This is a genomic window from Pseudoxanthomonas beigongshangi, assembly GCF_016820515.1.
Taxonomy (GTDB): Bacteria; Pseudomonadota; Gammaproteobacteria; order Xanthomonadales; family Xanthomonadaceae; genus Pseudoxanthomonas_A; species Pseudoxanthomonas_A beigongshangi.
The window spans coordinates 1-57,671 of the sequence record NZ_JADHDV010000011.1; the positions used below are offsets into that span (position 1 = coordinate 1).

The 57,671-nt window shown below is 68.2% G+C and carries 45 protein-coding genes and 2 tRNA genes; 21 read left to right on the forward strand and 26 right to left on the reverse strand.

Annotated elements, in window-relative coordinates; genetic code table 11:
• Positions 1-211, reverse strand: a 211-nt coding sequence (locus IQ458_RS09880) for a hypothetical protein (protein ID WP_203322676.1), incomplete at its 3' end; no start/stop codon positions are given.
• On the reverse strand, positions 208-726 hold the full coding sequence (locus IQ458_RS09885; protein WP_235996748.1) for an RNA polymerase sigma factor: 519 nt from the start codon (positions 724-726) through the stop codon (positions 208-210). The genes IQ458_RS09880 and IQ458_RS09885, both read right to left, overlap by 4 nt.
• A gap of 351 nt (positions 727-1,077) precedes the next feature.
• On the opposite strand from IQ458_RS09885, the gene IQ458_RS09890 reads away from it, so the two are divergent.
• On the forward strand, positions 1,078-3,918 hold the full coding sequence (locus IQ458_RS09890) for a bifunctional diguanylate cyclase/phosphodiesterase (protein ID WP_425504671.1): 2,841 nt from the start codon (positions 1,078-1,080) through the stop codon (positions 3,916-3,918).
• Between the two features lie 107 nt (positions 3,919-4,025).
• Here IQ458_RS09890 and IQ458_RS09895 read toward each other — a convergent pair whose 3' ends face one another.
• The 4 genes from IQ458_RS09895 to IQ458_RS09910 all read right to left on the reverse strand — a co-directional run bounded on the left by IQ458_RS09895 (position 4,026) and on the right by IQ458_RS09910 (position 9,246).
• The gene (locus IQ458_RS09895) at positions 4,026-5,831 is read right to left on the reverse strand and encodes a vWA domain-containing protein (RefSeq protein ID WP_203322678.1); all 1,806 of its coding nucleotides are present in this window, start codon (positions 5,829-5,831) and stop codon (positions 4,026-4,028) included.
• Positions 5,832-5,965: 134 nt separating this feature from the next.
• Positions 5,966-7,294, reverse strand: coding sequence for an exodeoxyribonuclease VII large subunit (gene xseA, locus IQ458_RS09900; protein WP_203322679.1), 1,329 nt, complete (start codon positions 7,292-7,294; stop codon positions 5,966-5,968).
• Between the two features lie 189 nt (positions 7,295-7,483).
• Positions 7,484-8,026, reverse strand: coding sequence for a response regulator transcription factor (locus IQ458_RS09905; protein ID WP_141452386.1), 543 nt, complete (start codon positions 8,024-8,026; stop codon positions 7,484-7,486).
• Positions 8,023-9,246, reverse strand: coding sequence for an ATP-binding protein (locus tag IQ458_RS09910; protein ID WP_183637445.1), 1,224 nt, complete (start codon positions 9,244-9,246; stop codon positions 8,023-8,025). Before IQ458_RS09910 ends, IQ458_RS09905 begins: the two co-directional genes overlap by 4 nt.
• Positions 9,247-9,370: 124 nt before the next feature.
• Between IQ458_RS09910 and ispG the strand changes: the two genes are divergently transcribed.
• The gene (gene ispG, locus IQ458_RS09915; RefSeq protein WP_183637443.1) at positions 9,371-10,636 is read left to right on the forward strand and encodes a flavodoxin-dependent (E)-4-hydroxy-3-methylbut-2-enyl-diphosphate synthase; all 1,266 of its coding nucleotides are present in this window, start codon (positions 9,371-9,373) and stop codon (positions 10,634-10,636) included.
• A 4-nt stretch (positions 10,637-10,640) separates the two neighbouring features.
• Positions 10,641-11,324, forward strand: a complete 684-nt coding sequence (locus IQ458_RS09920; protein ID WP_328805150.1) for a phosphatase PAP2 family protein — start codon at positions 10,641-10,643, stop codon at positions 11,322-11,324.
• Here the strand turns inward: IQ458_RS09920 and IQ458_RS09925 are convergent.
• Positions 11,309-11,659: a VOC family protein gene (locus IQ458_RS09925; RefSeq protein ID WP_183637440.1), complete on the reverse strand. Its 351-nt coding sequence runs from the start codon at positions 11,657-11,659 to the stop codon at positions 11,309-11,311. The genes IQ458_RS09920 and IQ458_RS09925 overlap by 16 nt on opposite strands.
• Positions 11,660-11,832: 173 nt before the next feature.
• Here IQ458_RS09925 and IQ458_RS09930 point away from each other — a divergent pair, with 173 nt between their 5' ends.
• Positions 11,833-12,819, forward strand: coding sequence for a DedA family protein/thiosulfate sulfurtransferase GlpE (locus IQ458_RS09930; protein WP_203322680.1), 987 nt, complete (start codon positions 11,833-11,835; stop codon positions 12,817-12,819).
• Between the two features lie 100 nt (positions 12,820-12,919).
• Here the strand turns inward: IQ458_RS09930 and IQ458_RS09935 are convergent, their stop codons facing one another.
• A complete protein-coding gene (locus tag IQ458_RS09935; RefSeq protein WP_183637438.1) occupies positions 12,920-13,807 on the reverse strand; it encodes a GGDEF domain-containing protein in 888 nt (295 codons plus the stop codon).
• A gap of 97 nt (positions 13,808-13,904) precedes the next feature.
• Here IQ458_RS09935 and IQ458_RS09940 point away from each other — a divergent pair, with 97 nt between their 5' ends.
• Positions 13,905-16,607, forward strand: coding sequence for a serine/threonine-protein kinase (locus IQ458_RS09940; protein ID WP_203322681.1), 2,703 nt, complete (start codon positions 13,905-13,907; stop codon positions 16,605-16,607).
• Between the two features lie 39 nt (positions 16,608-16,646).
• Here the strand turns inward: IQ458_RS09940 and IQ458_RS09945 are convergent, their stop codons facing one another.
• The 7 genes from IQ458_RS09945 to IQ458_RS09975 form a co-directional block, all read right to left on the reverse strand.
• Entirely contained in the window at positions 16,647-17,555 is a 909-nt protein-coding gene (locus tag IQ458_RS09945) for a DMT family transporter (RefSeq protein ID WP_183637433.1), read from the reverse strand.
• A 190-nt stretch (positions 17,556-17,745) separates the two neighbouring features.
• Positions 17,746-18,786, reverse strand: coding sequence for a UDP-N-acetylmuramate dehydrogenase (gene murB / locus IQ458_RS09950; protein ID WP_203322682.1), 1,041 nt, complete (start codon positions 18,784-18,786; stop codon positions 17,746-17,748).
• A complete protein-coding gene (locus IQ458_RS09955) occupies positions 18,783-19,838 on the reverse strand; it encodes a quinone-dependent dihydroorotate dehydrogenase (protein ID WP_203322683.1) in 1,056 nt (351 codons plus the stop codon). The genes murB and IQ458_RS09955 overlap by 4 nt, the downstream gene beginning before the upstream one ends.
• Positions 19,839-19,841: 3 nt before the next feature.
• Entirely contained in the window at positions 19,842-20,612 is a 771-nt protein-coding gene (locus IQ458_RS09960) for a class I SAM-dependent methyltransferase (protein ID WP_203322684.1), read from the reverse strand.
• A 10-nt stretch (positions 20,613-20,622) separates the two neighbouring features.
• Positions 20,623-20,907 carry a DUF4190 domain-containing protein gene (locus tag IQ458_RS09965; protein WP_141452397.1) on the reverse strand — a complete coding sequence of 95 codons (285 nt, stop codon included), beginning with the start codon at positions 20,905-20,907 and terminating at the stop codon, positions 20,623-20,625.
• Between the two features lie 25 nt (positions 20,908-20,932).
• Positions 20,933-22,465 carry an L-piperidine-6-carboxylate dehydrogenase gene (amaB, locus tag IQ458_RS09970; protein WP_203322685.1) on the reverse strand — a complete coding sequence of 511 codons (1,533 nt, stop codon included), beginning with the start codon at positions 22,463-22,465 and terminating at the stop codon, positions 20,933-20,935.
• Positions 22,466-22,877: 412 nt separating this feature from the next.
• Positions 22,878-22,954 (reverse strand) — tRNA-Arg (locus tag IQ458_RS09975).
• A gap of 500 nt (positions 22,955-23,454) precedes the next feature.
• Here IQ458_RS09975 and IQ458_RS09980 point away from each other — a divergent pair.
• The 8 genes from IQ458_RS09980 to IQ458_RS10015 all read left to right on the forward strand — a co-directional run bounded on the left by IQ458_RS09980 (position 23,455) and on the right by IQ458_RS10015 (position 34,244).
• A complete protein-coding gene (locus tag IQ458_RS09980; RefSeq protein ID WP_203322686.1) occupies positions 23,455-25,581 on the forward strand; it encodes a TonB-dependent receptor in 2,127 nt (708 codons plus the stop codon).
• A gap of 352 nt (positions 25,582-25,933) precedes the next feature.
• On the forward strand, positions 25,934-28,441 hold the full coding sequence (thrA, locus tag IQ458_RS09985; RefSeq protein ID WP_203322687.1) for a bifunctional aspartate kinase/homoserine dehydrogenase I: 2,508 nt from the start codon (positions 25,934-25,936) through the stop codon (positions 28,439-28,441).
• Positions 28,442-28,467: 26 nt separating this feature from the next.
• Positions 28,468-29,388 carry a homoserine kinase gene (locus tag IQ458_RS09990; protein ID WP_203322688.1) on the forward strand — a complete coding sequence of 307 codons (921 nt, stop codon included), beginning with the start codon at positions 28,468-28,470 and terminating at the stop codon, positions 29,386-29,388.
• Between the two features lie 117 nt (positions 29,389-29,505).
• Positions 29,506-30,801, forward strand: coding sequence for a threonine synthase (gene thrC / locus IQ458_RS09995; RefSeq protein ID WP_203322689.1), 1,296 nt, complete (start codon positions 29,506-29,508; stop codon positions 30,799-30,801).
• Between the two features lie 5 nt (positions 30,802-30,806).
• Positions 30,807-31,826: a L,D-transpeptidase gene (locus IQ458_RS10000; RefSeq protein ID WP_203322690.1), complete on the forward strand. Its 1,020-nt coding sequence runs from the start codon at positions 30,807-30,809 to the stop codon at positions 31,824-31,826.
• Positions 31,827-31,882: 56 nt separating this feature from the next.
• Entirely contained in the window at positions 31,883-32,596 is a 714-nt protein-coding gene (locus tag IQ458_RS10005) for a murein L,D-transpeptidase catalytic domain family protein (protein ID WP_183637407.1), read from the forward strand.
• A gap of 21 nt (positions 32,597-32,617) precedes the next feature.
• Entirely contained in the window at positions 32,618-33,094 is a 477-nt protein-coding gene (locus IQ458_RS10010; RefSeq protein WP_183637404.1) for an OsmC family protein, read from the forward strand.
• Positions 33,095-33,176: 82 nt separating this feature from the next.
• Positions 33,177-34,244, forward strand: coding sequence for a LacI family DNA-binding transcriptional regulator (locus IQ458_RS10015; protein ID WP_203322748.1), 1,068 nt, complete (start codon positions 33,177-33,179; stop codon positions 34,242-34,244).
• Between the two features lie 32 nt (positions 34,245-34,276).
• Here IQ458_RS10015 and IQ458_RS10020 read toward each other — a convergent pair whose 3' ends face one another.
• Both IQ458_RS10020 and IQ458_RS10025 read right to left on the reverse strand, forming a co-directional pair.
• Entirely contained in the window at positions 34,277-35,950 is a 1,674-nt protein-coding gene (locus IQ458_RS10020; RefSeq protein WP_203322691.1) for an alpha-amylase family glycosyl hydrolase, read from the reverse strand.
• Positions 35,950-37,341, reverse strand: coding sequence for an MFS transporter (locus IQ458_RS10025; protein ID WP_183637397.1), 1,392 nt, complete (start codon positions 37,339-37,341; stop codon positions 35,950-35,952). Before IQ458_RS10025 ends, IQ458_RS10020 begins: the two co-directional genes overlap by 1 nt.
• A 375-nt stretch (positions 37,342-37,716) precedes the next feature.
• Here IQ458_RS10025 and IQ458_RS10030 point away from each other — a divergent pair, with 375 nt between their 5' ends.
• Both IQ458_RS10030 and IQ458_RS10035 read left to right on the forward strand, forming a co-directional pair.
• A complete protein-coding gene (locus tag IQ458_RS10030; protein WP_203322692.1) occupies positions 37,717-39,333 on the forward strand; it encodes an alpha-glucosidase family protein in 1,617 nt (538 codons plus the stop codon).
• A gap of 277 nt (positions 39,334-39,610) precedes the next feature.
• Positions 39,611-42,355 carry a TonB-dependent receptor gene (locus IQ458_RS10035; protein WP_203322693.1) on the forward strand — a complete coding sequence of 915 codons (2,745 nt, stop codon included), beginning with the start codon at positions 39,611-39,613 and terminating at the stop codon, positions 42,353-42,355.
• Between the two features lie 314 nt (positions 42,356-42,669).
• Here IQ458_RS10035 and IQ458_RS10040 read toward each other — a convergent pair.
• Positions 42,670-42,745, reverse strand: a tRNA-Ala gene (locus IQ458_RS10040).
• 125 nt (positions 42,746-42,870) lie between these two features.
• Positions 42,871-43,962: a ribonuclease D gene (gene rnd, locus IQ458_RS10045; protein WP_203322694.1), complete on the reverse strand. Its 1,092-nt coding sequence runs from the start codon at positions 43,960-43,962 to the stop codon at positions 42,871-42,873.
• Between the two features lie 69 nt (positions 43,963-44,031).
• Here rnd and IQ458_RS10050 point away from each other — a divergent pair, with 69 nt between their 5' ends.
• The 3 genes from IQ458_RS10050 to IQ458_RS10060 are packed head-to-tail and all read left to right on the forward strand — an operon-like array spanning position 44,032 to position 47,347.
• Complete coding sequence (locus IQ458_RS10050; RefSeq protein WP_484573277.1) at positions 44,032-45,891, forward strand: formylglycine-generating enzyme family protein; 1,860 nt, start codon at positions 44,032-44,034, stop codon at positions 45,889-45,891.
• Positions 45,892-45,911: 20 nt separating this feature from the next.
• Positions 45,912-46,826 (forward strand): M48 family metallopeptidase, encoded by a 915-nt coding sequence (locus IQ458_RS10055; protein WP_183637384.1) that lies wholly within the window; start codon positions 45,912-45,914, stop codon positions 46,824-46,826.
• Complete coding sequence (locus IQ458_RS10060; protein WP_203322695.1) at positions 46,823-47,347, forward strand: SRPBCC family protein; 525 nt, start codon at positions 46,823-46,825, stop codon at positions 47,345-47,347. Before IQ458_RS10055 ends, IQ458_RS10060 begins: the two co-directional genes overlap by 4 nt.
• Positions 47,348-47,523: 176 nt before the next feature.
• On the opposite strand, the gene IQ458_RS10065 is transcribed toward IQ458_RS10060, so the two are convergent.
• The 5 genes from IQ458_RS10065 to gluQRS all read right to left on the reverse strand — a co-directional run bounded on the left by IQ458_RS10065 (position 47,524) and on the right by gluQRS (position 50,951).
• Positions 47,524-47,694, reverse strand: a complete 171-nt coding sequence (locus tag IQ458_RS10065) for a hypothetical protein (protein ID WP_183637378.1) — start codon at positions 47,692-47,694, stop codon at positions 47,524-47,526.
• Positions 47,695-47,747: 53 nt separating this feature from the next.
• Complete coding sequence (gene phbB / locus IQ458_RS10070) at positions 47,748-48,488, reverse strand: acetoacetyl-CoA reductase (RefSeq protein WP_192198889.1); 741 nt, start codon at positions 48,486-48,488, stop codon at positions 47,748-47,750.
• A 76-nt stretch (positions 48,489-48,564) separates the two neighbouring features.
• The gene (phaR, locus tag IQ458_RS10075; protein ID WP_141452414.1) at positions 48,565-49,071 is read right to left on the reverse strand and encodes a polyhydroxyalkanoate synthesis repressor PhaR; all 507 of its coding nucleotides are present in this window, start codon (positions 49,069-49,071) and stop codon (positions 48,565-48,567) included.
• A 165-nt stretch (positions 49,072-49,236) separates the two neighbouring features.
• Positions 49,237-49,977: a beta-ketoacyl-ACP reductase gene (phbB, locus tag IQ458_RS10080; RefSeq protein ID WP_192198890.1), complete on the reverse strand. Its 741-nt coding sequence runs from the start codon at positions 49,975-49,977 to the stop codon at positions 49,237-49,239.
• A gap of 50 nt (positions 49,978-50,027) precedes the next feature.
• Positions 50,028-50,951 (reverse strand): tRNA glutamyl-Q(34) synthetase GluQRS, encoded by a 924-nt coding sequence (gluQRS, locus tag IQ458_RS10085; protein ID WP_203322696.1) that lies wholly within the window; start codon positions 50,949-50,951, stop codon positions 50,028-50,030.
• A gap of 112 nt (positions 50,952-51,063) precedes the next feature.
• Between gluQRS and htpX the strand changes: the two genes are divergently transcribed.
• Positions 51,064-51,945 carry a protease HtpX gene (gene htpX, locus IQ458_RS10090; RefSeq protein ID WP_183637370.1) on the forward strand — a complete coding sequence of 294 codons (882 nt, stop codon included), beginning with the start codon at positions 51,064-51,066 and terminating at the stop codon, positions 51,943-51,945.
• Positions 51,946-52,162: 217 nt separating this feature from the next.
• On the opposite strand, the gene IQ458_RS10095 is transcribed toward htpX, so the two are convergent.
• Positions 52,163-54,235 (reverse strand): GGDEF/EAL domain-containing response regulator, encoded by a 2,073-nt coding sequence (locus IQ458_RS10095; RefSeq protein WP_183637368.1) that lies wholly within the window; start codon positions 54,233-54,235, stop codon positions 52,163-52,165.
• A gap of 102 nt (positions 54,236-54,337) precedes the next feature.
• Positions 54,338-55,357 (reverse strand): EF-P beta-lysylation protein EpmB, encoded by a 1,020-nt coding sequence (gene epmB, locus IQ458_RS10100; protein ID WP_203322697.1) that lies wholly within the window; start codon positions 55,355-55,357, stop codon positions 54,338-54,340.
• Between the two features lie 103 nt (positions 55,358-55,460).
• Here epmB and efp point away from each other — a divergent pair, with 103 nt between their 5' ends.
• Together efp and IQ458_RS10110 are read left to right on the forward strand one after the other, a co-directional pair.
• On the forward strand, positions 55,461-56,027 hold the full coding sequence (efp, locus tag IQ458_RS10105) for an elongation factor P (protein WP_183637364.1): 567 nt from the start codon (positions 55,461-55,463) through the stop codon (positions 56,025-56,027).
• Between the two features lie 273 nt (positions 56,028-56,300).
• Complete coding sequence (locus IQ458_RS10110) at positions 56,301-57,644, forward strand: TRZ/ATZ family hydrolase (protein WP_203322698.1); 1,344 nt, start codon at positions 56,301-56,303, stop codon at positions 57,642-57,644.
• Positions 57,645-57,671: the final 27 nt, after the last annotated feature.

Here is a 57,671-nt window from a genome sequence, read left to right on the forward strand (position 1 = left end):
CCGCGAGCAGGGCGCTGGCGGCCAGGCCCATCGCCACGGGCCAGCGCGGTTTGCGCCGCGCGGCCGGACGGGCCACCACCGCGTCGTGCGCGGCCGCCAGGATGCGGGCATCGAGGGTGGGCGAGGGTTCGCCGTGCGGCCCCAGCCGCGCCAGCTGATCGGCCAGCTGGCGTTCTTCGGCATTCAACGGTTCGGGGGGACGGCGGTTCATTCGTTCAGTCTCGCGCGCAACTTGTCCATCGCGTAGCGCAGCCGCGATTTGACGGTTTCCCGACCCACGCCGGTGATGTCGCCGATTTCCTCCAGGCTCAGTTCCTGTTCCAGTCGCAACTGCACCACCTGGCGCTGGTCCTCGGGAAGTTCGGACAACGCCATCTGCAGCCGCCGCCGCTGCTCGAACTCGGAGAGCTGCCGCTCGGGCGTGTCCGGATCCGGCACCCGCGCGGTGCGCTCGTCCGCGTCCTCGGGGGCCGGCGGGCGATGGCGGGCGGCCCGCCAATGGTCGTTCAGGCGATTGTGGGCGATCCGGAACAGCCAGGTGGTGAAGGCCGCCTCCGGTTTCCAACCCTGGCGCGCACTGATGACCCGCTGCCAGACATCCTGGAAAAACTCGTCCGCCAACGCGCCGTCGCGCAGATTGCGCAGCAGGAACCGGTACAGCGGTCCCCGGTGGCGGGCGTAGAGCCGCTCGAAAGCCGATGCATCGCCGGCGGCATAGGCCAGCATCAATGCTTCATCGGCGGGTTCGGCGGCGTCGTTCACTGCGATCAGCGTAAGGGCTTCGCGCTTTTCCGGGAAGCGGCCGAGCGTCAGGTTGCTGAACGAAAACGCATCCGGCGCAGGGCGGGGCGCATCGAAAAGCGGGGCGGGGACCGGAACAAAATGCATGTCCGTGAAAACGGATGGACGGCCATTGCGGGGTTCGCACCGGAGTTTGTGGCGCGGGTTGCCGTTCACGGACCGCATTGGCGTTATGCTCGGCACGGGGAACTTTAATTTTTGAAGCCAATGCTGTCCGGAACCGGGGTGCCCAGCCAGAACGAGCGTGTCGGCACCTTGCCCGGCGAAGGAGAGGCGTTGGCACCCGAACGGATCCTGGGCGTGCTGCTGGAAGGCCTACCGCCAGGCGCCGAACTGGCGATCAGCTGGCGCGACTGGGCGCTGGGCGCGGGCGGCGTCGCCACGGCCGAAGCCCCCGCCGGCCTGCGCCGGCGCGCCGAACACGCACTGGGCGAGGGTTCGCCGGTCGACCCGGAGGATGGCTGGCTGCTGACCTGGGAAAACGCGGACGGCAACGCACGGATGGCACTGGCGGTGGCATTGCCGCAACCGGTGCCCGAGGCGAGGCGTGACTCCTGGTGCCGGCTGGCCAAGGCGATGATCGGCGCGACCCTGGACACGGCGCGCGCGCATGCCCGGATCGTTTCGCTGGAAAAATCCAAGCGCCTGCAGCAGGCGCTGTACGAAATCGCCGATCTGGCCGGCACCGGGCTGGAGATGAGCGAGATGCTCCGCCGCATCCACGCGGTGGTGAATTCGCTGATGTACGCGGAGAACTGCTACATCGTTTCCTACGACGACCAGCGCCGGACCATCCGCTTCCTGTATTTCGCCGACCAGAAGGACGCCTACGTCGCCGAGCCGGAGCGCGAGTTCACCGAAGAGGAAATGGCCAACAGCATGACCTTCGCGCTGCTGCGCCACGGCCAGCCGTTGCGCGGACCTTCGGCGGTGATCCGGCAGAAACTGGGGGTCATCCGCGATCCCAGCCATGGCCCGGACAGCCTGGACTGGCTGGGCGTGCCGATGCGCCGCGACGATCGCGTGTGCGGCGCCATCGTGGTGCAGAGCTACGACACTCCGGCCAGCTATGCCGACGAGGATCGCGCGCTGCTGGGCTACGTGGCCCAGCACATCCTCACCGCGCTGGATCGCAAGCACGCGCACGCGGACCTGGAACACCGGGTGGAAGCGCGCACCCACGAACTGCAGCGCGCCAACCGCGAGCTGCAAGCCGAAATCATCGAGCGCAAGCGCGCGGAGAAACTGCAGAGCGCGCTGTTCCGGATCGCCGACCTCGCCATCACTTCCGAAAGCCTGGAGCGCTTCTACGCCGACGTGCACGCGGTGGTGGACGAGCTGATCGACGCACGCAATTTCTACATCGCGCTGCTCAGCGAGGACAGGCAGACCCTGACCTTCCCGTACTCGATCGACGAGCGCGATCCGCTGCGGCGCTCGCGCCGGATCGGCAACGGCCTGACCGAGTACGTCATCGAGACCGGGAAGCCGCTATTGGCCGATCGCGTGGTCATCGGCCAGCTCAGCGGGGAGGGCAAGGTCGTCCAGCACGGGCCGCCGGCGCACAGCTGGTTGGGCGTGCCGCTGTTCCAGGGCGACGACGTGCAGGGCGTGGTGGTGGTGCAGAGTTACTCGCCGGAGGTGAAGTTCACCCAGCACGACCAGAGCCTGCTGAACTTCGTCGCCCACAACATCGGCAACGGCCTGGGCCGGCAGCGGGCACAGGAGAACCTGCGCGCCGCGCACGCCGAGCTGGAACGGCGGGTGGAGGAACGTACCCGCGAGCTGGCCGACGCCAACACCCAGCTGCGCGCCCAGATCAACGAACGCCTGCGCGCCGAACAGCGCCTGACCTACCAGGCCACCCACGACGCGCTGACCGGACTGCCCAATCGCCCGCATCTGCTGGACCGGCTGTCCGCGGCCATCGAGCGTGCCCGGCATGGCGACGGCCAGGCGTTCGCGGTGCTGTTCCTGGATCTGGATCGTTTCAAGCTGGTCAACGACAGCATCGGCCACGCGGCCGGCGACGAACTGCTGATCGAGGTGGCACGCCGCATCACCATGACCGTGCGCGGCAGCGACGTGGTCTCGCGCCTGGGCGGCGACGAGTTCGCCATCCTGATGGAGTACGCCGACGGCGAGGAAAACATCCGCGAGCTGGCGCAGCGGCTGCTGGCCGTGCTGAGCCGGCCGATGTGGGTGGCCGGGCGCGAGCTGTATCCCTCGGCAAGCCTGGGCATCGCGGTCTGGCATCCGCGCTACCGCAATGGCGAGGAACTGCTGCGCGACGCCGACGCGGCGATGTACCGGGCCAAGGAGCAGGGACGTGATCGCTGCGCGATGTTCGACGAGGCCATGCGCGAGGCGGCGATGCACAGCCTGGACCTGCAGGCGGACCTGCGGCGCGCGATCAACAACCGCGATTTCGTGCCGTACTACCAGCCGATCCTGCGGCTGGACGACGGCGAGGTGGTCGGCTACGAGGCGCTGCTGCGCTGGCAGCACGAGCGGCGCGGATTGCTGGCGCCGGCCGAGTTCATCAGCCTGGGCGAGGACAGCGGACTGATCGAACAGGTCGACTGGCTGATCTACGAACAGGTGGTGAACCAGATCGCGCGCGGCGGCGAGGGCTACGTGTCGGTCAATGTGTCGCCACGGCATTTCCGCTCGCCGGATTTCGCCGACCGCCTGCTGGCGTTGTTCGAGGCCCAGGGCGCGGATCCGGCGCGGTTGCGGGTGGAAATCACGGAGGTGGCGCTGCTCGACGACGCGCCGCGCACCCTGCGCATCCTCAGCACGTTGCGCGAGCACGGCATCCTGGCGCAGCTCGACGACTTCGGCACCGGTTTCTCGGCGCTGTCGTACCTGCACCGTTTTCCGATCTCGGTACTGAAGATCGATCGCAGCTTCGTGGCGGGCATCGGCGACGAAACCCGGCCCGAGAGTCCCGGCCTGGTCCGCGCCATCCTCGCGCTGGCCAGCACCCTGGGCATCGACACCATCGCCGAGGGCATCGAGACCGAGGAGCAGCGCGGCGCCTTGCTGGAACTGGGCTGCAACTTCGGCCAGGGCTACCTGCTGGGACGGCCCGCCGCGCACATGGGCGCGCGCTGAACGGCGGACAGCGCCGTCCACCGCCAGGATTGAATCAAGCCATTCGCTTCGCCGTCCCGGGAGAGTTCGCGCCGGGACGGCGCTCCTGACCAGCGGGATGTTTTTCCCTATTCGCCGGCGGCGATGGCGGGGGTGTCCGTCGCCTGCGCCGTGGCGAGTTGCCGGGCCTGTTCCACCATGCCGGTGAATTCGCGGCGAAGGCCGAACCGATCCGAACCTTCGGCACCGCGCGCGGCGGCCAGCACCTGGGCCCAGCTCCAGTTGTCGATGTGCTGCCCGCCGCGCAGCAGATCGGCGTACGCCGCCACCGCGGTGGCGAAGCGGAAGCCTTCGCTGGGTTTCTGGCTGAGGGCATCGGCCCGGATTGGCGTCGCGATCAGGCGGCTGGTCTCCTGGCCCGGCGGTTTGTAGCGCAGTTGCAGGTGGGCGATCTCGCCACCGGCCACGCCACGCGATGCGGCTGCGGAACCGGCCTGGCCATAGCGCAGCGGCGGCAGGCGATCGGCGCCGGAACCGGCGGGTGTGATCTCGTACAGCGCGGTGACTTCGTGGCCCGCGCCGATATCGCCGGCGTCGACCTTGTCGTTGGCGAAGTCCTCGCGCTTGAGCAGGCGGTTTTCGTAACCGATCAGGCGGTACTCGGAGACGTAGGCCGGATTGAACTCGATCTGGATCTTCACGTCGCGGGCGATGGTCAGCAGGGTGGACTGCATTTCCTCCACCAGCACCTTGCGCGCCTCCTGCAGGGTATCGATGTAGGCGTGGTTGCCGTCGCCCACGTCGGCCAGCCGCTCGGCCATCGCGTCGTTGTAATTGCCCTGGCCGAAGCCCAGCGTGGTCAGCGCGATGCCCGACTTGCGCTGGTCGCCGACCAGCGTCTCCAGTGCGCCTTGGTCCACGGTACCGACGTTGAAATCGCCATCGGTGGCCAGGATCACCCGGTTGACGCCGTCCTTCACGAACGCCTGCTTGGCCATCGCGTAGGCCAGCCGGATGCCGTCGCCGCCGTTGGTCGAACCGCCGGCCTGCAGGCGATCCAGCGCGCCGAGGATCTCGTCGTGGCGGTCGCCCGGGGTAGGCGGCAGCACCAGTCCCGCGGAGCCGGCATAGACCACCACCGACACGCGATCCTGCGCGCGCAGCTGCGGCACCAGTTGCGCGAACGCCTGCTTCAGCAGCGGCAGCTTGTCCGGCGAATCCATCGAGCCGGAGGTGTCGATCAGGAACACCAGGTTGGCGGGCGGCAGGGTCGCCTTGGGCACGTCGTAGCCCTTGATGCCGACCATCAGGATCTGGCGCTTGCCGTTCCATGGCGCGGCGGCGAGTTCGGTGGTCACCCGGAACGGGATGTCGCGGTTGGCCGGCGCCGGATGGTGATAGTCGAAGTAGTTGATGAACTCCTCCGCGCGCACCGCGTCGGCGGGAGGGCGGACGCCGTCGCGCAGCATCCGCCGCACGTTGCTGTAGCTGCCGGTGTCCACGTCGATGGAGAAGGTCGACACCGGCTGCTCGCTGGCGCGGTGGACCGGGTTGTCGTCGCGCGCGGCGTAGCGTTCGGTGTTGGCCGGCTCTGACGAGGAGACGAGCCCAGGGCTTCGCAACGCTGCGTACCCGGCACTCATTTTCATCGCGGCGGGCGGGGGAGGCGCGGCGGCCGCGCTGGGGATGGGGCGACCGTACTCGGTTCGCGGCCGGGCACCGGCCTGTTGACGGACCCGGACCGTGTCCAGGGTGGCGCTGGTGGCCGCCGCGTCGGCGGCGGCAGACGCCTCGGCCTCGGCCAGGTTCGCGGTGATGTCGGCGTTACCGGGGCTGGAGGAGGCGGACGACGGGGACTCCGCCACCGGCTGCGACTGGCAGGCGGCGAGCAGGGCGACGGCGAGCAGGGTGAGGCTGGGGCGAGCGTGGCGCATGGCGATTCTCCCGATGGGTCGGGAAGGTCAAACGCACGCGGAAGAAAAACGGGGTTGAGGCCGATTGGCGGAACGGGAAGACAGGGGTGGGCAGACCCAAGGCCGGCCCGGCCAACGCCGACGGACCAGGCGCGCTACTCGACGCGCAGTTTCAGATCACCATCGGCCAGGCGGGCCTGCACGGTATCGCCCGGCTGTACCTGCGCGACCGAGCGCACCAGCGCACCGTCGTCCCGGGTGACGATGGCGTAACCGCGTGCCACCGTCGCCAGCGGACTCACCGCTTCCAGCGAACGGGCCAGTCCGCGCAACCGCAGGGCGTCGCGCTGCAACTGGCGGGCCACCGCGGCCTGCGGGCGGACGCGCAGCGCTTCCAGCCGCGCGCGCAGTTGCGCCAGTTGGCGCTGCGGTTGCGCGGCGCGCAGGACGGCCGCGGCATGGCGCAATCGTGCGCGCTTCTGTTCGGAACGTTCGCGCCACAGTGCCAGCAGGCGCCGCATCGCCTCGTCCTGGCGGCGGCGGATCAGCGCCAGGCGTGCCTGCGGGCGCAGCGCGTTCAGGCGCAGCGCGGCGCGGTCGGCGCGCTGCATGGCCTGGCGCAGGTGGTGGCGTTGCAAATCGTGCAGGCGTCGCTGCAAGGTGCGCAGGCGGGTCGCGAGATCGCGGACGTCCGGCACCAACAGTTCGGCCGCGACCGACGGCGTAGGTGCGCGCAGATCGGCTGCGAAGTCGGCCAGGGTGAAGTCGGTCTCGTGGCCGACCGCGGACACCACCGGTACGGGGGATGCGGCGATCGCGCGCGCCAACTGTTCGTCGTTGAAGGCCCACAGGTCCTCCAGCGAACCCCCGCCGCGGGTCACGAGGACCGTGTCGTAGCGGCCACTGTCGGCCGCGCGCTGGAGCATCGATACGATCTGCGCGGGCGCGGCCTCGCCCTGGACCTGCACCGGCAGGATGTCCACTTCCAGCAACGGAAAGCGCCGGCCCAGCACGCTCAGCACGTCGCGCACCGCCGCGCCGCTGGGCGAGGTGATGACCGCCAGCCGGCGCGGGTGCGCGGGCAGGGCGCGTTTTCGGCCTTCATCGAACAGCCCCTCGGCCGCGAGCCTGGCCTTCAGTGCTTCGAACGCCCGCCGCAGTGCGCCTTCGCCGGCTTCTTCCAGATGGTCGATGACCAATTGGTAATCGCCGCGTGCTTCGTACAGGGTCAACCGACCGCGCGCGAGCACCCGCAGCCCTTCGCGAGGAACGAACCGCAGCCACTGGCTCTTGGGCTTGAACATCGCGCAGCGGACCTGTGCGCGGGCATCCTTGAGGGTGAAGTACAGGTGTCCGGAGGCGGGACGGGTGACATTGCCGAGTTCGCCTTCCACCCAGATCAGCGGGAACGCGCCTTCGAGGAGGTCGCGGGCCAGGGTGTTGAGCTGGCTGGGGGTGAGGACGTCGCGGGCGGGGTCTTGCATGGGGCATACCGTAGCGCAGCAGCGCGGTTTCATAAACCCGGCGTGGAGCGGAGCCTGCTCCGCTGCGGTGGCTCGGTTTTTTGTCTTTTCACCTTGTGCGCCACCAGTTTGCGCGCTGGCGCCCGATAGCCATTCCGGATGAAAGCGAAAGGCAAAAGCAAACGCCACGGCAGCGGAGCAAGCTCCGCTCTACTCGTCGACCTGTCGGCGTTCGGGGCCGGGGCGTTTCAGCAGCTTGCGCTGCAATGATCGCCGGTGCATGCCCAACAGACGCGCGGCGGCGGAAATATTGCCATCCGTCTCCGCCAGCGCCTGCTGGATATGCTCCCACTCCAGCCGGTGCAGCGGGGTCATGGTTTCCTCGGGCTCCAGAGGCTCGCTCTTCTGCTCGATGCCGAGCGCGCGCAGGATCGACGACAGCGAGGCCGGCTTGGGCAGATAGTCGTCGGCGCCGCGCTTGATCGACTCCACCGCCGTGGCCACGCTCGCGTAGCCGGTCACCAGCAGGATCCGCATGTCCGGACGCAATGCGCGCAGCGGTTCGATCAGGGTCAGGCCGGACGATTCGCCCAGCTTCAGATCGACCAGGGCGAAGTCGGGTGCCTGCTCACGCGCCAGGCGCAGCGCCTCGCGGGGATCCAGGGCGATGCGGGTCTCGATGCCGCGCCGCGCGAGGCTGCGCTGGAGGGTGCGGGCGTACAGTTCGTCGTCGTCGATCAACAGGCCGTTCATGGGAAATCCTTGGTGCCGCGCAACGGCAGGCGGAACCTGACCCGCACGCCGCGTGGCGAGGCGGTCTGCAGGGTCAGCGAACCGCCCAGGCGTTCGACCGTCGCGTGCGAAAGCGCCAGTCCCACGCCCATGCCATCGGGCTTGGTGCTGCGGAACAGGGTATCGGATTGGAAGCGCAGAGTGTCCTGGAAGCCGTCGCCCTCGTCGCGCACTTCGCCGATCAGTTCGCCGCCATCGCAGCGCAAGCGCAGTTCCACCCGGGTGGAACCGGCCTGCTGGCTGGCGTCGGCGGCGTTGTTGAGCAGTGCCTGCAACAGGTGGCCGATCGAGGGATCCACCCGCAGCCGCGGCGGCAGTTCGCCCTCGCGTTGCAGTTCGATGGTCGGGCGTACCAGTTGCCAGCGGTGGATGACGCGCTCCAGGTCCGCGCCAGTGTTGCGGCCCATCTCGGCGGAGGCGGCCAGCTCGCGCACGCGGTCGCGGCAGATGTCCACCAGTTCGCGCAGGGTGGTGGCGTCTTCGCGGATGGCCTCGTCGTCGCACTGCTCGGCGATCTCCTCGCTCAGCAGGGTCATCGTCGCCAGCGGGGTGTTGAGTTCGTGCGCGACCGCCGCGGCGTGGGTGGCCAGGGCGACGATGCCTTCGTTGCGGGCGAAGCGTTCGCGCAGCACCGCCAGCTCGCGTTCGCGCTGGCGCAGCGCGGCCACCAGGCGGGTGGAGAAGTACAGCACCACGCCGACCGACAGCAGGAAGTTCACCGCCATGCCCCACAGGTGCAGGTTGAACGCATTGCCGTGGAAAGCCGGCAGGGGCCGGCCGAACACCGCCATCAGCGCATAGCCCACCAGCGAGGCGGCGGCGGTGGCCAGCACCCAGCGCAGCGGCAGGGCCAGCGCGGCCACCGCGATCAGCAACAGGAACATCGGGCTGAACGGGTTGGTGATGCCGCCGCTCCAGCCCACCAGCCAGGCCAGCACCGCCACGTCGACCAGCATGTGCAGGAACGCCACCCCGGCCGAATCCGGCGCCAGCCGGTGGCTGCGCCAGGTGGCGTAGACGTTGAACGCGGCCAGCAGGCCGATGCCGCCCCACAGCGGCGCGACCGGCAGCGGTATGTGCATCAGCTCGGTGGCGACCAGGACGGCCACGGCCTGGCCGATGATGGCGACCCAGCGCAGGTTGCACAGGGTCCGCAGGAAGCTGGGAGAGGAGATCGGCATGCCGACATGCTAGACGATGCCGCAAGCGCGGCCATCCGGTGGACGGCGGTCCGGAGCGCGTCGGGTGAACGGCAGCGTGCCGACGGGCGCTGCCCGACCCGGTTCCCGGTCTAAAATGGGCGTCATGCACGACGCCGTCAGCCGCCCCACGCCCCCCGCCAACGCCGCCGCCTGGCCCCGCCGCATCACCCATGCCGTCGATATCGGCGGAGTGAAGGTCGGTGGCGGGCAACCGGTGGTGGTGCAGTCGATGACCAACACCGACACCGCCGATATCGCCGGCAGCGTCCGCCAGGTGGCCGAGCTCTGGCGCGCCGGTTCGGAAATGGTCCGGCTGACCGTCAACAATCCCGAATCCGCCGCCGCCATCCCGCGCATCCGCGAGAAGCTGGAGATGATGGGGATTACGGTGCCGCTGATCGGCGATTTCCACTACAACGGCCACCAGTTGCTGGCCGGCGAACCTGCCTGCGCCGAGGCGCTGGCCAAGTACCGCATCAATCCGGGCAACGTCGGCTTCGGCAAGAAGAAGGACACCCAGTTCGCCCAGTTGATCGAATTCGCCATCCGCTACGGCAAGCCGGTGCGGATCGGCGCCAACTGGGGATCCCTGGACCAGGCGCTGGCCGCGCAGCTGATGGACGAGAACCACCAGCGCGAGCAGCCTTGGGACGCCGGCCGGGTGCTGCGCGAAGCGCTGATCCGCTCGGCGGTGGATTCGGCCGAGCGCGCGGTGGATCTGGGCCTGCCGCGCGATCGCATCGTGCTGTCGGCCAAGGTCAGCGGCGTGCAGGAACTGATTGCGGTGTATCGCGACATGTCGCAGCGCTCGGAGTTCGCCCTGCACCTGGGCCTGACCGAAGCCGGCATCGGCAGCAAGGGCATCGTCGCCTCGGCGGCGGCGCTGTCGGTGCTGCTGCAGGAGGGCATCGGCGACACCATCCGCATTTCGCTCACCCCGGAGCCGGGCCAGTCGCGCACGCAGGAAGTGATCGTGGCGCAGGAACTGCTGCAGACCACCGGCCAGCGCGCCTTCACCCCGATGGTCACCGCCTGCCCGGGCTGTGGCCGCACCACGTCGGAGTTCTTCCAGGAACTGGCCAAGGTGGTGCAGAACCATGTGCGCGGCAAGATGCCGGAATGGAAGATCAGCCACCCCGGCGCGGAGAACATGACCCTGGCGGTGATGGGCTGCGTGGTGAACGGTCCCGGCGAATCGCGCCACGCCAACATCGGCATTTCCCTCCCGGGCACGGGCGAGGCCCCGGCCGCGCCGGTGTTCATCGACGGCGAGAAGGCGGTGACCCTGCGCGGCGAGAACATCGCCCAGGAATTTATCGCCCTGATCGACGGCTACGTCGAACGCAAGTACGCGCGTGGCGCCGTCTGAGGTCCTGGCCCAGGGGCTGAACGCCCTGCTCGGATTGTTGCGCGAGCGCGGCCTGCGGATGCTGCTGCTGTTCGCCGGTGTGCTGGCGCCGCTGTGGCTGTTCGTGGAACTGGCCGACGAAGTCCACGAACTGGAGAACTTCTTCTTCGACGATCCGCTGCTGTGGCGGATGCACGCGCTGGCCTCGCCGGCGCTGGATCGCTTCTTCGTCGGGATTTCGGCGGCCGGCTATCAGTACGGGGTGATACCGGTCGACATCGCTATCGTGCTGGGCTTGCTGGCCTGGCGGCGCTGGCGCGAGGCGTTGTTCGCGGCGTCCTCGTTCATCGGTTCGGCGCTGCTGAACCTGGCGACCAAGCAGTTCTTCCAGCGCGACCGGCCGTCGCTGTGGGATTCGATCGCGCCCGAGCACACTTTCAGTTTCCCGAGTGGGCATGCGATGGGGTCGATGACCCTGGCGATGGTGGTGTTCCTGCTGGCCTGGCGCACCCGCTGGCGCTGGCCGGCGGCGCTGGCCGCGCTCGCCTTCGTCCTGCTGGTCGGCCTGTCCCGGGTCTACCTGGGCGTGCATTACCCCTCGGACATCCTGGGTGGCTGGGCCGCGGGCATGGCCTGGGTGGCCGGCCTGTATATCGTGCTGTACCGCAACGGCGGGCCGTGGAAGCGCGTCGCTCAGGCGAACTCGTAGAACTGGAAGCACACCCCCGGCGGCACGATCAGGTGGAACTCGCGCCGGCCCCACGACTTCATTTCCAGTGGCCCGATCTGCGCGGGCAGATCGCGGTACTCCGCGTACAGCGCGTCCAGTCCGGCCACCCCGATGCTGAAGCTGGCGTTGCGCGCCCACAGCGGTTCGTTGTTGCGGACCAGGTGGAAGCCGATGCCGTCGCGTTCGATGCCGGCCATGTCGCCTTCCTGCCAGAGCGCGTGGAAGCCCATTCGGCCGACGTAGAAATCCAGCGCTTCAGCCAATGACGGCCCGGCCGGCACCAAGGGGGTGACGCTCGCGAATCGGCTGGTCATCGGCGCTCCCTCCCTGCTGACCGCCTCCAGACTAGGAGAACCGCTGGTGGCGTCGCAAGCCGGCGGGCGCAGAACGTAACGGATTGTTGCGATCCGCCCGGCTTGTGGTTGTCCGCGCGCGGCGGGAGGATGGCGGCCTGTGCAAATACCGCGTGGCGCGGATGGATCCCCATATGCAGGAGCTGGTCGAGCGGTTCGGCGTCGGACTGGTGTTCGTCAACGTGCTGGCGCTGTCGCTGGGCTTGCCGGTGCCGGCGATGCCGACCCTGATCGTGGTGGGGGCGGGCATCGCCCTGCACGCGGATCCGGCGTGGCCGGCGCTGCTTGGCGTGCTCGCGGTCTCCGTCTCGGCCAGCCTGCTGGGCGACGCCGCGTGGTTCTTTGCCGGCCGCCGCTACGGCAACCGCACCCTGCAATCGCTGTGCCGGCTGTCGCTGTCGCGCGACAGTTGCATGAAGCAGACCGAGCGCGTCTACGGCCGCTTCGGCATCCGCGTGCTGGCGGTGGCCAAGTTCGTGCCCGGCCTGTCGATGGTCGCGGTGCCGCTGGCCGGCGCGATGCAGGCGGGCCTGCCGCGGTTCCTGCGCTATGACGGGCTAGGCGCGGCGCTGTGGGCGACGGTGGGCCTGGCGCTGGGCGTGATCTTCTCCCGCCAGGTGGAAGGCGTGCTGCTGGCGCTGTCGCAACTGGGCGTCGGCGCGCTGGCGCTGGTGGCGGCGGGGCTGGTCCTGTACGTCGGCTATCGCTGGTGGCGCCGGCGCGCGCTGTTCCGGATGCTGGAAGCCGCGCGCATCGAACCGGCCGCGCTGGACGCGCTGGTGCGCGCGGGGCAGGCACCGGCAATCCTGGACATCCGCGCGCCGGGTTTCCGCGATGTGGACCCCTTCATCATTCCCGGCGCGGCCTTCGCCGACGAGCGCAGGCTGGATGACATCATGGCGACCGTGCCGCGTGATCGCAGGGTTGTCATCTACTGCGCCTGCCCGGACGAGGTGTCCGCGGCCTGGCTAGCCGGCCAGCTGCGCCGGCGCGGCTATCTCGACGCGGTTCCGCTGCGCGGTGGCATCGACGCCTGGCGCGCGGCGGGATTGCCGGTCGCGCCGATCGGCGGCGAGGGGACGTTCGGGATTGGGGATTCGAGATTGGGGATGACGGGGTGACGGGATTGGAGATTCGGGATGACGGGACAGGGTAGGAGCGCCGTCCCAGGCGCGAGCTCTTGACCTCGGCGTCCCACGAAAAAACCAGTACCCCGAAAACTCAATACTGGATGCAGACCCGGTTGCGGCCTTCGCTCTTGGCCCTGTACAGCGCGGCGTCGGCCGCGGCCATCATCCGGCTGCAGGTATCGCGGCTGGGCGTGAGCGCGGCGATGCCGATGCTCACGGTGATCGACTGCTCGTCGCCGCCGGGCTTGAACACCGCCTCGGCCACCGCCTGGCGCAGGCGCTCGGCGAAACCGAACGCGGCGTCGCCGTCGCATTCGGGCAGCAGCACCGCGAACTCTTCGCCGCCGATGCGCGCGGCGGCATCGTCGTTGCGCACGTGCCTGCGCAGGATGCCGGCGATCTGGCGTAGCACGTTGTCACCGGAGATGTGCCCGTAGCGGTCGTTGATGGGCTTGAACAGATCGACATCGATGATGCACATCGCCAGCGGACGCTGGTGGCGCATCGCGCGGGCGATTTCGCGCTCGACCGCCTCGATGAAGTGGCGGCGGTTGTAGAGATCGGTCAGCGCGTCGTGGGTGGCGAGCTGGTAGATCTCCTCGTGGTAGTGCGCCTCGACGCTGGCGTGGCTGATGAACTTCAGGATGCACTCGCCCAGGGTCAGGTGATCGCCATCGGTCAGCGTCGCCTCCTGGATCGGCTGGTCATTGAGGCGGGTGGGATTGGTCGCATCCAGATCGCACACGCGGTACTCGTCGCCTTCGCGCCAGATCCGGCAATGCAGGCGCGACACGCTGCGGTGCGGGATGTGCAGGTCGGCCTCGCGCGAACGCCCGACCACCACCGGCTGCGCGTCGATGTCGGCGCGCCGGCCCAGCCCCTCGCCCTGGATCACCACCACGCAGGCCGAGCGCGAGCCGGACGGACGCGGTCCGTCGCTCAGGATCGTGCGCTGGGTGGTCTCGTGATCGGGCGCCATGCTGCGGCCGCGGGGAGGGAAGGCGTTGAGTGTAGCGGGTCCGCGTGGCGACTGCCGGCGCTTCCGCTACCATGGCGGCACTCCAGGGGGATGCGCCATGAATCCAGCACCGCCATCGGCGGACCCGGAAGCCACCGAGCTTCTGGCGACGCGCCTGTCCGGGCACATGCCCGCGGACGGGCAGACCTTCGCGCCGGGCGCGCGGCTGGGACGCTATCGGCTTGAGGGCCTGCTCGGACGTGGCGGCATGGGCGAGGTGTACCGGGCGGAACAACTGGAACCGGTGCGCCGGACCGTGGCGCTGAAGCTGTTGCGCGGCCATCGCGTGGAAGCTCGCCACCTGGCCTATTTCGAGATCGAACGGCAACTGCTGGCGCAGATGCGGCATCCGGCCATCGCCCAGATCTACGACGCCGGCGCCACCGACGACGGCGTGCCGTTCTTCGCCATGGAGTTCAGCGAGGGGCGGCCGGTCACCGTGTTCTGCGCGGAGGAGGGACTGGATCTGCGCGAACGGCTGGCATTGTTCATCCGCATCTGCGAAGGCGTCCAGCACGCCCACCACAAGGGCGTGATCCACCGGGATCTGAAACCCGGCAATATCCTGGTCGACCGCATCGACGGCCGCGCCGCGCCCAAGATCATCGACTTCGGCATCGCCACCGCCACCTCGCGCGCGCTGGCCGGCATGCAGGAGCGCGCCGGCACCCCGGACTACATGAGCCCGGAACAGGCCGAGGGCGACCTTGCCACCCTCGATACGCGCAGCGACGTCTACTCGCTGGGCGTGCTGCTGCACGAACTGCTGACCGGCAGCCGACCCGGCGTGCGCGACGGCGGCACCGCCGATGGCGGCGTCCTGCGCCTGCCGTCCGAGCAGCTCGCCGCGCAGTCGACCGCGGCCACGCCGGCGGGCGATACCCACCGCCTGCGGCGCGCATTGCGCGAGGAACTGGACTGGGTGGTCGCCAAGGCGATGGCCCATGATCGCAATGCACGCTATGCATCGGTCGCCGAACTGGCCGCGGAACTGCAGCGGTTCCTGGAGGGCGCGCCGCTGGCGGCGGTGCCGCCGACCCGCCGCTACCGCTGGTCGCGCTTCTTCGCCCGCCACCGCACCGCGCTGGTGGCCGCGGCGGTGGTCGGGCTGGCGCTGCTGGGTGGTCTTGCGGTGTCGGTGTATGGCCTGATGCAGGCGCGTGCGCAACGGACGATTGCCGAACAGCGCAGCGCGGAACTGGAGAAGGTGGCCGCGTTCCAGCAATCGATGCTGGAAGGCATCGACATCGAGGCCATGGGGGGCGGCCTGGCCGGCGGCATGCGCGACCAGATCGCCGCAGCCGATCCGTCCGTCCGCGCCTCGCTGGAACAACTGCTGGCCGGAATCAACACCGCCGATCTGGCACGCGGCATGATCGATCGTGATCTGCTGGCCAGCGCCGAGGCCGCCATTGACCGCGACTTCGCCCGGCAACCGGCACTGGCCGCCAACCTGCGTGAATCGGTCGCACGCGTCTATGCCGCCCTGGGCATGAGTCCGCAGGCCGCGCGGGAATTCGGCAAGGTCGCCGACTACCGCGCCGGCCAGTCCGGCGAAGCCGACCGGACGACGCTGGCCGCTCGCCTGGAGCAGGCCGAAGCGCTGCTCGGCGCGGCCGAGGTGGACGCCGCCGCGGCCATCATCGAACGCGCGCAACCGCTGGCGCGGCCGTTGCCGTTGAACGATCCCACCCGCGCCGGACTGGAGATCGCCCAGGCTAGCCTGCTGTCCGCGCGCGGCGAGCGTGAACGCGCCAAGACCCTGCTGCAATCCCTGCACGAGCGGCTGGCGAAGCAGGCGGGCGATCGCGATCCCGCGGCGATGGACGCCCTCAACGCGCTGGCCGACATGCAACGCGCGGTCGGCGAGATGGCCGAGGCGCGGGCGAACATGGAAAAGCTGCTGCCGTTGCGGGTGGCGGTGCAGGGCGCCGAACACAAGGACACCCTGGCGGCCACCGGCAACCTGGCGGTGATGCGGATGATCACCGGCGAGAAGGAAGGCGCGGTCAAGTTGCAGCGCGAACTGCTGGCGATACAGACCCGCCGGCTCGGCAACGATCATCCGCTGACGCTGCATGCGCGCGGCACGCTGGCCAGCATGCTGGCGGACTCCAACGCCGCCGAGGAAGCGTTGCCGATGATGAAGGCGGTGCTGGCCGGGCGCGAGCGCGTGCTCGGGCCGCTGCACCCGCAGACCATCCGCGCGCGGTTGAACCTGGCCACGACCTACGCGCGGCTGGACGACTACGCCGCCGCGCTGCCGCTGGAGCGGCAGGTGCTGGAGCAGCGGACCCGCTTGTTGGGCGCCAATCATCCGGACACCCTGTCGATCCTGATCAACCATGCCGGCACCCTGCTGCGCGACGGCCATCCGCAGCAGAGCCTGGCGCTGCTGCGCGACGGACTGCCACTGGCGCGCGATGTGCTGGGAATGAAGCACCCGCAGGCCCAGCGCGCCTTGCTGATCCGTGGCGACGCGGCGCGCACGCTGGGCGATGCGCCGCTGGCGCTGGCGTCCTATCGCGAAGTGGTCGAGGTCCGCGGTCGCCTGCTCGGGGAACAACACCCGGAAACGCTGCATGCGATCTGGACGCTGGCCACCGCCGAAGCGGGCTTCGGCCACCGCGAACAGGCGCAGGCGCTGCGCCGGCAATACCTGGAGCCGCTGCTGGCGGCCAGCCCCGATACCCTGAGCGAGCCGCTGGCCACGCTGGCCGATGCCATCCGCGAAGGGCGCCCGCCGACAGGATTCAAGTAAGGCGGGAGAGCATGCGCGTCGCGTCGTCGCGGAGGCGCCTCACTCGCCCGGCTTGGCCGCCGAACTGGCCGCCTCGGAGGCGGCCTTGCGCGACAGCACCGCCTCGCGATGGGCGATGTAGGCGTTGGCGCCGAAAATGATCGCCGCGCCCAGCAGGGTCCAGCGATCCAGGCTTTCGTCGAACAGCCACCAGCCGAACACCGCCACGACCGGCAACTGCATGAAGCTGATCGGCGTGAGCGCGGAAACCTCGCCCAGCTTCAGCGCACGGGTCCACAGCATGTGCCCGCCGGTGCCCATCACGCCGGCGGCGATCACCCACAGCCAGGTGATGCCCTGCGGCCATTCCCACACGCTCAGCGCGGGTACCAGCGACATCGGAACCCACAGCAGGGTGGTGTAGAGGACGATGCGATCGGCCGGCTCGGTCTGCGACAACTGCTTGATCTGGATCGCCACCAGCGCGCTCATCACCGCTGCCAGCACCGCAATCATGGCGTCCATGCTGAACTCGGCGGTGCCGGGACGCACGATGATCAGCACGCCCAGGAAACCCAGCACCACCGCGGTCCAGCGGCGGGCGCGGACCTTTTCGTTGAGCATGGCCGCCGCGGCCAGGGTGACGAACAGCGGGGTGGAGTAGGACAGCGACACCGCCTGCGCCAACGGCAGGTGGCCGATGGCCCAGAAGCCGGCCAGCATCGAGCAGATGCCGATCACGCAGCGGAACAGGTAGCGCGGGAAATGCTGGGTCTTCAGCAGCCCCGGCCCGTGCTTGACCAGCAGCGGCAGCGCCGCCAGCAGGCCGAAGAAATTGCGGAAGAACGCAATCTCGAAGGTGTGCAGGCTGGCCGAGGCCAGCCGGATCGCGACCACCATCATCGCGAAGAACATCGTGCTGGCCAGCATCAGCGCTGCGGCGCGGAAGTGGACGGGAATGGCGGGCATCAGGCTTCCACGAAGGCGGGGCACGCCGGGCCGAATGCCGGCATGCGCGGGAGAAAACGACGAAGGAAACACAGCCATCGCGCGGCGACGCGGTTTGGACGCCACGCGCGGATCCCGTCCCGCCCTCCGCTCCGCGCGCTCCGGGGGAGCGGGCGGGAACGACGCGGGGCGGGAGCGGTGACGCGCATGGCTACCAGCGCGCTCCGATGATGCGGGGCTCGGGTTCGATGGCGACGCCGAACCGCGTGGCGACCGAGTCGGCGATGCGGCGGGCGAGGGCGAGCAACTGGGCGCCGGTGGCGCCGCCATGGTTGACCAGGACCAGCGCGTGCGAGGCGGCCACGCCGGCATCGCCGTCGCGGTGGCCCTTCCAGCCGCAGGCGTCGATCATCCAGGCGGCGGAAATCTTGCGGGTGTCCGGCGCGTCGCCGCGGAACACCGGCAGGCCAGGATGCGCGGCCTGCAGGGTTTCGGCCAATGCCGCCGGCACGATCGGATTCTTGAAGAAGCTGCCGGCGTTGCCGATCACCACCGGGTCCGGCAGCTTGCGGCTGCGGATCGCGATCACCGCTTCGGCGACGTCGCGCGCATCCGGCCGGGCGATGCCCATCGTCGCCAGTTCCTCGCCGAGGCCGGCGTAGTCCAGCCGCAGCGCGGGCGCGCGCAGCAGGTCCAGCTCCACCGCGGTGACAATGTAGCGGTCCGGCTGGTGCTTGAACACGCTGTCGCGATAACCGAACGCGCAGGCGCTGCGGTCCAGCCGGCGCAGGACGCCTTCGTGGCGATCCCAGGCTTCCACCGCGTGGATGAATTCGCCGACTTCCACGCCATAGGCGCCGATGTTCTGGATCGGCGCGGCGCCGGCGGTGCCGGGAATCAGCGCGAGGTTTTCCAGCCCGCACAGCCCCTGTTGCAGCGACCACATCACCAGCGCGTGCCAGGGCACGCCCGCTTCGGTGCGCACGCGCGCGTGGGTGGCGTCCTGGGACAGCACGCGGGTCGCGGCGGCGGTCAGCGCCAGCACCGGTCCCTCGGCGTCGCCGGCGAACAACAGGTTGCTGCCGCCGCCCAGCACCAGCAGGGATGTCTCGGAGATTTCCGGCCGCGCCAGCAGTTCCGGCAGCGCGGCGGTGTCGTCCAGTTCGATCAGCCAGGGCGCGCGCGCTTCCACCCCGAAGGTGTTGCGATTGCGCAGCGAGGCGTCGCGGATCAGGCGCCAGGGAAGACTCATTCCGGCGCCACCGCGCCACGGCTGGGTGCCTCGCGGCGGCGGCGGATGGCATCGACGCACTCGCCGATGAGTTCCGGCCCGCGATAGACCATGCCGGAATAGACCTGCACCAGCGAAGCGCCTGCGGCCATCTTGGCCACCGCATCGGCGCCCGAGAGGATGCCGCCCACGCCAATCAGCGGAATCCGGTCTGGCAGGCGGGTGCGCAGCCGGCGCAGCACCAGCGTCGACTGTCCCATCAGCGGCGCGCCGGACAGGCCGCCTGTCTCGTGGGCCAGCGGATCGTCCTGCACGCTGATGCGCGAGACGGTGGTGTTGGTGGCGATGACGCCGTCCACGCCCAGATCGCCGAGCACGCGCGCCACCGCGTCGATGTCGTCGTCGGACAGGTCCGGCGCGACCTTCACCAGCATCGGCACCCGCCGGCCGTGTTGTGCGGCCAGATCCTCCTGCGCCTCGCGCAGGCTGCCGATCAACTGGCGCAGTGCCTGTTCCTCCTGCAGCTCGCGCAGGCCGGCGGTGTTGGGCGATGAGATGTTGACGGTGATGTAGTCGGCCAGCGGATAGACCCGTTCCAGGCAATACAGGTAGTCCGAGGCGGCGCGTTCGTTGGAGGTGTCCTTGTTCTTGCCGATATTGATGCCGAGCACGCCGCTGCGGCGGCGGATCCGCTCGATATTGCGCACCAGCGCGTCGACGCCTTCGTTGTTGAAACCCAGCCGGTTGATCACCGCCTGGTGCGCGGGCAGCCGGAACATGCGCGGTTTCGGGTTGCCCGTCTGCGGGCGCGGCGTGACCGTGCCCACCTCGACGAAGCCAAAGCCCAGCCCGAACAGCGCCTCGACGTGGGCGCCGTTCTTGTCCAGGCCGGCGGCCAGGCCGACCGGGTTGGGGAAGGTCAGCCCCAGCAGCTTGGTCGGCAACGGCTGCGGCGGCCGCGCCAGCAGCGGGATCGTGCCGGTCCGGTAAGCCGTCTCGATGGCCTTCAGTCCGAGGCCGTGGGCACGTTCGGCGTCAAAGCCGAACAGGAAGGGGCGAGCGAGTTTGTACATGGATCAGTGCAGGGTGCCCACGAACACACGGGTCAGGTAGTCGAAGTGGATCATGCCCTGTTCGGCGTGCGTATCGAATACCCGGCGCAATTCCGCCCGCATCGGCTCGTGCCGGGGATCCCCGGGCGGGGGTGTGGAGGAGGAGGAGCGCAGGCGGCCGTACAGGGCGTCGAAATCCAGCGGCTGGGCGTGCGGGAAGCGCGCCATCGCGCGGAAACCCGGCCCGAACCAGGCCTGCATGGCGTCGTCGTCGGGGTGGCGTTCGGCAACCCGCGCATAGTCCTCGCCGTGGGCGTGCAGCAGGGCCTCGTAGTCGCGCAGGAACGGCGAGGCGTCGGGGAGGCGGCTGTTCCAGAACACGCAGGCCAGGCCGTCCGGGCGCAGGATGCGCGCCCATTCGCGGCGGGTCGCATCCGGTTCGAACCAATGGAAGGCCTGGGCGCTGGATACCAGATCGATGCTGGCCGGCTCCAGTCCGGTGGCCTCGGCGCTGCCGTCGGTCGTGCCCAGGCCGGGCTCGCCGGCCAGATCCGCCACCAGCGCCTCGCGCATGGCGGCATTGGGTTCCACCGCGATCACCGGGTGGCGGCGCCGTAGCCAGGCGCGGGTGGCGATACCGGTGCCCGCGCCGATGTCTGCAACCCGCGCGCCGGGTGGCACGCCCTGTTCGCGGTGCAGCCAGTCGAACAGGGCGTCCGGGTAGCCGGGCCGGTAGCGGACATAGTCCGCGACCCGGTTGCTGAAGCGTAGTGCGCTGTCGCCGGCGCCGGTCACCGGGCCCGGCTCACTGGCTCAGCGTGCCCAGCCACACCAGGCCGCCAAAGAACAGCACGAACACCAGGATGCCGATGATCCACAGGACGACCGACAGCCAGCCCAGGATCAGCCCGGCCACCGCGAACCCGTCGCCGTCCAGGCGCTGCGGCTCGCGACGGATTTCGGCCCGCGCCATGTGGCCGGTGATGATCGCGCCGATGCTGCCCAGGAAGGGCAGCAGGCTCCAGCCGAGGATGCCGGCGATCAGGCTGATGATGGCCAGGGTGCTGGTCTGGCGGGCGGGTGCGTTCATCGGCGTCCTTTTCCTTTCTCGGGGCTCAGAGGTCGAACTTTATACCCTGCGCCAGCGGCAGCGAGTCGGAATAGTTGATGGTGTTGGTCTGGCGGCGCATGTAGACCTTCCACGCATCCGAACCGGATTCGCGGCCGCCGCCGGTTTCCTTCTCGCCGCCGAACGCGCCGCCGATCTCGGCGCCGCTGGTGCCGATGTTGACGTTGGCGATGCCGCAGTCCGAGCCGGCCGCCGACAGGAACTGCTCGGCCGCCTTCAGGTTCTGGGTGAAGATCGACGAGGACAGGCCCTGCGGCACGCCGTTCTGCATGTCGATGGCCTCGTCCAGGGTCTTGTACTTCATCACGTACAGGATCGGCGCGAAGGTCTCGTGCTGGACCACTTCGTCGGAGTTCTTCAGGCCGGTGACGATGGTCGGCAGGACGAAGTTGCCGGGGCGATCGATCGCGGTGCCGCCGGTCTCGACCTTGCCGCCGCTGGCCTTGGCCTTCTCGACCGAAGCGAGGAACTGCTGCACCGCGCCCTGGCTGTTGAGCGGTCCCATCAGGTTGGCCGGGTCGGTGGGATCGCCGATCTTGCCCTCGACTTGCTTGTAGGCCTTGATGAGGGTGGACAGCACGTTGTCGTAGATGGATTCGTGCACGATCAGGCGGCGGGTGGTGGTGCAGCGCTGGCCGGCGGTGCCGACCGCGCCGAACACGATGCCCGGGATCGCCAGCTTCAGGTCGGCGGTTTCGTCCAGGATGATCGCGTTGTTGCCGCCCAGTTCCAGCAGGCTGCGGCCCATGCGGCGGGCCACGCGCTCGCCGACGGTGCGGCCGACCTGGGTCGAACCGGTGAAGCTGATCAGCGGGATGCGCTTGTCGTCGACGAACTGCTGGGCCAGCTCGATGCCGGCGTCGTTGATCAGGAAGAAGATGTCCGGGAAGCCGCCGGCCTTCAGCGCGTCATTGCAGATCTTCATCGACGCGATCGCGGTCAGCGGGGTCTTGTTGGACGGCTTCCAGATGCAGACGTCGCCGCAGATCGCGGCCAGGAACGAGTTCCACGACCACACCGCGACCGGGAAGTTGAACGCGCTGATGATGCCGACCAGGCCCAGCGGCTGGTACTGCTCGTACATCCGGTGGCCGGGACGCTCGGAGTGCATGGTGTAGCCGTACAGCATGCGGCTCTGGCCGACCGCGAAGTCGGCGATGTCGATCATTTCCTGCACTTCGCCATCGCCCTCGGGCTTGCTCTTGCCCATTTCCAGCGCGACCAGCGAGCCCAGCGCCTCCTTGTGCTTGCGCAGCGCCTCGCCGCACAGGCGCACGGCTTCGCCGCGGCGCGGGGCCGGGGTGGTGCGCCAGACCTTGAAGGCTTCCTGCGCCCGCGCGACCACGGTTTCGTAGTCGGCCTGGCTGCTGGCATGGACCTCGGCAATCACCTCGTTGGTGGTCGGATTGATCGACTGCAACAGGCCGGCGTCGGTGGTCGTCGACCACTCGCCGCGGCCCAGGTAGGTGCCGGAGTTGGTCTTGCCAAGGCCGAGTGCCTTGAGGATGTCTGCGGGCATGGAGCGCTCCAGAAAAGATTCGAAAAAGGCGCGGCGCGACCTGCGCCGGCGGGCCGCCGATTTTAGCAGAGCGATCCCGTCGGCCCGCCTGGATCCGGGCCTTCCGTGGATGTGCTGAGCGGCTTGTTCGATTCGCCGAGTCCGCGGGCTTCCGGCAACCCGGATTTCGGCGATTCGCCGAGCGTGACGGCGCATCGATGGTGTCGCGATGCGGACCGGTGGCGCATGGCGGAGCGGCTACCTCGCCCCGGACCCGGGCATGACCCGCCAGGATCGATGTCCTCGCGGCGGTGGCATCGAGTGGGGTGGCGGAAGGGGTTTCCTGCCCGTGGGCGCCGTGACCGCGCGAACTGCCGGCATCGCTGCGCTCGCCCCGGCAGGGCCGGAAGGGCGCCGCTAAGTGCTTGAAAGATGGCGGCCCCGGCGCGATTCGAACGCACGACCTTCCCCTTAGGAGGGGGACGCTCTATCCAGCTGAGCTACGGGGCCATGGCCGGCATTCTCGCATGAAGGGGCGGATGGGGCGACCGGCATGGCGTGGCCGCGCCGTTCCGGCGGGCATTTCAGAAATGACGCCCAGCTTCGTCTCAATGCCGAGCGACTCCCCGACGGGAAGAGATGGGACGCACGCCGGGCACGGCCATCCGTGTCGTGGATGTCCGGATGTCATTTCTTCCTCATCCGGTTTCGCGACGTTTCCTCGCGCGAATGCGAAGTGCGGGAGCGGCTTTTCCGCCTCGCAGCGAACGAAAATTCGCTGCGAGGCGAAGTCGTGCCTGGACAAAAATTGACCATATCGAATTGTGCCGAATTCCGTGCGCAATCCCGTCATCGCCGACTAGATGTCGAATGCATGACAAAAAGAATATTGAAGACGGGGCAGCGCTGACAGCGCAGGAAACGCACCCGCCATGCGACGGAGCCCGGGATTCGTGAGCGGCTCCGGACGCGTTCCGTTTCTACATTCGATATTCCAGGAGAGAGTCGCCGTGGTATCCCTTTGCCATCCGCCATCAGGAACGCTTCGCCATGGACCGGCGCTTACCCGCATCGCCGTCGCATTGGCGATCGCCATCGCGCCGCCATCGGCGCTGGCCCAGGCGGCCGACAACCCGCCCACGCCTGTTGACGCGCAAGCGGGTGTTGCCCGGGCCGCCGACGAGCAGGCCGTGGATCTCGGCTCCGTGACGGTCACCGCGCGCAAGCGCGACGAACGCAACCTGGACGTGCCGATCGCGGTGACCGCGATCACCGGCGAACAGATCGATGCGATGGGCATCGACAACGTCGGCGACGCGATTTCGTTCTCACCCGGCGCGGCGGCGTACGATGCCGGCGGCGCGTTCACCTACATCCAGATCCGCGGCGCGTCCGCGCGCCAGGGCAGCAACGAGAACGGCTACTACCTCGACGAAGTGCCGTTCAACGGCGTGACCGTGCCCTGGTATCCGGAAACCCGCTCGTTCGACATCGAGCGCATCGAGATCCTCAAGGGGCCGCAGGGCACCCTGTTCGGCGAGGGATCCATGGGCGGCACGGTGCGGGTCATCACCCGCAAGCCCGAGTTCAACAGCTTCCGCGCGGGCGTGGAAACCTCGTACAGCAACACCGAAGGCGGCACCGACGGCTGGGGTGTCAAGGCAATGGTGAACGTGCCGCTGGTGGACGACACCCTGGCGATGCGCTTCGGCGTCACCGACGAGTCCCTTTCGGGCTGGCTGAGAAACCGCCAGACCGGCGAGGAGAACATCAACGAACAGCGCATTAGGACCGGCCGCGCCAAGCTGCGCTTCGCGCCGAACGAGCGCTTCAACCTCGATCTTTCGTACTGGAAGTTCAAGGCGCATTCGCCGGGCGGATTCGAGGCGGCCTACGACGACATGAGCGTGGATTCCTACTACGACGTGCGCAACGAATGGGATTCCGGCAGCCTGACCGCCAGCTATGCCTTCGACGATTCGCAACTGCTGTACGTGTTCTCGGACGGCAGCCTGTGGCGCGGGCTGAGTGGAATGATCAACCCGACAACGGCCTATGCGGGCACGGTCGACATCGGCGTGCGCACCCATGAATTGCGCTGGTCATCGACCGGCGAACGTGCGGTGGACTGGACGATGGGCTACTACCTGCGCAAGGCGATACGCCGGGATTCGTCCGCGATGACCGGCCTGTCGCCGACCCGGTCCTCGCAGACCAATGACTCGTTCTCGCTGTTCGGCGAAGCGACCTGGCACATCAACGAAAAATGGGCCGCGACCGCCGGCGTCCGCTACTTCGAGGACAAGGTCGACTCGATGGATGTCAGCGCGACCACGCGCAATACGCTGCAGAAGACCTTCACCAACACCAGTCCGCGGCTCAGCCTGTCCTATGCCATCGACGGGAATTCCACGCTCTACGCCAGCGCGGCCAGTGGCTATCGCTCCGGCCAGCTGCAGCCGATTACCTCGATCGAACTGGCCGAGCAGGCCGGGATCGACCTGCCGGTCGGCACCAAGCCCGACGCGATCTGGAGCTACGAGCTGGGCTACAAGGCGGTGTTCGACGAGGGACGCCTGTTGCTGGAGACCGCGGTGTTCTACAGCGACTGGAAGGATGTGCCGGTCTACATGTCACTGGCCGACGGCCTGTACAGCGGCATCCTCAATTCCGCCGGCTCCACCCAGAAAGGCGTGGAACTGGGGATCACCTGGATGCCGAACCGGTCGTGGGCGTTCAATTTCGGCGGCAGCGTGATCGACGCGGTCTACAAGGAAGATCTGGAAGGCACCCAGTTCCACAAGGGCACGCCGGTGTTCAACGTGCCCAGGACCACGCTCAACGGCGGGGTGGCCTACAACTGGCCGGTCGGCGATTCGCTCAAGGGCATCGCCCGCAGCGACCTGATGTACCACTCGCGGCGCGAAACCTCGGCCACCGCCGGCACCGAAGGGGGCGATGCGATCACCCGGCTGGCCGCACGGGTCGGGTTGGAATCGCCCAGTGGCTGGTCCGCCTACCTGTTCGGCGAGAACCTCACCGACGAGGACGGTGCCACCGACGCCCGCAGCATGACCGGCGCGGCGACCCGCCTGCGGCCGCGGACCTTCGGCGTCGAATTCCGCTACAACTATTGAGGGAAACTGCCCCTCCCGGCCAGGCCGGGAGGAGGATGGGCAGGGCTGTCGACGTCATTGATGCAACGCAGCACTTGACAGCCCGCCCGCTCTTCGTGTCCCCTACGGACATGCGCCCGAACGCCCCGTCCACCGTCGATTCCGCACGCCCGGCCCCGTCGCCGGTGGGGCGTTTCGCGTGCACGGGGGCCGCCTCGGCCGCCACCACTACCACCACCATTACCACCCCGATTAGCAGGGTGCGGCTGGTTGTGTTCGCGTAATTCGCAAACCACGGCCCCGCACCCGAATCAGGATGCGGGGGAGCCCAAAGCCTGATCCGTGTACCGGGCCTCCTATCGAGGTTCCGTCCATGTCGTCCAGCGTCGCCGCTCCACCCCAGCTTCCGTCCAAAACGCCGCAGTCCGCCACGGTCGTGCACAAGTTCGGCGGCACTTCCGTGGCCGACGCGGAACGCTATCGCCATGTCGCCCAGTTGCTGCTGGCGCGCGAGGAGGTCCAGCAGATCACCGTGGTCTCGGCGATGAAGGGCGTCACCGACGCGCTCATCGCACTGGCCGAACTGGCGTCCGGCAACCTGGCCGAATGGCGCGATCGCTGGCACGAACTGCGCGCGCGCCACCGCGGCGCGGCGGTCGCGCTGCTGGCCGAGGACGCTGGTCCCACCCTGGAATGGATGGACGCGCGCTTCGACGAACTGGCCGAAATCCTCGGCGCGCTGGCGGTGATCGGCGAGTTGCCGCGCGAGGTGCTGGATCGGGTGCAGGGCCTGGGCGAAGTGTTTTCCGCGCATCTGCTGGGCGAGTACCTGCGGGGGCGCGGCGAGGATTGCGCGGTGCTGGATGCGCGCGACGTGCTGGTGGTGGACCGCGGCGATCTGGGCGTGGACGTGGATTGGCTGCAGAGCGCGCAGCGGTTGTCGGACTGGCGCGCCGGGCATCCGCAGCGGCGACTGGTGGTCACCGGTTTCGTTGCCCGCGACCGCTCCGGCCGCATCACCACCCTGGGCCGCAACGGCAGCGACTACAGCGGTGCGATTTTCGCGGCCCTGTTCAACGCCGACGAACTGCACATCTGGACCGACGTGGACGGCGTGCTGTCGGCGGATCCGCGAGTGGTGCCGGAAGCAGTGCAGCTCAGCGCGCTCAGCTACGACGAAGCCTGCGAACTGGCCTACTTCGGCGCCAAGGTCGTGCACCCGCAGACCATGTCGCCGGCCATCGAGCGCGGCCTGCCCATCGTCATCCGCAATACCTTCCATCCCGAGCATCCCGGTACGAGAATCACCGCCGCCAGCGATGCGCACGGCCCGGTGAAGGGCCTGACCCTGAGCCCGGATCTGGCGGTGCTGAACCTGGAAGGCACCGGCCTGATCGGCGTGCCTGGCACCGCCGAGCGCGTGTTCGCCGCACTGCGCGACGCGCGGGTGTCGGTGGTGATGATTTCGCAGGGGTCCTCGGAGCATTCGATCTGCTGCGTGGTCAAGAGCGCCGAGGCGCAACGGGCGCAGAACGCGCTGCTCAATGCGTTCGCCCATGAACTGACCATCGGCCAGGTCCAGCGCGTGCAGCGCACCGACGGGGTCAGCGTGCTGGCTGCGGTCGGCGACGGCATGGCCGGCCAGCCCGGCGTGGCCGCGCGCCTGTTCGAGGCGCTGGGACGGGCGCGGGTCAACATCCTGGCGATTGCCCAGGGTTCGTCGGAGCGCAACATCTCCGTGGCCATCGACAGCGCCGACGCGACCAAGGCCTTGCGCGCCGCGCACGCGGGATTCTGGCTGTCGCCGCAGACCTTCTCGGTCGGCGTGATCGGTCCGGGCAACGTCGGTGCCACCCTGATCGAACAATTGCGCGCGGCCCAGCCGCAATTGCTGGGCAAGGCCAACCTGGATCTGCGCCTGCGCGCGATTGCCTCCAGCCGCAAGATGCTGCTGGACGAGCGCGGCATCGGTGCCGACTGGCGCGAGCGCTTCGAGGCCGGCACGCAGGAGGCCGATCTGGATCGCTTCACCGCCCATCTGCTGTCGGCGCACCTGCCGCACGCGGTGATCGTGGATTGCAGCGCCAGCCCGGACGTGGCCGAACGCTACGCCGACTGGCTGGCCGCCGGCATCCACGTGGTCACCCCGAACAAGCAGGCCGGCGCCGGTCCGCTGGCCCGCTACGAGGCCATCCGCGAAGCCACCGCCGCCAGCGGCGCGCGCTTCCGCTACGAGGCCACGGTCGGCGCCGGCCTGCCGGTGATCTCGACCCTGCGCGATCTGCTCGATACCGGCGATGCGGTGGTGTCGGTCGAAGGCATCTTCTCCGGCACCCTGGCGTGGCTGTTCAACAAGTACGACGGCAGCGTGCCGTTCTCGCAACTGGTCACCGAAGCGCGCGGGCTGGGCTATACCGAGCCGGATCCACGCGACGACCTGTCCGGCACCGACGTCGGCCGCAAGCTGGTGATCCTGGCGCGCGAGGCCGGGCGCTCGCTGGCGCTGGAGGACGTGGCGATCGAAAGCCTGGTGCCGGAAGCGCTGCGCAACGCCAGCGTGGAGGATTTCATGGCGCGGCTGCCGGAGGTGGACGCCGTGTTCGCCGAGCGCCTGGCGCAGGCGAAGGCCGCCGGCCAGGTGCTGCGCTATGTCGCCCGGCTGGACGGCGAGGGCCGGGCGCGGGTCGGGCTGGTCGCGCTACCGGCGGCGCACGCGTTCGCCAACCTGCGACTGACCGACAACATCGTGCAGTTCACCACCCGGCGTTACTGCGACAATCCACTCATCGTGCAGGGGCCGGGAGCCGGTCCGGAAGTGACCGCGGCCGGCGTGTTCGCCGATCTGCTGCGGGTGGCCGCCGGACAGGGAGCCAGGCTGTGAAGGAGGAACAGGTGGGAGCAACGGCAATGACCGACACGGCGAGCGCGTTCTCGCCGGCTTCGGTGGGCAACGTGGGGGTGGGATTCGACATCCTGGGCCACGTGATCGAAGGCGCGGGCGATACCGTGCACGTACGGCGCATCGCCGCGCCGGAAGTGCGCATCGCCGACATCCGCGGCGCCACCGTGGATCTGCCGCGCGACGCGCCCGGCAATACCGCCGGCGCGGCGCTGATTTCGCTGCTGGAGGCGGAACATCCCGGCTTCGGTTTCGAAATCGAGATCGAGAAGGGCATCCCGCTGGGATCCGGCATGGGCGGTTCGGCCGCATCGTGCGTGGCCGCGCTGGTGGCCGCCAACGCGCTGCTGCCACGGCCGCTGTCGCGCGAGGCGCTGTATCCGCATGCGCTGGTCGGCGAAGCGGTGGCCAGCGGCGGACGCCATGGCGACAACCTCGGGCCGATGCTGCTGGGTGGCCTGGTGCTGTCGACCGCGGATCGGCTGGTGCCGATTCCGGTGCCCGAGGCGTGGCATTGCGTGCTGGTGCATCCGGACGCGGTGCTGGAAACCCGGCGCGCGCGTGCGGCGCTGGCCGGCGCCTACGAACTGAAGGAGTTCGTCGCCCAGAGCGCGCATCTGGCGCTGTTGCTGGCCGGCTGCCAGCGCGGCGATGCGACGCTGGTGCGCGAAGGGCTCAACGACGTGCTGATCGAACCGCGCCGCGCGCCGCTGATCGGCGGTTTCGACGCGGCCAAGGCGGCGGCGCTGGCGGCCGGTGCGATGGGCGCCAGCATTTCCGGCGCCGGACCCAGCGTATTCGCCTGGTTCGAGTCCCGCACCCAGGCCGAAGCAGCGGCGCCAGGCATCCAGGCGGCGTTCGCGGCCGCGGGTTTCGACAGCCAGGCCTGGGTGTCGCCGATCGCGGCGCCGGCGGCGCGGTTGCTGTAGCGCGCGGATCTTTCGCGGGCGGCGCGGCCGGTGTTAAGCCGCCGCCGCCCGCGATCACCGCCAACACGCGGTCGGCCACTTGGGCCACCGGCAATCTAATTCCCCTACGGAAAAACGATGAATTTCATCTCCACCCGCGATGCTTCCGAACCTGCGAGCCTGAGCGCGGCGATTGCCGCGGGCCTGGCGCCCGATGGCGGCCTGTATGTGCCCATGCGACTGCCTGCGTCGCGCACGCTGCGCGCCGGTGCGAACCTGGCCGATACCGCGACCGGGTTGCTGGCGCCATTTTTTGAAGGCGATGCGCTGGAACCGGAGCTGCCGGCGATCTGCCGCGAAGCTTTCGATTTCCCTGCGCCGTTGAAGCCGCTGGCCACCCCGGGCGATCACGTGCTGGAGCTGTTTCATGGCCCGACCGCCGCGTTCAAGGATTTCGGCGCGCGCTTCCTGGCCGCCTGCCTGGTCCGGCTGCGGCAAGACGACGCGCAGCCGCTGACCATCCTGGTGGCGACCTCGGGCGACACCGGCGCCGCGGTCGCCGCCGCGTTCCATCGCCAGCCCGGCCTGCGCGTGGTGGTGCTGTATCCGGACGGACGGGTCTCGCCACGGCAGGCGCATCAGCTGGGATGTTTCGGCGACAACGTCAGCGCGCTGCGGGTGGCCGGCGCGTTCGACGATTGCCAGGCGTTGGTGAAGCGCGCCCTCAACGACGGTGCGTTGCAGGCACGGGTGCCGCTGAGTTCGGCCAACAGCATCAGCCTGGGCCGGCTGCTGCCGCAGATGAGCTACTACGCCGACGCGGCGCTGCGCCACCAGGCGTCAACCGGCGAATCGCTCAACCTGGTGATTCCGACCGGCAACCTCGGCAACGCGCTGGCCGCGATCCTGGCGCGCGCGCTGGGCGTGCCGCTGGGCCGGATCGTGCTGGCGACCAACGCCAACCGGGTACTGCCGGATTACTTCGGCGGCGGCGACTACGCGCCGCAGGCGAGCGTGGCGACGATCGCCAACGCGATGGACGTTGGCGCGCCGAGCAATTTCGAGCGGTTGCGCTGGCTTTATCGTGGCGATGACGCCGCATTGCGCGCCGCATTCACCGCGCGCAGCGTGGGCGATGCCGCGATTCGCGAAACCATCGCGCGCCGGCATGCCGATTTCGGCGAAGTGTTCTGCCCGCATACCGCCACCGCGGTGAACGTGCTGGAGCAATTGCGCGCGGCGGGCGAGGGCGGACATTGGGCGATCGCCGCGACCGCGCATCCGGCCAAGTTCGAAAGCATCGTCGAGCCGTTGATCGGCCGACCGGTCGAAGTCCCGTCGGCGTTGGCGAATCTGCTGGCGCGGCCGGCCCACGCCGATCCGATGCCGGCGGATTACGACGCCTTGCGTGATCGGTTGGCGGCCCTATCCTGAGCGGCATGAAGAAAAACCTCGTCATCTCCCTGGCCCTGGGCATCGCCCTCGGCCTGGCCACCACCGCCAGCGCCCAGACCGCGCAGGATGCCAGCCGGCTGAAGCCGGGCGAATACATCTGGGCGCCGCAGGTCGCGCCGGAAGGCCCGGTGGTGCTGGTGGTCAGCCTGGACGAGCAGCGCGCCTACGTGTATCGCAACGGCATCGCGATTGGCGTGTCCACGATCAGCTCCGGCAAGCCAGGCAAGGACACGCCGACCGGCGTGTTCACCATCCTGCAGAAGAACAAGGATCACCGCTCCAACCTCTACAACAATGCGCCGATGCCCTACATGCAGCGGCTGACCTGGGACGGCATCGCCTTGCATGGGGGGCATCTGCCCGGTTATCCGGCCTCGCATGGCTGCGTGCGCCTGCCGCAGGCGTTCGCCGAACAACTGTTCGGCATCACCCAGCGCGGCGACACCGTGGTGGTAGCCAACGCCAAGGCCGCTCCGGCCAGCGTGGTGCACCCGGCGGTGCTGGCGCCGGTCACCCGCAGCGGCCAGGCGGTGGCGGCGCCGTTGGGCGAGTTCGAGGTCTATTGGGACGAGGCGGCGGCGCCGCAGGGACCGGTCAGCATCCTGGTCAGCCTGTACGACCGGCGGGTATCGGTGCTGCGCGACGGCGTCCTGATCGGGTCGGCGCCGCTGCAGCGGGTTGGCGATCTGGAACTGAACGGCACCGTGCTGTTCGTGATGACCACGGAGATGGAAGACATTCCCAGCCTGCTGGATCCGCAGCGGCACCAGCACCGCTGGGTCGCCCACCGGGTGCTGGGCGAGGATGGCGCGGCGATGCCCACGTTGCAGGCGCTGGGCCAATCCTTCTGGGTACCGGAGGCGTTCTCGCGCCGCCTGTATGGCATCCTGCAGCCCGGCACCACCGTGCTGGTCTCGGATCTGCCCGGGGTGCGCGCAACGCCGGCCGAACAGCCGGCCGAGCCCGTCTTGGAATCGGATCCCGGCGGCCCCATCCAGCCTTGACGCGATGGCCAGCGGAACGGCGCTCGCTACTTTCCTCCGTTGCCCCGTGGTTCCGTATGCCGCCCCGTTTCCGCCTGCTTTCCCTCGCCAGCCTGCTCGCCAGCGTCGCCTTGCCGGGGCACGCGCAGAACGCACCCGCCACGGGCCTGGTCGACCAGCTCGCGCGCACCGCGCCGAAACTGGATCGCAAGGTGCTTTCGCTCGCCACCCAGGCGATGTCCTGCGCACTGCGCGGCACCGCGCTGCCGCCAACCCTGAGCGTGATCGACTATTCGCGCCCGTCCACCCAGCCGCGCCTGTGGGTGTTCGATCTGGCGCGGCAGCGCCTGCTGTTCGAGGAGTGGGTGGCGCATGGCCGCAACACCGGCGAAAACCTGGCCAGTCGCTTCTCCAATGAAAACGGCAGCTACATGTCCAGCCTGGGCGCCTTCCGCACCCAGGAAGCCTACGTGGGCGGCAATGGCTATTCGCTGCGTCTGGAAGGGCTGGAACCGGGCATCAACGACCGCGCGCGCGAACGCGCCATCGTCATCCACGGCGCGCCCTATGTCAGCGAAACCCTGATCCGCCAGCAGGGCCGGCTCGGCCGCAGCCTGGGCTGCCCGGCGGTGCGCACGGCGGTGGCGCGGCCGCTGATCGACACCATCCGCAACGGTTCGTTCGTATTTGCCTACTATCCCGACCAGGACTGGCTGCGTCATTCTCAGTTGCTCGGCGCGGCCTGCGAAGGCGGCACGGCCGGCACCACCGCCGCGCGCGCCCAACCCTGATGTCCTTCCGGAGCCCTTTCGATGAGCGAGAACCCGCGCCTGACCGTCACCCTGCACCAGGATCAGGATTTCCAGTTCCGGGTCCGTTTCGACGGCACCGCCATTCCCGAATTGCTGACCGATGAAGCCGAGCCGTTGGGGCAGGGCGCCGGTCCCAGCCCGACGCTGATGCTGACCACCGCGATTGCCAACTGCCTGTCGGCCAGCCTGTTGTTCGCGATGCGCAAGTTCAAGAACCAGCCGGGACCGCTGGTGACCACCGCGACCACCGAACTGGTGCGCAATGAACAGGGCCGGTTGCGGGTCGGCCACGTGCAGGTGGACATCCAGTTGGCCGAGGCGGCCGAGGCGTATCAGTCGCTGGAACGGTTGCTGGCCCAGTTCGAGAACTTCTGCACGGTGACCGAGAGCGTCCGCCAGGGCGTGGAGGTTTCGGTCAGCGTCCGCGATGCCGATGGCGTGCAGTTGCACGGCATCGAGGTGCCGGCCGGCGCCTGAACACCGCCGGCGCATCGGCCGGAACCCGCCGCGAACGCTTATCCGCCGGCCTGCGCTGCCGCCGGCGCGGCCACGTGGCATGATGCGGGGGTATGCCGAACATGCCCCGTCCCTCGTGATCGCTCCCATCAAAGGCAAGGCCACGTCGCTGGACATCGCCCATTTGGCGGGCGTGTCGCAGCCGACCGTGTCGCGCGCGTTGCGCGGCAGCCCGATGGTCAACGAGGAAACCCGAAAACGCATCCAGGCGATCGCCGCGGAACTGAACTACAAGGTCGACAAGAACGCCTCCAACCTGCGCCGCCAGCACTCCGGCACCATCGCGCTGCTGTTCTTCGAGGACCCGACCCCCGACGATTCCCAAATCAATCCGTTCTTCCTGTCGATGCTGGGCTCGATCACCCGCGCCTGCGCGCTGCAGTCCTACGACCTGCTGATCTCGTTCCAGCAGCTGTCGACCAACTGGCAGGCCGACTACGAGGACAGCAACAAGGCCGATGGCTTGATCCTGCTGGGCTATGGCGATTACCTGGAAGCGCAGTCGCGGCTGGAGCAACTGGTCCAGCAGGGCACCCACTTCGTGCGCTGGGGCGCGGTGCTGCCCGGACAGCCCGGCGTCTCGATTGGCTGCGACAACTTCCAGGGCGGCCACGACATCACCGTGCACTTGATCGGGCAGGGGCGGCACGACATCGCCTTCCTCGGCCATGCCTCCAACCATTACCCGGAGTTCTTCGAGCGCTATCGCGGTTACGCGCAGGCGCTGCAGGCCGCCGGCAGTCCCGCGCAGCCGTCATTGCAGGTGGACGCGGTGACCAGCGAGCAGTCCGGCTACGAGGCGGTGCAGGAACTGCTCAGGCGCAAGGTCCGTTTCGATGCCATCTTCGCCGCCAGCGACCTGATCGCGATCGGCGCGATGAAGGCGCTTCACGAACACGGTCGACGGATTCCGCAGGACGTGGCGGTGGCCGGTTTCGACGACATCCCGCTGGCCGCCTTCGTCACCCCGGGCCTGTCGACCGTGCAGCAGGACACCAAGCGCGCGGGCCAGATCCTGGTCGACAGCCTGCTCCGGCTGATCAATGGCGAGGCGGTGGAAAGCCAGTCGATTCCCGCGCGGGTGATCCTGCGCGGATCCACCGGCGCCTGATCACCAGCGGCTTCGCGCGCGCCACGCGGCCGTCAATCCGCTTTCGGTGTCTTGCGCTGCATCAGTTCGCGCAGGCGCTGGCGGGTGTCGGCGCGGGTGATGGCGCCATCGTGGAAGAACACGCGGACGCCGTGGGCGGGCACCTCGGCGCGCAGTGCTTCCCCTACCTGCTGGCGATCGCCGGTAAACGCGTCGCGCCATTCGCCGGGTTGCAGGTAGTCGCCCACCTTCATCGTCGCCGGCCGGTCCGCCTTGTTCAGCAGCACCAGCGCGGTCTGGCGCTGGCCGCCGTGATCGTAGACACGGTAGAACACGGCCTCATCGCCCTTGAGCGTCACGTTCAACTGCAGGCCGCGTTGCAAGGCGATGGAATCGCGGCGCAGTGTGGCGATGCGTTTCAGCGCGGCATGGATGGGATGTGCCGGTGCGGCGTCGATGCGTTCCTGGCCGAAGTAGTTGCGGTTGCCCGCGTGTTCAGCGCGCCCGCGCATGAAGCCGGTTTCCGAGCCGTAGTAGATCACCGGGATGCCGCGCGCGGTGAACAGCCAGTTGTGCGCATCGATGAAACCGCTGTCGGCGGCGTTCATGCGCGCCATGTCGTGGTTGTCGTAGAAGGTCATCAGATCGTACGGGTTGGCGTACGGACCGTCTTCCAGGTACAGCGCCTTGCCCAGTTCGGCGAAATCGCTGCCAGGCTTTTCGAACACTTCCGTCAGCTTCGCCTTCAGCGGGAAGTCGAGCACGCTGTAGCCGCCGTTGCGACGCCAGGTATGCCCGGCGATGCTGGCGGCGTCGTAGTTGAAGTTCTCGCCGAACATGAAGAACCCGGGCCGTTTGGCGCGGATGCGGTCGGCGAACCGCTTCCAGAACTCGTGTGGCATCCAGGCGATGGTGTCGACCCGGAACGCGGCCGCGCCCTGATCGATCCACTGTTCATAGGCGCCCACCAGATAGTCGAGCACTGCGGGATTGTCCTGGTCGAAGTCGGACAACTGGGCCAGGCCGCCACCGATGTTGTAGAAGGCATGCAGCGGATTGCCGGCCGGATCCAGATCTTCCGGTCGCAGGTTCTGGTGATCGGCGACCAGCCGACCGTCGCGGTCCCACAGCCTGCCGTACTGCGCCTGCGGCGTGGGCATGGTGTAGGACGGCGAGCCGTGGTTGGCGACGATGTCCAGCACCACGTCCAGTTGCTGATCTTTCATCGCGCGGGTAAAGCCGGCGAAATCCAGGCCCGGGCTCGGAAGATGTTCATCCAGCCGATAGAAGTTGATGCCCCAGTAGCCGTGATAGCCGGTCTTGCCGCGATCGGTGAAGGCGCCGTTCCAGATCACCGGATCGCCGCCGGTGAACGCCTCGTCGGGATTGTCGACGATCGGCGTGACCCACACCGAAGTGAAGCCGAGATCGCGGATGTAGCCGGCGTTGTCCAGCACGCCCTTGAAATCGCCACCCAGGTAGCCGACGTTGTCGGACTCGCCGGCCGGCGCGCCCGGTGTCGGCAGGTCGAAGCTGCGATGGGCGCCGCCCTGGTCGCGGTGATCGTTGCCGGGATCGCCGTTGACGAACCGGTCGGTCAGTACGAAGTACACCGCCTCGCGGGCGAAGGGTTCGGTGGTGCCGTGGAAATCGTCCGCGCGGACCGTGCCGGAAAACGACAGGGCGGGCAGCAGCGTCGCCAGCAGCGCGCATGCGGGATGTCGCATCAATGCACCTGGGGAGAAAAGGAGGCGGAGTCCGCGGGAGCAGTGTGTTCCTGCACGCGCAGCAGCGACAGCGCCGCCAGCAGCAGGCTGGCGCCGCTGATCACCAGCGCGAAGATCGGCTGGTTGCCGAAGAACGCACGCAGCACCGGGCCCAGCAGGGTGGCCGCGACGATCTGCGGGATCACGATGAACATGTTGAAGATGCCCATGTAGATGCCCATCCGGTCCGCCGGCACGTGGCTGGACAGCAGCGCGTAGGGCATCGACAGGATGCTGGCCCAGGCCACGCCGACCAGCGCGAAGGACAGGATCAGCCAGCCCGGCTGCGGCACGAACCACATCGACAGGAAGCCCAGGCCGCCCAGGACCAGCGAGCCGGCATGGACCGCCCTGCGGTTCAGCGGCAGGCGCGCGGCATACAGCGACAGCAGCAGCGCCACCAGCATCGACGACAGGCCGTAATAACCCATGTAGGAACCGACCAGGTCGGCCGCGTCCTGGAACGCGGCGTTGGCGCTCTGGAAGGCGGCGGCCTGCGCGGGGACGGCCATGTCGAACGCGGCCGGATCCGGTGCCGGTGCCTTGAACACATGCTCGGTCAGGCCGGGCGTGGCCATGCTCCACATCGCGAAGAAGGCCAGCCAGCTGAAGAACTGGACCGCGCCGAGGCGGCGCATCTGCGCCGGCATGTGGATCACGTGGTGCACGACTTCGGCGACCAGTCCTCCCTGGGCGTTTCGATTGGCCCGGAACCCTGCTTCGTCCTCAGGCGGATATTCCCGTGTGCTCAGTACCGTGACCAGGATGCTGGCGAGGAACACGAACGCGCCGATCGCGAAGGCGATCTTCACCGATGGCGGCACCACGCCCGGACCGGCCTCGTTGGGAACGCCCAGGTGGGCCACCAGCCACGGCAGGTTGCTGGCCAGCCAGGTGCCGATGCCGATGATCAGGGTCTGCAGGACGAAGCCGTAGGAGCGCTGGCTGTCCGGCAGCTTGTCGGCCACCAGCGCGCGGAACGGCTCCATGCTGACGTTGATCGAGGCATCCAGCACCCACAGCAGGCCCGCCGCCACCCACAGGGCAGGCGAGTGCGGCATGAACACCAGCGCGATCGAACTGAGGATCGCGCCGGCGAGGAAGTAGGGCCGGCGCCGGCCCAGCCGCGGATGCCAGGTGCGGTCGCTGAAGTAGCCGATCACCGGCTGCACCAGCAGGCCGGTCAGCGGCGCGGCGATCCAGAGCAGCGGCAGCGAATCCTTCTCCGCGCCCAGGGTCTGGAAGATGCGCGACATGAAACCGCCCTGCAGGGCAAATCCGAACTGGATGCCGAGGAAGCCGAACGACATGTTCCAGATCTGCCAGAAGGACAGGCGCGGCTTCGGGGTCATGCGGGATTCCTGTGCGGCAACGGTGGTCGCATCGCCGGCGGCGTGCGTTTCTGGTGCGGCGATTCTTGCAGCATCGCCCGCCGGTTCCATGCTGCACTGCAAACAGGAAATGGCGCTGGCGGAGACTTCCGGATGGCGCGACGCGTGCGCTAGGAAGTTGCAGGAAACAGCTTGTTTTCAGCGGCCTGGTGCGTATGAAAGAGCAGTCTTTCCGCGAGCGGGCTCGCCCGGTAGAGGTCCGCCGCGGTGCATCCATGCATACGTATTCATGCCGGTCCCGGCGCGTGCCGGCGCAACGCCAATGCGCGGACGTGGAATAGTGGCGCCCGTTGCGTGACCGGCCGGCACGCCGAAACCACGAGTTCCGGGGAAGCGATGGACAACAAGCATTGGTGGCGTGGCGCGGTGATCTACCAGATCTATCCACGCAGCTTCCTGGACACCGATGGCGACGGCGTGGGCGATCTGCCCGGCATCGTCGATCGGTTGGACTACATCGCCCGGCTGGGCGTGGACGCGATCTGGATTTCGCCGTTCTTCAAGTCGCCGATGGCCGATTTCGGCTACGACATCGCAGATTATCGCGACGTGGATCCGCTGTTCGGCACGCTGGCCGACTTCGATCGCCTGCTGGACAAGGCGCACTCGCTCGGCATCAAGGTGATGATCGACCAGGTGCTGAGCCACTGCTCGGCCGAGCACGCCTGGTTCAAGGAAAGCCGCGAGAGTCGCGACAATCCCAAGGCCGACTGGTATGTCTGGGCCGACCCGAAGGAAGACGGCACCGCCCCCAACAACTGGATGTCGCTGTTCGGCGGCGTGGCCTGGCGCTGGGAACCGCGCCGCGAGCAGTACTACCTGCACAACTTCCTGGCCGCGCAGCCGGATCTGAATTTCCACAATCCCGACGTGCGCGCCGCGACCCTGGACAACGTGAAGTTCTGGCTGGACAAGGGCGTGGACGGCCTGCGCCTGGATGCGATCAATTTCTGCTTCCACGACCGCCAACTGCGCGACAACCCACCCAAGCCCAAGGAGAAGCGGGTGGGGCGTGGTTTCAGCGCCGACAATCCCTACGCTTACCAGTATCACTACTACAACAATACCCAGCCGGAGAACGTCGCGTTCCTGGAGGAACTGCGCGCGCTGATGGATCGCTATCCGGACGTGGCCGCGCTGGGCGAGATTTCGTCGGAGGATTCGCTGGCGACAACCGCCGAGTACGTCAGCAAGCACAGGCTCCACATGGGCTACAGCTTCGAACTGTTGACCGACGACCACAGTGCCGGCTACATCCGCGGAACGGTCGAGCGGCTGGAAGCGGCGATGACCGAGGGCTGGCCCTGCTGGGCGGTGTCCAACCACGACGTGCAGCGGGCGGTGACGCGCTGGGGGCAGGGCGATGCCTCGCCCGGACTGGCGGCCCAACTGGTGGCGCTGGTGTGTTCGCTGCGCGGTTCGGTGTGCCTGTACCAGGGCGAGGAACTTGGACTGCCGGAAGCCGATGTGCCCTATGCGGATCTCCAGGACCCCTACGGCAAGACCTTCTGGCCGAATTTCAAGGGGCGCGATGGCTGCCGCACGCCGATGCCCTGGACCACGCAGGAAAGCGCCGGTTTCAGCGACGGCCGGCCGTGGTTGCCGATTCCCGCCGGGCATCGCGCGATCAGTGTCGCCGCGCAGGAAGCCGATCCGTCATCCGTGCTCAACCGGGTGCGCGCCTTCCTGGCGTGGCGCCGCGGGCAACCGGCGTTGACGGCCGGTTCCATCACCTTCCTGGATGCACCGGAACCGGTGCTCGCTTTCCGTCGCGACGGCGAAAAACAGTCGCTGCTGGCGGTGTTCAATCTGTCCGCGCAGCCCGTGCACTGGTCCTTGCCGGATGGTCTTGCGGTGCGGCCCATCGATGGACCGGGCGTGACCCCGGGCCAGCTGGCGCAGGGCCGGATCACGCTGCCCGCGCGCGGCGTGTTCTACGCGCGCATCGACTGACAAGGACAAATCCGATTTCCCCGCGAGATCCACGGCGCCGCTCATTCAGGTGAGCGGCGTTCGCGCACGCATGCGTCGTTCCCGCGCCATCCCATGGAACCCCGGTTACACGCGTCGGAAAACGCGATGAATACGTATGCAGGCCGATTTGTGCGGGCTTTCCGGCCACTACCATTGCCGCACGTTCCGGTGCGATCACCGCGTCGGCGCGCCAGACCCGGACGATCGCCCGCGACGCATCCGGTTCATCGCATACAACGTCCTTGGAGAGGGGAACATGTTGCAACACAAGCGCAATCTGCTGAGCGCGGCGCTGGCTTCCGCCATCGCACTGGCCGCGACCGGCGTACAGGCCCAGACCACCACCGGCCAGGATCCGCAAGCCGAGGCCACCGAGCTCGATACGGTCACCGTCACCGGCATCCGCCGCGGCATCGAGGAAGCGATCTCGGTCAAGCGCGATTCCACCTCGATCGTCGAGGCGATCTCCGCCGAGGACATCGGCAAGCTGCCCGACATCAGCATCGCCGAGTCGCTGGCGCGCCTGCCCGGTCTGGCCGCGCAGCGTGTCGCCGGCCGTGCCCAGGTGATCAGCGTGCGCGGCCTGTCGCCCGACTTCTCCACCACGCTGCTCAACGGTCGCGAGATGGTCAGCACCGGCGACAACCGCAGCGTCGAGTTCGACCAGTATCCGTCCGAGTTGATGAGCGGCGTCACCGTCTACAAGACACCCGACGCGGGGCTGGTCGGGCAGGGCCTGTCCGGGACGCTGGACATGCAGACCGTGCGCCCGCTGAGTTTCGACGAGCCGGTCGGTGCGATCGGTTTCCGTGGCCAGCGCAACTCGCTGGGCAAGGCGGCGGACGCGTCGGCCTACGGCGAACGCATCAACGCCAGCTACATCACCCAGTCCAAGGATCGTCGCTTCGGTTTCGCGATTGGCTATTCGCACTCCAAGACCCCGATCCAGGAAAACCAGGTCGGCCTGTACGAGCCGTGGCAGGCGATTGGAGACAACTGGCGTCCGGGCGTGCCGGCCGGCACGTTCTATTCGGACGGCATCAAGGCGCTGCGCCGTACCGGCGAGACCAAGCGCGATGGCGTGATGGCGACCCTGCAGTTCCGCCCGTCCAATGCCTGGACCAGCACGCTGGACCTGTTCCACTCCGAGGCCGAACAGGTCAACACGGCGAACCAGTTCGAAGTGCATATCGGCGATTACAACGGCGGCTACGGGCGGTTGAACGTCACTAACCCGGTCATCAACGGCAACAATACCTTCACCGGTGGCACCGCCAACAACGTGTACCCGCTGGTCCGCGGCATGTACAACTACCGCGAGGACGAGATCAACGCGTTCGGCTGGAACAACGAATTCAACGTGGGGCAGGTTCGCCTGGTCGCGGATATCAGCTATTCCAAGACCAAGCGCGACGAGATCAATCTCGAGAACAACACCCAGTTGCTGCCGGCACCGCAACTGGATTCGATCGCGCTGGCCTATCGCCAGAACAACTTCTCCCAGCTCAACCCGGGCCTGGATTATTCCAATCCCGAAACGCTGTTCCTGACCAACACCATCTATGGCTCCGGCTACGGCAAGACCCCGAAGGTCGAGGATGAACTGAAGGCCATCAAGCTGGCGGCATCGCTGCCGCTGCCCGAATCCTGGGGCTGGTTCTCCGATCTCGACGTGGGCGTGAACTACGCCGATCGCCACAAGTTCAAGCGCCAGCCCGAAGGCAACATCAACCTCGGTGCGCAGGGCGTCACCGCGATCGGTTCGGATCTACAGTACGGCCTGGTGGATCTGAACTTCGCCGGCGTCGGCTACATCCCGTCCTGGAACGTGCCGGCCGCGGTCGCGCGCTACATGGTGTTCAACCCGGTCGACAACCTGTCCTACCTGATTCCAAAGGCGTGGGACGTGGACGAGGAAATCTCCACCGCGTTCGTCCGCGCCAACATCGATACCGAATGGGGTGGGGTGCCGGTGCGCGGCAATATCGGCGTGCAGGTCCAGCACGTCGACCAGGCCTCGCAGGCGCGCTACTGGGACAGCACCCAGCCGGCCGGCAGCAACATCCAGCCGCTGGATGGCGGCAAGAGCTATACCGACGTGCTGCCCAGCCTGAACCTGGCGTTTTCCTTCCCGAACGAGCAGACCCTGCGCGTGGGCCTGGCCAAGCAGGTGGCGCGTCCGCGCGTGGACGAGCTGCGTTCCTCGCTGGAGTTCGGCGTCAACACCGCCACCGGCGAACCGGGCGCGAGCGGCGGCAATCCGAACCTGGATCCGTGGCGCGCCTACGCGTTCGATCTGTCCTACGAGAAGTACTTCGGCACCAAGGCGTATGTTTCGGCTGCGTTCTTCTACAAGGATCTGCGCACTTACATCTTCACCGAGAAGCGCTACGGCTACGACTTCACCGATTTCCTGGTGGACTACGTGCCCGGCCCGAACGAGCCGCCGACCCAGACCACCGGTCCGTTCACCGCGCCGTACAACGGCACGGGCGGCACCCTGAAGGGCCTGGAACTGACCGCCTCGCTGCCGCTGGATCTGTTCAGCGACGCGCTGCAGGGCTTCGGCATCATCGCCAGCGCCGGCTTCAACGACAGCGACATCACCATCCCGCCGCCGCCGAACGCGCAGAGCAGCGTGGGCAGCCAGAACATCATGCTGCCGGGCCTGTCCAAGCGGGTGTACAACCTGACCGCGTACTACGAGCGCAATGGTTTCGAGGCGCGGGTCAGCCAGCGTCGCCGTTCCGACTTCATCGGCGAAATCGGCAACTTCGATGGTGACCGCTCGCTGCGCTACGTGGTGGGCGAGGACATCACCGACGCGCAGATCGCCTACAACTTCGGTGACGGCAGCGCGCTGTCCGGCCTGAGCATCCTGTTCCAGGTCAGCAACCTGACCAACTCGCCGTACCAGACCTACGCCGGCAGCAAGGACCGGCCGCTGGAATACATCGAGTGGGGCCGCACCTACCTGTTCGGTGTGAACTACCGGTTCTGATGCCGGCGCGCATCGAGGGAAACGGAGACTGCCGGCGCAAGCCGGCAGTTTCTTTTTTGTGCGGTGCCGAAACGATCCGGTTTCATTGGGACAGGTGTGGTCAAATTTTCGCCAACCACCTTGACAGCCTTGCGGGGACTGGGCGCGCGCGGGTTATCCACATCTTTGTGCAGATTTCATCCACACCGGTTGTGGACAAGCGGAACGGCCGCGTCGTGAGCGGCAGGTTGGCAAGCGGCAGGCGCGAACACCGACGCGCGAACGAAGGGCGCAAAAAGAAAGGGCCAGGCTCGCGCCTGGCCCTTCCGATATTTTGGTGGAGAGGATGGGGATCGAACCCACGACCTCGTCATTGCGAACGACGCGCTCTCCCAGCTGAGCTACCCCCCCACGAGGGTGAGACAAGTCTAGCGCCTCGCGCTCCGGTTGCCAACCGGGAGGGGATTCAGCCCAAGTCGCGGGCGATTGCCGCCTGCAGCCGCATCAGGCTGTGGAACCGCGCCGCGTCGGGTGCCTCATCCGGCCGTGGTGGCGGCTTCGTCGCGCTCAAGCAGCGGTTCCAGCTCGGCCCGGCGCCAGCCGGACAGGGCGCCGGGCCATTCTCCGGATTCCAGCAGGACTTCCAGATAGCGACGCGAGGCCAGCACGCCGTCGGGCAGGCCCAGTTCCGCGCTGCGGCGGGCCACCGCGTCCTGCAGCTTGCGCAGCGCGGCCTTGTCGCGATCGGTGGCGGCGCGGGCCAGCGGTGCTTCGGCCTCGTCCGCCAGCGGAGTGGACAAGCCCTCCCAGAGTGCGTCGGCCAGCTTGCGTGGCGCCTTGGGCTGGGCGTCCAGCCAGCGACCCAGCGCGGCGCGATCGGCCGGCGGCGTGCGTGCCAGCGCCACCGCCATTTCATTGTCCAGAATCCAACTGCGTGGCTTGTCGCTGCGACGGGCGGCGGCATCGCGCCAGCGCAGCAACCGCAGCAGGCGATGCTGGGCGGGCGCATCCAGGAACTGCGCGCTGCGCATGGCCAGGTGCGGCCAGCGATCGCCTTCTTCCTGGGTCGCGTTTTCCAGCAGGCGCCGGCTGTCCTCGACCAGCCATTCGCTGCGTCCGCTTTCATGCAGCCGGGCGGCGAGGTCGTCGTGCAGCGCGAACAGGTAATGCACGTCGTCGGCGGCGTACTTGAGTTGCGATTCGCTGAGCGGACGGCGTAGCCAGTCCGATCGCGTTTCACCCTTGGCCAGGGCGACGCCGGTGATCTGTTCGACCAGCTTCTGGTAGCCGATGCCGGCGGCGACGCCGGCCAGGGCGGCGGCGATCTGGGTGTCGAACAGCGGTTGCGGCACGGCGCCGCAGGTGTAGCCCAGGGCGACCAGGTCCTCGCTGGCGCTGTGCATGACCTTGAGAATGCGGGTATCGCCGAGGATCGTCGCCAGCGCCTGCGGCATGCCGGGTTGCAGCGGATCGATCAGCAGGATTTCCTCGCCCACGGCCATCTGGACCAGCGCCAGCTGGGGCCAGAAGGTGCGCTCGCGGACGAACTCCGTGTCCAGGCCGATGCGGGCCGGGGGCGTGGCGAAGAACGCGGCGAGGGCGTCCGGGGTTTGAATCCAATGGGGCACGAAATCTCCGCTGAATGCATTGGTTGCCGAGTCGGGAGACAATAGCCTACCGTCGCGGGACGGATTTCGGTGAGTGTGGAGGGCGGTTTGCGCGCGTTTGGCCTGCTGGTGCTGACCGGTCTGGTGCTGTGCGGTTGCTCGCGCGAGCCCGCGGCGTCGCGCAATGCACGCGGCGATGCGGCCGATGTGCGCATGCCCCGGATTACCGTCACCGGTGACGACAGCGTCAACGCCGCCCTCAACTGGCAGCCTCCGGTGGTCCTGCTGGCGCAGGAGGGCGTCGCCGACGCGCGCAGGCGCGCGGCGCGGGCGCTGGAAGAAGGACGCCTGTATGCCGGTCCCGACGATGCGATTCCGCTCTACCTGGCCATCCGCCGGCTCGACCCGGAAGACGCCGTGGCCCGCAAGGGTCTGGACCAGGCCCTGGATCGCCTGCTCGAACGCGGCGAACGGGTGCTGAAAACCGCCGAAGACCGCGACGAGGACGCGCGCGAGGCGGCCCAGATCGCCGCCGTTGCGCGTGCCATCGATCCGGACGACGAGGCCGTGCTGGCCTACCTGTCGCGGGTGGATGAAGTCGAACAGTTGACCCGTCTCAACCTGGCCAGCGAGCGCGCGCTCAACGGCGGGCGGTTGGGCGAGCAGGGCGGCGGCGCGCTGGCGGGCTTTCGCGAAGTGCTGAAGTGGAAACCGGGCCAGGCACGTGCGCTGCAGGGCGTGGCGGCGGTGGAGAGCGCGCTGATCCGGCGCGCCGAGGATGCGGCGCTGGCCGGCGATTTCGACGGCGCGCGCAACTGGCTGGCGCATGCGGGCAAGGTTCGCGGCGGCGACGAGTCCGTGACGGTCGCTGACGCGCGCCAGCGGGTCGAAGCGATCCGCACGGTGCGCATCGCCGGGCTGCGCGAATCGGGCGTGCAGGATCTGCAGTCGCCGCTGGGCCTGAAGGCCGCGCGCGAAAAGCTCGCGGAAGTGCTGCGCATCGCACCGCCTGGCGATCCGGTCGCGGCCGATTTCCGCCAGCGGATCGAACTGGCTACCCACTACGGGCTCTTCCGTCCCGGCCAGGCCTTCACCGACGCGCTCGGCAACGGCGGCCGCGGGCCGGAAATGGTGATCGTGCCGCACGGTGCGTTCCGCATGGGCGCGGACGACAACGAACTGGGCTCCGCCGATGCGGAAAAACCGGCCCACTATGTCCGCTTCGACCGCGGTTTCGCGATGGCGCGCAATGCGGTGACCGTCGGCGAATTCCGTCGCTTCGTGCAGGCGACCAGCTATCGCCCGCGCGCGACCCGGCGCGGGCATTCCATCGTCTACGACGAGCGGAGCGGCAACTTCGTCCGCCGCAGCGGCGTGGACTGGCAATCCGACCATAGCGGGGCGCCGGCGCGCGAGGACATGCCGGTGCTGCATGTCAGCGTCTACGACGCCGAGGCCTACGCCGACTGGTTGACCCGCCAGACCGGGCATGGCTATCGCCTGCCCAGCGAGGCGGAGTTCGAATACGCCCTGCGCGCGGGCGTGCAGGGCCGCTACCCCTGGGGCAACGGGGTGCCACCGGCCAAGGTGGAGAACCTGACCGGCGGCAACGACGCCTCGCCCAGCGGCCGCCATTGGAACAACGCCTTCGTCGGTTACGGCGACGGTTACTGGGGACCGGCGCCGGTGGGCAGCTTCCGGCCCAATGCCTGGGGGCTGCACGACATGGGCGGCAACACCAGCGAGTGGGTGGCCGATTGCTGGCACGCCAGCTACCGGCGGGCGCCGGCCGACGGCGCCGCCTGGTTCAATCCCGGTTGCCGTTCGCGGGTGGTGCGGGGCGGCTCCTGGGCCAGCGCGCCGGTGCAGGCACGGGCGGCATGGCGTTCCTCCTCGGATTCGGATATGACTAATGCGCGGGTGGGCTTCCGCGTGGTGCGTGGCATCTAGCCGGCAACTGGGAGAAGGCGATGAGGAACGATCCGTTCGGGCAGGGACAGTACGAACAGGGTGGCGCGCCCCGGCGGCGCGGCCTGTTCGGCAACGTGCGCTGGCTGATCCTGCTGGGGTTCGCGGGCTATGCCGCGTTCTACTGGTTCTCCAACCGCGTCGTGGACCCCTACACCGGCGAGAAGGTGCTGATCGACAGCTCGATCAGCGTGGAGGAGGAAAAGGCGCTGGGCCTGCAGGCCTACCAGGAAATCCTCTCGCAGGAACGCCCGGTCGATCCCGATTCGCAGATTGCCCAGCAGGTGCGCGCCATCGCGCAGCGCCTGATCGAAAAGATCCCCGAAGTCGAAGCGGCCATCGCCCAGGAGCGGGGCACCCAGGCCAGTGGCAACTGGCGCACCTTCGACTGGGATGTCAACGTCATCCAGTCAGACCAGGCCAATGCGTTCTGCCTGCCCGGCGGCAAGATGGCCGTCTACACCGGGCTGATCCCGGTCGCCAAGAATGCCGATGCGGTGGCGGTGGTGATGGGCCACGAGATCGCGCATGCCCTGTTGCGTCATGGCGCCCAGCGCATGTCCCAGCAGAAACTGACCCAGATCGGCCAGATGGCCGGCGCGATGAGCGGCATGGATCCGCAACAGCAGCAGATGGTGATGGCGGCGATGGGCTACGGCTACCTGTTGCCTTACGCGCGCACGCATGAAACCCAGGCCGACGAAGTCGGGCTGATGCTCGCCGCCGCGGCCTGCTTCAATCCGCAGGAAGCGGTGCCGCTGTGGGAGCGCATGAGCGAGGCCAGCGGTGGGCAGGCGCCGCCCGAGTTCTCCTCCACCCATCCCAACCCCGGCACCCGCATCCAGAACCTGACCGCGCTGATGCCCAAGGCGATGGAATACCGCAACCGGTACTGCAAAGAGGCGGCGGCGCAATGATCGCGCGCCGGTGGGCGGCGATGCTGCTGGCCGGCGGACTGGCGGTGTCGGCGCAGGCGGCGGTCAAGGACCAGGCCGCCAACGGCTTCACCGTCGAGAACAGCCAATGGGTGCCGGTGACGCCGGAAGCGGCATGGAAGGGATTGGCCGAGATCGGGCAGTGGTGGCCGAAGGATCACACCTGGTGGGGTGACGCCTCACGCCTGAGCCTGGAGCCGCGCGCCGGCGGCTGCTTCTGCGAAATCGACGGCCTGCGCCAGGCCCGGCACATGACGGTGGTGTTCGCCGAGCCAGGCAAGCTCCTGCGCCTGACCGGCGGTCTTGGACCGCTGCAGGGAATGGGATTGTCGGGGGCGATGGAATGGCGCCTGGCCGAGGAGAACGGCGGCACCCGTATCACGCTGTGGTATCGCGCCGGCGGTTACACGCCGGACGACCTGCGCACCCTGGCCCCGGTGGTGGACCGGGTGCAGGCGCAGCAACTGGCTGGATTGGCGGAGTACCTGCGCAAGGGCGGGTAAACGCTCGCCGAGGAATCGGAACCGCGCGTAGAGCGGAGCTTGCTCCGCTGCTTTTGTGGGATGTTGCAACGTTGTCTGCCTTCGTTTCCAGCCTTCGACAGCTTGTGCTTCAGCGTCCGATACCGATGACGCATGAGAAACCAAAACCAAGGCAGCGGAGCGAGCTCCGCTCTACCTCAGAGCTTGCTGAAAACCGTCGCCGCCACCAGCAACCCGAATCCCGCCACCACCAGCCAGAACGCATGCGGCGCCAGCACCGGGATGTAGCCGAAACGCGCGGCGATGCCGCCGCTGCCGAGCAGCAGTGCGATGAGCCAGACGCCGAAAGTGGGAGGAGTGAGTTTCATCCGGTTTCCTTGGTTGTGCGATCGTGCAATGGAATGCGCAGCATAGCCGCGGCTCAGAAGCTCATGAAGAGGCCGCCGTTGACCGGCAGGTTGGCGCCGGTGATGTAGCCGGACGCATCGTCGGCCAGGAACGCCACGGCGCGGGCGATGTCCTCCGGCGCACCGATCCGGCCGACCGGGACCGAGGCGATGGTGCGCGACCGCACGTCCTCCGGCATCGCGCGGGTCATCGGCGTTTCGATGTAGCCGGGCGACACGCTGTTGACGGTGATGCCCTTGGCCGCGACTTCGCGCGCCAGCGACATGGTGAAGCCGTGCAGACCGGCCTTGGCGGCGGCGTAGTTGGTCTGGCCGAAGTTGCCGGTCTGGCCACTGACCGAACTGATGTTGATGACCCGGCCGAAGCCGCGCGCCTGCATGCCGTCGATGGCGTGGCGCGAGAGGTTGAACACGCTGCCCAGGTTGACGTCGATGACCGCTTCCCATTGCGACTCGTCCATCTTGCGCAGGGTGGAGTCGCGGGTGATGCCGGCGTTGTTGACCAGGATGTCCAGCCCGCCGTGCGCGTCCTGCACATCGCGCACGAACGCGCCGCAGGCGGAAAAGTCGCTGACGTCCAACGGCATGAAATGGACGTCCAGCCCGGTGGTGGCGTCGGCGAAGGATGCCCGGCGCGCATCGTCGGCGGGCAGGTCGGCGGCGATGACGGTATGGCCGGCGCCGGCCAATTGCTTGCAGATGGCGGTGCCCAGACCGCCGATGCCGCCGGTGACGACCGCGACGCGTTTGCTCATGGAGGGGATCCTCGGAAATCGGATGGCATGAAAAAGCCCGCGCCACGGGGCGCGGGCTCGTTCACGGAAACGGGATTCAGCGGGCGCGGGTCTTCGGCGTCTCGCGCGGGGCTTCCTTCGGCTTGGCGGTGGCCGGACGGCCCAGGCCGCCGCCGCTGAGGTTGCGCTGGAATTCCTGCCACAGCTCCAGGTTGCGCTCGGTCAGCTGGTTCATCATGGTCCAGGGCGTCTGTCCCAGCAGGTTGCCCATCTGGCTGCGGAACTGCTGCTGCTGCTCCATGAAGATCTGCATGCTGCGCTCCAGGTAGTTGCCCATGAAGCCCTGCAGCGAATCGCCGTAGAAGCGGATGATCTGGCTCAGCAGCTGGGTGGACAGCACCGGTTCGCCATCCTGTTCCTGCTCGCTGATGATCTGCAGCAGGACGGTGCGGGTCAGGTCCTCGCCGCTCTTGGCGTCGCGGACCTCGAAGTCCTCGCCATCGACGATCAGCTGGCGGACGTCCTCGATGGTGATGTAACTGGAAATCTCGGTGTCGTAGAGACGGCGGTTCGGGTACTTCTTGATGATGCGGATCGCAGCCATGAAGCAATCACTCTAAAACGCAGTGCCGGGCAGCATGACGCAGCGCAGCAGCCCTTGCAACAGGCCGCAGGTCAGGGGTGCCCTGTTCAGGAACAACGCCGGGCAAAAAAAATGCTGCGGGCCGGACCCGCAGCATTTTTGGATCGTGGCGGGCGCCGGAACCGGTCACCAACCCATGTGGTGGCCGCCGTTGATGTCCAGGTTGGAACCGGTGATCCAGCCGGCCTCGTCGGCGACCAGGAACGCCACCGCATAGGCGATCTCGTCCGGGTTGCCCAGGCGGCCGGTCGGGATGTCCGCGGCGATCTTGGCGCGCACTTCCTCCGGCACCGCCATCACCATGTCGGTGGCGACGTAGCCCGGCGACACCGTGTTGACGGTGATGCCGAGCTTGGCGTTCTCGCGGGCCAGCGAAATGGTGAAGCCGTGCATGCCGGCCTTGGCGGCGGCGTAGTTGGCCTGTCCGTACTGGCCCTTGAGGCCGTTGATGGAACTGATCTGGATGATCCGGCCCCACTTGCGATCGCGCATGCCCTCGATCACCGGGCGGGTCATGTTGAACACCGAATTGAGGTTGGTGTTGATGACCTCGTTCCACTGCAGTGAACTCATGCGGTGGAAGGTGGTGTCGCGGGTGATGCCGGCGTTGTTGATCAGGATTTCCACCGGGCCGAGTTCGGCCTCGACCTTGCGCACGAGGGATTCGGCTTCCTCGGCGGAAGTGACGTCGCCGGGGAACAGCGCGACATCGTAGCCGTCGGCCTTCATCTGCTGCTGCCAGGCCTTGGCCTTTTCCTCGTTGCGGTAATTGGTGGCTACGCGATGGCCCATGCCGGCCAACTTCTTGCAGATGGCGGTTCCGATGCCGCCGGTGCCGCCGGTGACCAGCGCGACGCGAGAACTCATGTGGGGCTTCTCCTGTGGGGACCGCCCGCAAAAGGCGGTTGCTCCGGATTCTAGACAGCGTGCGCGTCAGGCGCGTTGTGCGGCGCAGCGAATGGGATGCGCGCCTGGCGGGGAAGGCGTTCCGGAACGAACTCATCGGCCGCCGTCCGCAGCAGTCCGGTCACCCCGCCACTGGCCGGCAGGCGATCCGCCGGCTGTCCGAGCGCGGCCCAGGCGACGCGCAGCGCGGGCAGGGGATCGGTGGCGTCGATCGGCAGCGCGGCCATCGATTTGGACAGCTTCTGGCCTTCCCCGTCCACGACCAGCGGCAGGTGCAGGTAGCGTGGCGTCGGCAAGCCCAGGGCACGCTGCAGATGGATCTGCCGGGGCGTGGAATCCAGCAGATCGGCGCCGCGCACGATGTCGGTGAAGCCCTGGGCGGCATCGTCCACCACCACCGCCAGTTGATAGGCCCAGTAACCGTCGGCCCGGCGCAGCACCACGTCGCCGGCTTCGGCATGGACATCCTGTTCGAAGTGGCCTTGCAGACCGTCCTCGAACCCGATCACGGTGCCGGTTCCGACCCGCAGCCGGACAGCCGGATGCGCGCGCGCTTCGGCCGCTACGCAGCGATGGTGGATGCCGCCGGCTGCGGCCAGCTCGCTGCGGCTGCAATGGCAGAAGAATGCCTGGCCCCGCTCCAGCAGTTCGTCCAGCGCGGCCTGGTACAGGACGCCGCGTTCGCTCTGCCGCACCACCGGGCCGTCGGAGACCAGGCCGAATGCGGCCAGCGTGGCCAATTGGAGATCGGCGGCACCGGTGACTTCGCGAGGCGGATCCAGATCCTCAACCCGCACCCACCATTCGCCGCCGGCATGGCGTGCCAGCAGCCAACTGCCCAGCGCGGCCAGCAGGGAGCCAAAGTGCAGCGGGCCGGTGGGCGAGGGCGCGAAGCGGCCCCGGTAGGGGCGCGCGGATTCAGGGCGTGCGGACATGCGTGCGGTGCGTTTCCAAAGCTGAATCGTCGGTCAGGAACGTGCTTGAATTCAACCGCGCACGGCCGCAGATTCGCTCAACATTTCACACCGAAAGCCTGCGGAGTCTCCCGTGTTCAGCCGTATCGCCCTGTTCCTCGCCACCAACCTGGCCGTGCTCGTCCTGGCGAGCGTCGTCATGTCGATACTCGGGGTCAATCCGAACCAGATGTCCGGGCTGCTGGTGATGGCCGCCATCTTCGGCTTCGGCGGATCGCTGATCTCGCTGCTGCTGTCCAAGACCATGGCCCTGCGCGCGACCGGTGCGCAGGTGATCGAGCAGCCGCGCAACGAGGCCGAGCAGTGGCTGCTGGCCACCGTGCAGCGCCAGGCCCAGGGTGCCGGCATCGGCATGCCGCAGGTGGCGATCTACGACGCGCCGGAAATCAATGCCTTCGCCACCGGCGCCAACCGCAACAACGCGCTGGTGGCGGTGTCCACCGGCCTGCTGCGGGCGATGAACCGCGACGAAGCCGAAGCCGTGCTCGGCCACGAGGTCAGCCACGTCGCCAACGGCGACATGGTGACGATGGCGTTGCTGCAAGGCGTGCTGAACACCTTCGTGATCGTGCTGGCGCGCGTGGTCGGCGGCATCGTCGACAGTTTCCTGTCGGGCAATCGCGAGGGCGAGGGCCGCGGTTTCGGTTACTACATCATCGTGATGGTGCTGGAAGTGGTGTTCGGCCTGTTCGCCACGATGATCGCGATGTGGTTCTCGCGCCGGCGCGAGTTCCGCGCCGACGCCGGCGGCGCCAACCTGGCCGGCCGCCACAAGATGATCGCCGCGCTGGAGCGCCTGAACGCGCAGCATGCGCAGAGCACGCTGCCGGCGCAGGTGGAGGCGTTCGGCATCGCCGGCGGCATCGGCCAGGGCTTGAAGCGCCTGTTCCTGAGCCATCCGCCGCTGGAGGAGCGCATTGCCGCGCTGCGGGCGGCACAGGGCACGTTTGCCTGAGACGACATCGCAGGAGCACGCGAAACCCGCCGCAAGGCGGGTTTCTTTTTTCCGTTCCGTAGAGCGGAGCTTGCTCCGCTGCCTTCGCTCTGGCCTTTGCTTTTGCGTCTCGCTTTCACGGGAAGCGGAAACCAAGGCAAGGGCAGCGGAGCAAGCTCCGCTCCACGACGGAAAGTCGGGCGCGACGGGGAGGCCGGAAGCCCGCCCCATGTGTGAATCAAGAGAAGTCGTAGCTCATCTGCGGTCCCGGCGGCGCCAGGAACTCGCCCTCCACATAGTCCACCATCGAAGTGAACAGGAAGCTCATCGTGGCCGCGTCGGCGACGTGATCGGCAATGGTCAGGATGCCCTGTGACTGCGCGCGCTCGGCGATCTCGCGGATCTTCAACTGGTGTTCCGGGGTCTTCGCCAGGTCGGCGCTGAACACGCGATCGATCTTCAGGAACGCCGGCTGGAAATGGGCCAGCAACTGGAACGAATCCAGGCCGGCGCCGAAATGCTCCAGGCCGACCTTGCAGCCCAGCTTCGACGCGCCGGACTGGAACGTCTGGGCCTGGCGCAGGTGGGTGAACACCTTGGCCTCGGAGGCTTCCAGCCACAGGCAGTCGCCGGGCACGTCGTGCGCCGCCAGCTGTTTGGCGATGAGTTGCAGCAGGCGTTCGTCACCGAACGAGGTGGGGCTGACCTTGACCAGCAGGCGGGTCAGGTAGCCCTTGCGGCGGCGTTCGCCCAGCACCTCGATGGCGCGGTTGACCACCCAGCGGTCGATCGCATCGAGCAGGCCGTGTTCCTCGGCGATCCCCATGAACACGGGCGGCATCACCGTTTCGCCGTTGGAATCCAGGCGCAGCAGCGCTTCGTAGAGTTCGCCGGCCTCGCCCTGCAGGCTGACCACCGGCTGGTAGTACAGCAGGAAATGATCGTTGGCCAGCGCGTCCTGCAGGCGCGCGATCCAGTTCTGCACGCGCTCTTCCTCGGCACGGTCGACCGCGCCGGGATCGAAGATCTCGATGCGGTTGCCCCCCAGGCTGGTCGCGGTCTGCAGGCTGTCGGTGGCGCGGGTGAGCACCAGGCCGACGCTGGCGATCTTCTCGCCGATCTGGACGCCGCCGATGCTGGCGGTGACCGCGGTGGAGCGATCGCCGGCGTTGAACACGTGCGAGGCGAAGGCCGCGCGCAGGGTCTCGGCCAAGGCCGACGTCTGCGCATGATTGCCCTTGAGCAGCACCGCGAATGTGCGCTCGCCGAAGCGGGCGGCGGTGGTGCGGCTGTCCAGCTTCTCGGCCAGGCGTTGCGCCATCGCCGCGATCAGGGCGTCGGCCGAGTCGATGCCGATGTCCTGCAGCAGGCGCTGGTAGTGGTCCGGCTCCAGCAGCAGCAGCGAATAATGCTCGCCGCGCGCGACCTGGCTGACCGCTTCCTCCAGCGCCTGCAGGAAGGTAGGGCGGTTGAACAGGCCGGTGACCACGTCGCGCTGGCGCAGATCCTCGACCTCGCGCGCCAGCTCCGGATCGAATTCCTCGCGGCGGCGGAACACCACCTGCACGCAGGGTTCGCCCTCGTAGGTGGCGGTGGCGAACTCGAGCGTGGCGGGGAACTGGTCGCCGTCCAGGCTGCGCGCCTCCAGCTCGAAGCGCGGCGGCGGCGGCTCGCCCTTGCTCAGGTTCTTGAGCAGTTGCTTGAAATCGTTGACGTACTGCGGCGCCACCAGATCCAGCAGCGACAGGCCCTCGACCTCGTCGAAGGACTCGAAGCCGAGCATTTCCAGGTACGCCTCGTTGGCGCGGATGTGCATGCCTTCGTGGATGTAGGCGATCGGGTCGCGCGAGGAGGAGATGAGCGCGTCGCAGCGGCGCTCGATTTCGCGCAATTGCACGTCCAGCCGGCGGACCGCGCGGCGCGTCTCCAGATCCGACCATTCGCTGCGCAGGACGTGCAGCAGGTGTTCGGGACGGCCGCGCAGCACCATGCCGCGTGCTCCGCCGGACTGATCGCTCAGCCAGTCGGCTTCGCTGATGCCGTCGGCGAGCACGATGACGGGGATGTCCTTGCCGCTGGCATCGACCGTGGACAGGACCCCGGCCAGCGGAATTCCCCGGGCCGAACGGGCGGCCAGCACCAGATCCATGGGTTGCGCGGCCACCATCTGCGCCAGTTCGTCGGCGTCCAGCGGGCGCAGCGGCCGCACGGCGATGCCTCCATTCCGCAACGTACTGACAATCGCCTCGGCGTCCTCGCCGCTGTCATCGACGATCATCAAACGGAGGGTGGAGTCTTTGCCGATCTGCATGCAGCGGTTCCGCCTTGGGAGCGCGTTTAATACACGAAGGGGCCGGAAGCGTCCAATGCGGGCGTCGCAAAAAGGCGGGACGGGCGCTCCATCGCGGCCGGCTCAGAGCGGCCGCTTGCCGGTGTCGCCCGGGATCTCGCGGACCAGCCGCGGCACCAGGTAGCCGGACAGGCGGGCGCGCAGGCCGGCGTGCAGGGCCAGGGCCTGTTCGTCGGGAACCTCGAAATGGGCCACGCCCGCGACCCGGTCCAACTGGTGCAGGTAATAGGGCAGGACGCCGGCGGCGAAACTGCGCTCGCCCAGGGCGGCCAGCGCGTCCACGCTGTCGTTGACCCCGCGCAACAGCACGGCCTGGTTGAGCAGTTGCGCGCCGGCCCCGCGCAGGCGGCCCAGGGCGGCGTCGACGCCGGCATCGAACTCGTTGGCGTGGTTGGCGTGGATGACGAACGCGACCGGCCAGGGCAGCCCCGCCAGCCAGCGGATCAGGCCGTTGTCGACCCGTTCCGGCAGCACCACCGGCAGGCGGCTGTGGATGCGCAGGCGGCGAAGATGCGGGATACCGGCGAGCGCGTCGGTCAGTTCGACCAGCTTGGGCGTGGCCAGCGACAGCGGGTCGCCACCGGAGAGCAGGACCTCCTCGATGCCCTCATCGGCGCGGATGGCGTCCACGGCCTCGCGCCAGCCGTCGCGGGCGGCGGTTTCCTCGGCATAGGGGAAATGCCGGCGGAAGCAGTAGCGGCAGTGCACCGCGCAGCTGCCGGTGGCGACCAGCAAGGCACGGCCCCGGTACTTCTGCAGGACCCCGGTGGCGGTCCGGGCGGCCGCATCGCCGACCGCGTCCAGGCCGAAGCCCGGCACCGGCCGCATTTCCTCGTCCAGCGGCAGCACCTGGCGCAGCAGCGGGTCGTTCGCGTCGCCCGGCACCATGCGGGCGACGAAGCCGCGCGGCACCCGCAGCGGGAACTGGGCGGCGGCGCCTTCCGACAGGCGGCCGGCCAGGCCTTCCAGTCCCAGCATCGCCAGCAGCTCATGCGGATCGCGCACGGCGTCGCGCCAGGCTTCCTGCCAGCGGGCGCGGGGCAGGGGGGCGGGCTGCATGGGGAGGGGGGCTGCGGTTATCATGTGCGGGTCTGAAAACAAAACGCCCGCCGGTCCCGGCGGGTTCCCCATTCTATCCGGCCAGCCGCCTCCCGCGGCGGGTTTGTCTTACCCCAAGGAGTACCCCATGGCCAGTTACGGCATGAACGACGTCAAGAACGGGATGAAGATCCTGGTCAACAACGAACCGTCCATCATCACCGACACCGAATACGTCAAGCCGGGCAAGGGCCAGGCCTTCACCCGCGTGAAGTACCGCCAGATCCGCACCGGCCGCGTGCAGGAAATCACCATGAAGAGCACGGATTCGGTCGAGGCCGCCGACGTGGTGGATACCGACATGCAGTACCTGTATTCGGATGGCGAGTACTGGCACTTCATGCAGCAGGAAACCTTCGAGCAGGTCCAGGCCGACAAGGCCGGCATGGCCGGCGCCGAGAAGTGGCTGAAGGGCGAGGAAGAGTGCGTGGTGACCCTGTTCAACGGCACCCCGATCCAGGTCACCCCGCCGAACTTCGTCGAGCTGAAGATCGTCGAGACCGATCCGGGCGTCCGTGGCGACACCTCCGGCGGCGGCGGCAAGCCGGCGACCCTGGAGACCGGCGCGGTCGTGCGCGTGCCGCTGTTCGTCGGCCAGGAAGAAATCATCAAGGTCGACACCCGCACCGGCGACTACGTCAGCCGCGTGAAGTGACGCGACGGCGCGCCCGCACGCGGGCGCGCCTGCCGTTGCGCCATTCCGGCGAAGGCCGGGCTCCATTTTGCTTGCGGTTGCTTTTGCGTTTGAAAGCCAGAAGCACAGGCAACATCAAGATGGAACCCGGTTTCCGCCGGGACGACGAGAGATTCCCGGTGGCGGCGAGGTGAGCGCACCGATGCGAGCCGAGCCTCCTCCGACCGGAAGCACCGACGCCGTGAATCGCTGGCCTGATTCCGGCTCCCCGCGGAACCACGGATACGAGGACGCATGACCCACGACACCCGCCCCGAAGCTTGCGATCTCCTCATTGAGGCCGGTTTCGTCATCCCGGTGATGCCACATGGGGTGGTGCTGGAAGACCATGCGGTGGCCGTGAAGGGCGGCGACATCCTCGCCATCCTGCCAATTGCCGACGCGCGCCAACGCTTCGTGCCGGAGCGGGTGGTGTCGCGACCGGATGCGGCGCTGCTGCCCGGTCTGGTCAACGCGCATACCCACAATCCGATGACGCTGCTGCGCGGCATCGCCGATGATCTGCCTCTCATGGAGTGGCTGCAGAAGCACATCTGGCCGGTGGAAGCGGCGGTGATCGGCCCGGAATTCGTCGCCGACGGTACCACCCTGGCGATCGCCGAGATGCTGCGCGGCGGCACCACCTGTGCCAACGAAAACTACTTCTTCCCCGATGTGCAGGCCGCGGTCTACAAGCGCCACGGCTTCCGCGCGCGGGTCGGCTTGCCAGTGATCGATTTCCCGACCGCCTGGGCCAAGACCAGCGACGAATATTTCGACCGCGCGGGCGAGGTCCATGATCAATGGCGCGGCGATTCGCTGGTCGACACCGCGTTCGCGCCGCACGCACCGTATACGGTCAGCGACGCCAACTTCGAGCGCGTGCGCATGCTCTCGGACCAGCTCGACGTGCCGGTGCACCTGCACACCCACGAGACCGCGCAGGAAATCGCCGATTCGCTGAAGCAGTATGGCCAGCGTCCACTGGCGCGCCTGGATCGCCTGGGCCTGGTCAACGACCGCCTGATCGCGGTGCACATGACCCAGCTGACCGAGGCCGAGATCCACCTGTGCGCCGCGCGCGGCGTGTCGGTGGTGCATTGCCCGGAATCCAACCTCAAGCTGGCCTCCGGTTTCTGCCCGGCCTGCGCGTTGCAACGCGCGGGCGTCAACCTGGCCATCGGCACCGACGGCTGCGCCAGCAACAACGACCTGGACATGTTCAGCGAGACCCGCACCGCGGCGCAGCTGGCCAAGGCGGTGGCGAACGACGCCACCGCGCTGGACGCCGCGACCGCGCTGCATGCGGCCACTCTCGGCGGCGCGCGCGCGCTGGGCTACGGCGATCGCATCGGTTCGATCGAACCGGGCAAGCAGGCCGACCTGATCTGCGTGGATCTGGGCGCGCTGGAAACCCAGCCGCTGCACCACGTCGTTTCCCAGCTCATCTACGCCACCGGCCGCCACCAGGTCAGCGACGTCTGGATCGCCGGCCAGCCGCGGCTGGTCCAGCGCGAACTGGTCGACATGGACACGGCCGGCCTGATCGCCAACGCGCGCCAATGGCGCGAGCGCATCCGCACGCTGCATGGCGGATGATGTCCGTTCCCCACCGATTCCCCTGCC

Excerpts from the sequence above, each read along its gene's own strand:
- xseA (WP_203322679.1), bottom strand. The coding sequence starts at position 7,294 with ATGCAAGACCCCGCCCGCGACGTCCTCACCCCCAGCCAGCTCAACACC.
- IQ458_RS09955 (WP_203322683.1), bottom strand. The coding sequence starts at position 19,838 with ATGTACAAACTCGCTCGCCCCTTCCTGTTCGGCTTTGACGCCGAACGT.
- IQ458_RS10020 (WP_203322691.1), bottom strand. The coding sequence starts at position 35,950 with ATGCGACATCCCGCATGCGCGCTGCTGGCGACGCTGCTGCCCGCCCTG.
- IQ458_RS10095 (WP_183637368.1), bottom strand. The coding sequence starts at position 54,235 with ATGCAGATCGGCAAAGACTCCACCCTCCGTTTGATGATCGTCGATGAC.
- phbB (WP_192198890.1), bottom strand. The coding sequence starts at position 49,977 with ATGAGTTCTCGCGTCGCGCTGGTCACCGGCGGCACCGGCGGCATCGGA.
- IQ458_RS10030 (WP_203322692.1), top strand. The coding sequence starts at position 37,717 with ATGGACAACAAGCATTGGTGGCGTGGCGCGGTGATCTACCAGATCTAT.
- murB (WP_203322682.1), bottom strand. The coding sequence starts at position 18,786 with ATGAGTCTTCCCTGGCGCCTGATCCGCGACGCCTCGCTGCGCAATCGC.
- IQ458_RS10000 (WP_203322690.1), top strand. The coding sequence starts at position 30,807 with ATGAAGAAAAACCTCGTCATCTCCCTGGCCCTGGGCATCGCCCTCGGC.
- epmB (WP_203322697.1), bottom strand. The coding sequence starts at position 55,357 with ATGATAACCGCAGCCCCCCTCCCCATGCAGCCCGCCCCCCTGCCCCGC.
- IQ458_RS10055 (WP_183637384.1), top strand. The coding sequence starts at position 45,912 with ATGAGGAACGATCCGTTCGGGCAGGGACAGTACGAACAGGGTGGCGCG.
- IQ458_RS09940 (WP_203322681.1), top strand. The coding sequence starts at position 13,905 with ATGAATCCAGCACCGCCATCGGCGGACCCGGAAGCCACCGAGCTTCTG.
- thrC (WP_203322689.1), top strand. The coding sequence starts at position 29,506 with ATGAATTTCATCTCCACCCGCGATGCTTCCGAACCTGCGAGCCTGAGC.
- IQ458_RS09885 (WP_235996748.1), bottom strand. The coding sequence starts at position 726 with ATGCTGGCCTATGCCGCCGGCGATGCATCGGCTTTCGAGCGGCTCTAC.
- phaR (WP_141452414.1), bottom strand. The coding sequence starts at position 49,071 with ATGGCTGCGATCCGCATCATCAAGAAGTACCCGAACCGCCGTCTCTAC.
- IQ458_RS09945 (WP_183637433.1), bottom strand. The coding sequence starts at position 17,555 with ATGCCCGCCATTCCCGTCCACTTCCGCGCCGCAGCGCTGATGCTGGCC.
- IQ458_RS09935 (WP_183637438.1), bottom strand. The coding sequence starts at position 13,807 with ATGGCGCCCGATCACGAGACCACCCAGCGCACGATCCTGAGCGACGGA.
- IQ458_RS10060 (WP_203322695.1), top strand. The coding sequence starts at position 46,823 with ATGATCGCGCGCCGGTGGGCGGCGATGCTGCTGGCCGGCGGACTGGCG.
- IQ458_RS09910 (WP_183637445.1), bottom strand. The coding sequence starts at position 9,246 with ATGCCGATCTCCTCTCCCAGCTTCCTGCGGACCCTGTGCAACCTGCGC.
- IQ458_RS10010 (WP_183637404.1), top strand. The coding sequence starts at position 32,618 with ATGAGCGAGAACCCGCGCCTGACCGTCACCCTGCACCAGGATCAGGAT.
- IQ458_RS09925 (WP_183637440.1), bottom strand. The coding sequence starts at position 11,659 with ATGACCAGCCGATTCGCGAGCGTCACCCCCTTGGTGCCGGCCGGGCCG.
- IQ458_RS09965 (WP_141452397.1), bottom strand. The coding sequence starts at position 20,907 with ATGAACGCACCCGCCCGCCAGACCAGCACCCTGGCCATCATCAGCCTG.
- amaB (WP_203322685.1), bottom strand. The coding sequence starts at position 22,465 with ATGCCCGCAGACATCCTCAAGGCACTCGGCCTTGGCAAGACCAACTCC.
- gluQRS (WP_203322696.1), bottom strand. The coding sequence starts at position 50,951 with ATGTCCGCACGCCCTGAATCCGCGCGCCCCTACCGGGGCCGCTTCGCG.
- IQ458_RS10005 (WP_183637407.1), top strand. The coding sequence starts at position 31,883 with ATGCCGCCCCGTTTCCGCCTGCTTTCCCTCGCCAGCCTGCTCGCCAGC.
- IQ458_RS09905 (WP_141452386.1), bottom strand. The coding sequence starts at position 8,026 with ATGAACGGCCTGTTGATCGACGACGACGAACTGTACGCCCGCACCCTC.
- thrA (WP_203322687.1), top strand. The coding sequence starts at position 25,934 with ATGTCGTCCAGCGTCGCCGCTCCACCCCAGCTTCCGTCCAAAACGCCG.
- IQ458_RS09990 (WP_203322688.1), top strand. The coding sequence starts at position 28,468 with ATGACCGACACGGCGAGCGCGTTCTCGCCGGCTTCGGTGGGCAACGTG.
- phbB (WP_192198889.1), bottom strand. The coding sequence starts at position 48,488 with ATGAGCAAACGCGTCGCGGTCGTCACCGGCGGCATCGGCGGTCTGGGC.
- IQ458_RS10035 (WP_203322693.1), top strand. The coding sequence starts at position 39,611 with ATGTTGCAACACAAGCGCAATCTGCTGAGCGCGGCGCTGGCTTCCGCC.
- IQ458_RS09930 (WP_203322680.1), top strand. The coding sequence starts at position 11,833 with ATGCAGGAGCTGGTCGAGCGGTTCGGCGTCGGACTGGTGTTCGTCAAC.
- IQ458_RS10110 (WP_203322698.1), top strand. The coding sequence starts at position 56,301 with ATGACCCACGACACCCGCCCCGAAGCTTGCGATCTCCTCATTGAGGCC.
- IQ458_RS10065 (WP_183637378.1), bottom strand. The coding sequence starts at position 47,694 with ATGAAACTCACTCCTCCCACTTTCGGCGTCTGGCTCATCGCACTGCTG.
- IQ458_RS09895 (WP_203322678.1), bottom strand. The coding sequence starts at position 5,831 with ATGCGCCACGCTCGCCCCAGCCTCACCCTGCTCGCCGTCGCCCTGCTC.
- IQ458_RS10015 (WP_203322748.1), top strand. The coding sequence starts at position 33,177 with ATGCGGGGGTATGCCGAACATGCCCCGTCCCTCGTGATCGCTCCCATC.
- efp (WP_183637364.1), top strand. The coding sequence starts at position 55,461 with ATGGCCAGTTACGGCATGAACGACGTCAAGAACGGGATGAAGATCCTG.
- IQ458_RS10025 (WP_183637397.1), bottom strand. The coding sequence starts at position 37,341 with ATGACCCCGAAGCCGCGCCTGTCCTTCTGGCAGATCTGGAACATGTCG.
- ispG (WP_183637443.1), top strand. The coding sequence starts at position 9,371 with ATGCACGACGCCGTCAGCCGCCCCACGCCCCCCGCCAACGCCGCCGCC.